The sequence below is a fragment of the uncultured Roseibium sp. genome (assembly GCF_947494555.1).
Classification (GTDB): domain Bacteria; phylum Pseudomonadota; class Alphaproteobacteria; order Rhizobiales; family Stappiaceae; genus Roseibium.
Map to the genome: position 1 here is coordinate 1,430,147 of NZ_CANLVF010000001.1, position 55,058 is coordinate 1,485,204.

The 55,058-nt window shown below is 55.3% G+C and carries 61 protein-coding genes and 1 riboswitch (2 of these 62 running past the window's edge); of the genes, 35 read left to right on the forward strand and 26 right to left on the reverse strand.

What is annotated here, in order from left to right; all coding sequences use genetic code 11:
* Positions 1–36, forward strand: the 3' end of a protein-coding gene (locus Q0915_RS06485; RefSeq protein WP_299480971.1) for a DUF4332 domain-containing protein. The gene continues 372 nt to the left of window position 1, outside the view; the window shows 36 of its 408 coding nt (coding positions 373–408); its start codon lies off the left edge, out of view; the stop codon is at positions 34–36.
* Positions 37–139: 103 nt separating this feature from the next.
* Here Q0915_RS06485 and Q0915_RS06490 read toward each other — a convergent pair whose 3' ends face one another.
* Positions 140–841: a helix-turn-helix transcriptional regulator gene (locus Q0915_RS06490; RefSeq protein WP_299480974.1), complete on the reverse strand. Its 702-nt coding sequence runs from the start codon at positions 839–841 to the stop codon at positions 140–142.
* A gap of 499 nt (positions 842–1,340) precedes the next feature.
* On the opposite strand from Q0915_RS06490, the gene Q0915_RS06495 reads away from it, so the two are divergent.
* A complete protein-coding gene (locus tag Q0915_RS06495) occupies positions 1,341–3,341 on the forward strand; it encodes a methylmalonyl-CoA mutase family protein (RefSeq protein ID WP_299480977.1) in 2,001 nt (666 codons plus the stop codon).
* Entirely contained in the window at positions 3,338–5,503 is a 2,166-nt protein-coding gene (scpA, locus tag Q0915_RS06500) for a methylmalonyl-CoA mutase (RefSeq protein WP_299480980.1), read from the forward strand. Before Q0915_RS06495 ends, scpA begins: the two co-directional genes overlap by 4 nt.
* Before the next feature lie 71 nt (positions 5,504–5,574).
* On the opposite strand, the gene Q0915_RS06505 is transcribed toward scpA, so the two are convergent.
* Both Q0915_RS06505 and Q0915_RS06510 read right to left on the reverse strand, forming a co-directional pair.
* Entirely contained in the window at positions 5,575–5,790 is a 216-nt protein-coding gene (locus Q0915_RS06505; protein WP_299480983.1) for a helix-turn-helix transcriptional regulator, read from the reverse strand.
* A gap of 32 nt (positions 5,791–5,822) precedes the next feature.
* Positions 5,823–6,401 (reverse strand): DUF2975 domain-containing protein, encoded by a 579-nt coding sequence (locus Q0915_RS06510; RefSeq protein ID WP_299480986.1) that lies wholly within the window; start codon positions 6,399–6,401, stop codon positions 5,823–5,825.
* Between the two features lie 246 nt (positions 6,402–6,647).
* Between Q0915_RS06510 and Q0915_RS06515 the strand changes: the two genes are divergently transcribed.
* Positions 6,648–7,325 (forward strand): outer membrane beta-barrel protein, encoded by a 678-nt coding sequence (locus Q0915_RS06515; protein ID WP_299480989.1) that lies wholly within the window; start codon positions 6,648–6,650, stop codon positions 7,323–7,325.
* A gap of 261 nt (positions 7,326–7,586) precedes the next feature.
* Here the strand turns inward: Q0915_RS06515 and Q0915_RS06520 are convergent, their stop codons facing one another.
* Both Q0915_RS06520 and Q0915_RS06525 read right to left on the reverse strand, forming a co-directional pair.
* Entirely contained in the window at positions 7,587–8,249 is a 663-nt protein-coding gene (locus Q0915_RS06520; protein WP_299480992.1) for a haloacid dehalogenase type II, read from the reverse strand.
* Between the two features lie 103 nt (positions 8,250–8,352).
* On the reverse strand, positions 8,353–8,787 hold the full coding sequence (locus tag Q0915_RS06525) for a VOC family protein (protein ID WP_299480995.1): 435 nt from the start codon (positions 8,785–8,787) through the stop codon (positions 8,353–8,355).
* A 318-nt stretch (positions 8,788–9,105) separates the two neighbouring features.
* On the opposite strand from Q0915_RS06525, the gene Q0915_RS06530 reads away from it, so the two are divergent.
* On the forward strand, positions 9,106–9,963 hold the full coding sequence (locus Q0915_RS06530; RefSeq protein ID WP_299480997.1) for a branched-chain amino acid aminotransferase: 858 nt from the start codon (positions 9,106–9,108) through the stop codon (positions 9,961–9,963).
* Between the two features lie 11 nt (positions 9,964–9,974).
* Here the strand turns inward: Q0915_RS06530 and Q0915_RS06535 are convergent, their stop codons facing one another.
* Both Q0915_RS06535 and Q0915_RS06540 read right to left on the reverse strand, forming a co-directional pair.
* A complete protein-coding gene (locus Q0915_RS06535) occupies positions 9,975–11,150 on the reverse strand; it encodes a YbfB/YjiJ family MFS transporter (protein WP_299481000.1) in 1,176 nt (391 codons plus the stop codon).
* Positions 11,151–11,424: 274 nt separating this feature from the next.
* A complete protein-coding gene (locus Q0915_RS06540) occupies positions 11,425–11,805 on the reverse strand; it encodes a DUF1761 domain-containing protein (RefSeq protein WP_299481003.1) in 381 nt (126 codons plus the stop codon).
* Between the two features lie 304 nt (positions 11,806–12,109).
* Between Q0915_RS06540 and Q0915_RS06545 the strand changes: the two genes are divergently transcribed.
* The 4 genes from Q0915_RS06545 to Q0915_RS06560 all read left to right on the forward strand — a co-directional run bounded on the left by Q0915_RS06545 (position 12,110) and on the right by Q0915_RS06560 (position 14,874).
* Positions 12,110–12,712, forward strand: a complete 603-nt coding sequence (locus Q0915_RS06545; protein ID WP_299481006.1) for a superoxide dismutase — start codon at positions 12,110–12,112, stop codon at positions 12,710–12,712.
* Between the two features lie 198 nt (positions 12,713–12,910).
* Positions 12,911–13,369 carry a cytochrome c gene (locus Q0915_RS06550; protein ID WP_299481009.1) on the forward strand — a complete coding sequence of 153 codons (459 nt, stop codon included), beginning with the start codon at positions 12,911–12,913 and terminating at the stop codon, positions 13,367–13,369.
* A 46-nt stretch (positions 13,370–13,415) separates the two neighbouring features.
* The gene (locus Q0915_RS06555) at positions 13,416–14,348 is read left to right on the forward strand and encodes a cytochrome c (RefSeq protein WP_299481012.1); all 933 of its coding nucleotides are present in this window, start codon (positions 13,416–13,418) and stop codon (positions 14,346–14,348) included.
* Between the two features lie 31 nt (positions 14,349–14,379).
* Positions 14,380–14,874, forward strand: coding sequence for a GNAT family N-acetyltransferase (locus Q0915_RS06560; RefSeq protein WP_299481015.1), 495 nt, complete (start codon positions 14,380–14,382; stop codon positions 14,872–14,874).
* A gap of 40 nt (positions 14,875–14,914) precedes the next feature.
* Here the strand turns inward: Q0915_RS06560 and Q0915_RS06565 are convergent, their stop codons facing one another.
* The 3 genes from Q0915_RS06565 to Q0915_RS06575 are packed head-to-tail and all read right to left on the reverse strand — an operon-like array spanning position 14,915 to position 15,843.
* Positions 14,915–15,289, reverse strand: a complete 375-nt coding sequence (locus Q0915_RS06565) for a RidA family protein (protein WP_299481018.1) — start codon at positions 15,287–15,289, stop codon at positions 14,915–14,917.
* A gap of 16 nt (positions 15,290–15,305) precedes the next feature.
* Complete coding sequence (locus Q0915_RS06570) at positions 15,306–15,551, reverse strand: DUF2798 domain-containing protein (protein WP_299481021.1); 246 nt, start codon at positions 15,549–15,551, stop codon at positions 15,306–15,308.
* Entirely contained in the window at positions 15,532–15,843 is a 312-nt protein-coding gene (locus tag Q0915_RS06575) for a putative quinol monooxygenase (RefSeq protein WP_299481023.1), read from the reverse strand. Before Q0915_RS06575 ends, Q0915_RS06570 begins: the two co-directional genes overlap by 20 nt.
* Positions 15,844–15,941: 98 nt before the next feature.
* Between Q0915_RS06575 and Q0915_RS06580 the strand changes: the two genes are divergently transcribed.
* A complete protein-coding gene (locus Q0915_RS06580) occupies positions 15,942–16,847 on the forward strand; it encodes a LysR family transcriptional regulator (RefSeq protein WP_299481027.1) in 906 nt (301 codons plus the stop codon).
* A 7-nt stretch (positions 16,848–16,854) separates the two neighbouring features.
* Here the strand turns inward: Q0915_RS06580 and Q0915_RS06585 are convergent, their stop codons facing one another.
* The 4 genes from Q0915_RS06585 to Q0915_RS06600 form a co-directional block, all read right to left on the reverse strand.
* Positions 16,855–17,241, reverse strand: a complete 387-nt coding sequence (locus tag Q0915_RS06585; protein ID WP_299481030.1) for a hypothetical protein — start codon at positions 17,239–17,241, stop codon at positions 16,855–16,857.
* 178 nt (positions 17,242–17,419) lie between these two features.
* Positions 17,420–19,012 carry an ABC transporter substrate-binding protein gene (locus Q0915_RS06590; RefSeq protein WP_299481033.1) on the reverse strand — a complete coding sequence of 531 codons (1,593 nt, stop codon included), beginning with the start codon at positions 19,010–19,012 and terminating at the stop codon, positions 17,420–17,422.
* Between the two features lie 130 nt (positions 19,013–19,142).
* Positions 19,143–21,227, reverse strand: coding sequence for a S9 family peptidase (locus Q0915_RS06595; RefSeq protein ID WP_299482119.1), 2,085 nt, complete (start codon positions 21,225–21,227; stop codon positions 19,143–19,145).
* Between the two features lie 326 nt (positions 21,228–21,553).
* Positions 21,554–21,853, reverse strand: coding sequence for a hypothetical protein (locus Q0915_RS06600; RefSeq protein ID WP_299481036.1), 300 nt, complete (start codon positions 21,851–21,853; stop codon positions 21,554–21,556).
* A gap of 279 nt (positions 21,854–22,132) precedes the next feature.
* Here Q0915_RS06600 and Q0915_RS06605 point away from each other — a divergent pair, with 279 nt between their 5' ends.
* The 6 genes from Q0915_RS06605 (at position 22,133) to Q0915_RS06630 (ending at position 28,416) form a co-directional block, all read left to right on the forward strand.
* Positions 22,133–22,765 carry a hypothetical protein gene (locus tag Q0915_RS06605; RefSeq protein WP_299481039.1) on the forward strand — a complete coding sequence of 211 codons (633 nt, stop codon included), beginning with the start codon at positions 22,133–22,135 and terminating at the stop codon, positions 22,763–22,765.
* A gap of 585 nt (positions 22,766–23,350) precedes the next feature.
* Positions 23,351–23,866 carry a hypothetical protein gene (locus Q0915_RS06610; protein WP_299481042.1) on the forward strand — a complete coding sequence of 172 codons (516 nt, stop codon included), beginning with the start codon at positions 23,351–23,353 and terminating at the stop codon, positions 23,864–23,866.
* A gap of 59 nt (positions 23,867–23,925) precedes the next feature.
* Entirely contained in the window at positions 23,926–24,402 is a 477-nt protein-coding gene (locus Q0915_RS06615) for a hypothetical protein (RefSeq protein WP_299481046.1), read from the forward strand.
* 659 nt (positions 24,403–25,061) lie between these two features.
* Positions 25,062–25,286, forward strand: a complete 225-nt coding sequence (locus tag Q0915_RS06620; protein WP_299481049.1) for a hypothetical protein — start codon at positions 25,062–25,064, stop codon at positions 25,284–25,286.
* A gap of 1,133 nt (positions 25,287–26,419) precedes the next feature.
* A complete protein-coding gene (locus tag Q0915_RS06625; RefSeq protein WP_299481052.1) occupies positions 26,420–26,755 on the forward strand; it encodes an STAS domain-containing protein in 336 nt (111 codons plus the stop codon).
* 29 nt (positions 26,756–26,784) lie between these two features.
* Entirely contained in the window at positions 26,785–28,416 is a 1,632-nt protein-coding gene (locus Q0915_RS06630) for a Na/Pi symporter (RefSeq protein WP_299481056.1), read from the forward strand.
* Positions 28,417–28,554: 138 nt separating this feature from the next.
* Here the strand turns inward: Q0915_RS06630 and Q0915_RS06635 are convergent, their stop codons facing one another.
* Positions 28,555–29,469, reverse strand: coding sequence for an ABC transporter substrate binding protein (locus tag Q0915_RS06635; protein WP_299481059.1), 915 nt, complete (start codon positions 29,467–29,469; stop codon positions 28,555–28,557).
* 262 nt (positions 29,470–29,731) lie between these two features.
* Positions 29,732–29,937: riboswitch (cobalamin riboswitch) on the forward strand.
* 369 nt (positions 29,938–30,306) lie between these two features.
* Here Q0915_RS06635 and Q0915_RS06640 point away from each other — a divergent pair.
* From Q0915_RS06640 to Q0915_RS06655, 4 genes are read left to right on the forward strand one after another with little or no spacing between them, the layout of a single operon-like run.
* Positions 30,307–30,711, forward strand: coding sequence for a DUF1636 domain-containing protein (locus Q0915_RS06640; protein WP_299481062.1), 405 nt, complete (start codon positions 30,307–30,309; stop codon positions 30,709–30,711).
* Positions 30,708–31,481, forward strand: coding sequence for an ABC transporter ATP-binding protein (locus Q0915_RS06645; protein ID WP_299481065.1), 774 nt, complete (start codon positions 30,708–30,710; stop codon positions 31,479–31,481). Before Q0915_RS06640 ends, Q0915_RS06645 begins: the two co-directional genes overlap by 4 nt.
* 16 nt (positions 31,482–31,497) lie before the next feature.
* A complete protein-coding gene (locus Q0915_RS06650; protein WP_299481068.1) occupies positions 31,498–32,433 on the forward strand; it encodes an ABC transporter substrate-binding protein in 936 nt (311 codons plus the stop codon).
* Between the two features lie 48 nt (positions 32,434–32,481).
* Complete coding sequence (locus Q0915_RS06655) at positions 32,482–33,519, forward strand: iron ABC transporter permease (protein WP_299482122.1); 1,038 nt, start codon at positions 32,482–32,484, stop codon at positions 33,517–33,519.
* Here the strand turns inward: Q0915_RS06655 and Q0915_RS06660 are convergent.
* The 3 genes from Q0915_RS06660 to Q0915_RS06670 form a co-directional block, all read right to left on the reverse strand.
* The gene (locus Q0915_RS06660; protein ID WP_299481071.1) at positions 33,516–33,776 is read right to left on the reverse strand and encodes a hypothetical protein; all 261 of its coding nucleotides are present in this window, start codon (positions 33,774–33,776) and stop codon (positions 33,516–33,518) included. The genes Q0915_RS06655 and Q0915_RS06660 overlap by 4 nt on opposite strands.
* Before the next feature lie 123 nt (positions 33,777–33,899).
* A complete protein-coding gene (locus Q0915_RS06665; protein ID WP_299481074.1) occupies positions 33,900–35,129 on the reverse strand; it encodes an MFS transporter in 1,230 nt (409 codons plus the stop codon).
* 151 nt (positions 35,130–35,280) lie between these two features.
* Positions 35,281–36,135, reverse strand: coding sequence for an SDR family oxidoreductase (locus Q0915_RS06670; protein ID WP_299481077.1), 855 nt, complete (start codon positions 36,133–36,135; stop codon positions 35,281–35,283).
* Between the two features lie 203 nt (positions 36,136–36,338).
* Between Q0915_RS06670 and Q0915_RS06675 the strand changes: the two genes are divergently transcribed.
* Complete coding sequence (locus Q0915_RS06675) at positions 36,339–36,707, forward strand: helix-turn-helix domain-containing protein (protein ID WP_299482125.1); 369 nt, start codon at positions 36,339–36,341, stop codon at positions 36,705–36,707.
* A gap of 20 nt (positions 36,708–36,727) precedes the next feature.
* On the opposite strand, the gene Q0915_RS06680 is transcribed toward Q0915_RS06675, so the two are convergent.
* The 3 genes from Q0915_RS06680 to Q0915_RS06690 are packed head-to-tail and all read right to left on the reverse strand — an operon-like array spanning position 36,728 to position 38,429.
* The gene (locus Q0915_RS06680) at positions 36,728–37,360 is read right to left on the reverse strand and encodes a hypothetical protein (RefSeq protein ID WP_299481080.1); all 633 of its coding nucleotides are present in this window, start codon (positions 37,358–37,360) and stop codon (positions 36,728–36,730) included.
* Positions 37,317–37,613 (reverse strand): hypothetical protein, encoded by a 297-nt coding sequence (locus tag Q0915_RS06685; RefSeq protein WP_299481083.1) that lies wholly within the window; start codon positions 37,611–37,613, stop codon positions 37,317–37,319. The genes Q0915_RS06680 and Q0915_RS06685 overlap by 44 nt, the downstream gene beginning before the upstream one ends.
* Before the next feature lie 9 nt (positions 37,614–37,622).
* The gene (locus Q0915_RS06690) at positions 37,623–38,429 is read right to left on the reverse strand and encodes a helix-turn-helix transcriptional regulator (protein WP_299481086.1); all 807 of its coding nucleotides are present in this window, start codon (positions 38,427–38,429) and stop codon (positions 37,623–37,625) included.
* Between the two features lie 107 nt (positions 38,430–38,536).
* On the opposite strand from Q0915_RS06690, the gene Q0915_RS06695 reads away from it, so the two are divergent.
* The gene (locus Q0915_RS06695) at positions 38,537–38,923 is read left to right on the forward strand and encodes an MAPEG family protein (RefSeq protein ID WP_299481089.1); all 387 of its coding nucleotides are present in this window, start codon (positions 38,537–38,539) and stop codon (positions 38,921–38,923) included.
* A gap of 82 nt (positions 38,924–39,005) precedes the next feature.
* Here the strand turns inward: Q0915_RS06695 and msrB are convergent, their stop codons facing one another.
* Entirely contained in the window at positions 39,006–39,464 is a 459-nt protein-coding gene (gene msrB, locus Q0915_RS06700; protein WP_299481093.1) for a peptide-methionine (R)-S-oxide reductase MsrB, read from the reverse strand.
* Positions 39,465–39,552: 88 nt separating this feature from the next.
* Positions 39,553–40,548 (reverse strand): diguanylate cyclase, encoded by a 996-nt coding sequence (locus Q0915_RS06705; RefSeq protein ID WP_366525263.1) that lies wholly within the window; start codon positions 40,546–40,548, stop codon positions 39,553–39,555.
* 410 nt (positions 40,549–40,958) lie between these two features.
* On the opposite strand from Q0915_RS06705, the gene Q0915_RS06710 reads away from it, so the two are divergent.
* From Q0915_RS06710 to Q0915_RS06745, 8 genes are all read left to right on the forward strand, one after another.
* Positions 40,959–43,358: a putative monovalent cation/H+ antiporter subunit A gene (locus Q0915_RS06710; protein WP_299481096.1), complete on the forward strand. Its 2,400-nt coding sequence runs from the start codon at positions 40,959–40,961 to the stop codon at positions 43,356–43,358.
* The gene (locus Q0915_RS06715; protein WP_299481100.1) at positions 43,358–43,777 is read left to right on the forward strand and encodes a Na+/H+ antiporter subunit B; all 420 of its coding nucleotides are present in this window, start codon (positions 43,358–43,360) and stop codon (positions 43,775–43,777) included. The genes Q0915_RS06710 and Q0915_RS06715 overlap by 1 nt, the downstream gene beginning before the upstream one ends.
* Entirely contained in the window at positions 43,777–44,154 is a 378-nt protein-coding gene (locus Q0915_RS06720) for a Na+/H+ antiporter subunit C (protein WP_299481103.1), read from the forward strand. The genes Q0915_RS06715 and Q0915_RS06720 overlap by 1 nt, the downstream gene beginning before the upstream one ends.
* Positions 44,155–44,159: 5 nt before the next feature.
* A complete protein-coding gene (locus tag Q0915_RS06725; RefSeq protein WP_299481106.1) occupies positions 44,160–45,764 on the forward strand; it encodes a Na+/H+ antiporter subunit D in 1,605 nt (534 codons plus the stop codon).
* Positions 45,761–46,237, forward strand: coding sequence for a Na+/H+ antiporter subunit E (locus Q0915_RS06730; RefSeq protein ID WP_299481109.1), 477 nt, complete (start codon positions 45,761–45,763; stop codon positions 46,235–46,237). Before Q0915_RS06725 ends, Q0915_RS06730 begins: the two co-directional genes overlap by 4 nt.
* Entirely contained in the window at positions 46,234–46,590 is a 357-nt protein-coding gene (locus Q0915_RS06735) for a cation:proton antiporter (RefSeq protein WP_299481112.1), read from the forward strand. Before Q0915_RS06730 ends, Q0915_RS06735 begins: the two co-directional genes overlap by 4 nt.
* The gene (gene mnhG / locus Q0915_RS06740) at positions 46,587–46,931 is read left to right on the forward strand and encodes a monovalent cation/H(+) antiporter subunit G (protein WP_299481115.1); all 345 of its coding nucleotides are present in this window, start codon (positions 46,587–46,589) and stop codon (positions 46,929–46,931) included. Before Q0915_RS06735 ends, mnhG begins: the two co-directional genes overlap by 4 nt.
* Before the next feature lie 319 nt (positions 46,932–47,250).
* Positions 47,251–47,667, forward strand: a complete 417-nt coding sequence (locus Q0915_RS06745) for a MucR family transcriptional regulator (protein WP_299481118.1) — start codon at positions 47,251–47,253, stop codon at positions 47,665–47,667.
* Positions 47,668–47,731: 64 nt separating this feature from the next.
* On the opposite strand, the gene Q0915_RS06750 is transcribed toward Q0915_RS06745, so the two are convergent.
* Together Q0915_RS06750 and Q0915_RS06755 are read right to left on the reverse strand one after the other, a co-directional pair.
* Entirely contained in the window at positions 47,732–48,163 is a 432-nt protein-coding gene (locus Q0915_RS06750; RefSeq protein ID WP_299481120.1) for a SufE family protein, read from the reverse strand.
* Positions 48,164–48,439: 276 nt separating this feature from the next.
* Positions 48,440–48,892, reverse strand: a complete 453-nt coding sequence (locus Q0915_RS06755; protein ID WP_299481123.1) for a DUF5330 domain-containing protein — start codon at positions 48,890–48,892, stop codon at positions 48,440–48,442.
* Positions 48,893–49,279: 387 nt separating this feature from the next.
* Between Q0915_RS06755 and Q0915_RS06760 the strand changes: the two genes are divergently transcribed.
* The 3 genes from Q0915_RS06760 to Q0915_RS06770 all read left to right on the forward strand — a co-directional run bounded on the left by Q0915_RS06760 (position 49,280) and on the right by Q0915_RS06770 (position 52,183).
* Positions 49,280–50,962: a hypothetical protein gene (locus tag Q0915_RS06760; RefSeq protein ID WP_299481126.1), complete on the forward strand. Its 1,683-nt coding sequence runs from the start codon at positions 49,280–49,282 to the stop codon at positions 50,960–50,962.
* 59 nt (positions 50,963–51,021) lie between these two features.
* Positions 51,022–51,720, forward strand: coding sequence for a peptidoglycan-binding domain-containing protein (locus Q0915_RS06765; protein ID WP_299481129.1), 699 nt, complete (start codon positions 51,022–51,024; stop codon positions 51,718–51,720).
* 85 nt (positions 51,721–51,805) lie between these two features.
* Positions 51,806–52,183 (forward strand): DUF1491 family protein, encoded by a 378-nt coding sequence (locus Q0915_RS06770; RefSeq protein WP_299481132.1) that lies wholly within the window; start codon positions 51,806–51,808, stop codon positions 52,181–52,183.
* Positions 52,184–52,202: 19 nt separating this feature from the next.
* Here Q0915_RS06770 and Q0915_RS06775 read toward each other — a convergent pair whose 3' ends face one another.
* A complete protein-coding gene (locus Q0915_RS06775; RefSeq protein WP_299481135.1) occupies positions 52,203–53,237 on the reverse strand; it encodes a DUF2336 domain-containing protein in 1,035 nt (344 codons plus the stop codon).
* A gap of 593 nt (positions 53,238–53,830) precedes the next feature.
* Here Q0915_RS06775 and Q0915_RS06780 point away from each other — a divergent pair.
* Positions 53,831–54,694: a hypothetical protein gene (locus Q0915_RS06780; RefSeq protein WP_299481137.1), complete on the forward strand. Its 864-nt coding sequence runs from the start codon at positions 53,831–53,833 to the stop codon at positions 54,692–54,694.
* A gap of 171 nt (positions 54,695–54,865) precedes the next feature.
* Positions 54,866–55,058, forward strand: partial view of a tetratricopeptide repeat-containing sulfotransferase family protein gene (locus tag Q0915_RS06785; protein ID WP_299481140.1) — the start only. Its footprint extends 1,379 nt past the window's final position; only the first 193 of its 1,572 coding nucleotides appear in the window; it begins with the start codon at positions 54,866–54,868; its stop codon lies beyond the right edge, outside the window.

Genomic DNA, 55,058 nt, shown 5'->3' on the forward strand with positions numbered 1-55,058 from the left:
CAGGCAAAAGAACTGACGCCTATGATGACCTATTGAACGGTTCGAAGCCGGCTGGAAAAACGAAGAAGGCGCGCTTGCAGCGCGCCTTTTTTAGTTTCCTGATCGATATCGGCGGTGTGGCGCCTGCGATCGGCTCAAACTAAACGCTGATCTGACCGTAGCGCAGTGCTTCCACGACCGTGTGGGTCTTGTTGGATGCATTGAGCTTGACGCTTGCGTTTTGCAGATGGGCGTGAACCGTGCGTTGCGAAATGTCGAGGACGTCGGCAATTTCACCGGCCGTTTTGCCGTATGCCGTCAGCTCAAGAACCCTGCGCTCGCGGCTGGAAAGAGCGCCAGGACGCTGACCGGAGATGACACCAAGATCGCGAAGACGAGAAAAGGCTGCTGCGGAAAGGACTTCCAGGTTCGCAAGATCGTATTTGTTCACCTGAAGTGATGGACCGCTTGCGAAAACGAACGCCTGGAACGGATAAAGCTCTGTCACGGGTACGACAACGATCTGGCTGCCTTCACCGGCAGAAGCGAGGAGATCGGAGTGTTCCATATCGCCAGCTGTAATCGTCCAAACCCGCGCACGGTTGGATCCAAGACCGAGCATCAAAGCGCTGTCGTTTGCGGACAGCGAAGTGCTTTCAATGCCGTCGTTGCGCTGGTCCGGCCAACGGAACCGCTGCACCAGATTGTCAATCGGACGGTTCGGCATCGGCAAGCCGGTGATGAGTATGTGCGTCGCCCCCATGCGCCGCAGGTTCGACTCCAAAATGTCGAGGACATGGTGAGCCGCGTTTGCTTCAGAAATTGCTCTCAGTTTGCTTTTCAATTCTGTCTGATCAAGCATTGTGCACATCCTTAGCGGTCTAAATTACCGCATGCTTGCCAGCCTGGTGGTTTCAACCACCTACGGCTGATGATGGGTTCGTTAATGGCTTAGACTGAACCGATCATGGCACAAGCCCCAGCCGAGCGCCGCGCACGTTATCTAAGGTATTTATTCCCATGCGTCAGCGCTTTTACGCTACAATACAATTGATGATCGTACCAATAGGGAAAATAGGGAGAGTTTGCTTATTGCGCCAAAAATTTGGCAAAATATCATCAAATTGCATCTCCAGATCTACAATCCGGCCTGTATCTCGTTATGGGTTGTTGAAAATAAAGCGCACAATTTGCGCATTTATTCGCATTCCGGCAACAAGACGACGAGTGTGACGCACCTGTTCAAAAAATGTGATAGATTCCCTCAAGTTGGCCTGAAATCCGCGTGAACCTTACCCTTAATGCTGAGTTGCCAAGCTCCAGAAGGCCGGACTAAAACGGGGCCAAGGGAGACGATTGCAATGCCGCTCAGTTTTACCGGACCTGATAGCTTTTATTCTGTCGATGAAAACGCCTGGTGGGAATCTGTCGACCTGGCCCTGAAAGGGCGGTCCAGACAGACGCTCTTCGGATCGACGGAGGATGGCCTCGAAATTACGCCGATCTATTCCCGCCGCAGTGACGTACCGGCTCGCGAATTAAGGACAGGCGCGCAAAACTGGACACTAATGCAGCGCGTGGAAATTCCCGATCCGGTGGCTGCGAACGCCCAGATCATAGAGGATCTTCAAGGCGGGGCCGATGGTTTCGAACTGGTCTTTGCCGGGGCAGGAACATCAGATGGACACGGCATCCATGCGTCGGATCTTGCGGATTTTGAAGCCCTTTTTGATGGTGTCCTGCTAGATCTTGTCAAAATCCGCGTGAATGCGGGGGCGGGAACTCCTGAAGCAGTTGCATTGCTCCTTGCCTTTCTGGACCAACGGGGAATTGCACTCGCCGATGTCGAAATCGCGTCCGGATTCGATCCCTTTGCCTGGCTGGCAAGCCGCGCCCCAGGTTCATTCGAACTTCAATCGGCGCTCCGCCAGGCAGCGGACCTCTTACACGCAACTGAAAAATCGGGCGTATCGCTGAGAACACTGAACGCTGACGGACAAGCCTGGCATAATGCGGGCGCGACGCCAGCGCAGGAACTCGGACTTGTTCTTGCGTCTGCGACAGCCCAGCTTAGAATGCTGGAAGACACAGGGTTGAAGCCTGAAACGTGGTCGGGGCTGATGAGCCTTGCCCTGGTGGCGGATGCGGATCAATTCGGCACGATTGCAAAGGCGCGGGCAATGCGGGCGCTTTGGGCCTGTGTTCTGGACGGCGCCGGCCTACCGCAGTCGCAGACGAAACTGCACATGAGCAGTTCCTTCAGAATGCTGACCGGTCGTGATCCCTGGGTCAATCTTCTGCGCAACACTGTTGCCGTTTTTGCTGCCGGTATCGGTGGTGCAGACAGCATTTGCGCGCTGCCACATACGTTTGCGGTGGGATTGCCTGACCAACTAGCGCGCCGTTTGGCGCGCAATACACAGGCCATTTTGCTTGAAGAGAGCAATCTGGCACGTGTGAAAGATCCCGCGGCGGGCTCCGGTGCCATCGAAGACAGAACCGAAAAACTGTGCGGCGCTGCCTGGTCATTCTTCCAGACGATAGAGGCTGCGGGCGGATTGGCGGACGCCCTCGACCAAGGGCTGGTTCAAAAGCAGATCGCGACGTCGCGGGATGAACTCGACAAAAATGTTGCGCGTCGAAAACGGCCTATTACCGGGGTAAGTGAATTTCCAAACCTGTCGGAAAAGCCTGTCTCAGTGATGTCAACATCACAAACGCCATCCAAGGCCAAGACCGACGCCCCCCGCAGCAGCCTTCCGGAGCCTGGCACCGGTGAATGGACGGCTGCGGTAAAAGACGTTGCCCTCAAGGGATTTGCGCTTTCGGCGATCGTCAAACTGCCTGATTCCGATTCGAGCGAACTCGACACGGCGCGCCTTGCCGAACCTTTCGAGCAACTCAGGGCTGCCGCTGAACACGTAGCGGAAAAGACGTCGAAGCCGCCTCTGGTATTCCTGGCGACGCTCGGCAGTCTTGCTCAATACACCGCCCGTGCGACCTGGATAGCAAATGCATTTGCAGCCGGCGGCATCGATGCAGTTGCACCTGCCGTTTATCCAACATTCGATGCATTGCTGGAGGCATTCAAAGAAAGCGCTGCAACGATCGCTTGTCTCGTTTCATCGGACAGCGTTTATGAGTCCGATGCGACAGATGCCGCGGCGAGGCTGAAAGCGGCGGGTGTACAGTATCTTTATCTGGCGGGAAGACCGGGCGAGCGTGAGGCCGACCTGAAGGACAATGGCGTGGATGCTTTTGTTTATGCGGGATGTGACCTTCTGGAAATTCTGAAAGATGCTCACACGCGCCTTGCGGGGTCGGAGAACTTCGATAATCAGGCATTGGAGGTCCCGTCATGAGAAGGATCCCGAATTATTCGAACAAGTCCTTCCAGAACGGTCTCAAGAATGCGGTTCCTGGATCTGAGAAGAGCTGGTTGACACCGGAGGATATCGAGGTGAAGCCGGTTTACGGAGCCGGGGATCTGGACGGGCTTCGTCACCTCGACACATGGCCTGGGCTGCCGCCTTTCCTGCGCGGCCCATATCCGACCATGTACGTCCAGCAGCCCTGGACGGTGCGCCAATATGCCGGTTTCTCGACCGCGGAAGATTCCAACGCGTTTTACCGTCGCAACCTCGCCGCCGGGCAAAAGGGCCTTTCCGTTGCGTTCGACCTGGCAACGCACCGTGGTTATGACAGCGATCATCCAAGGGTCGCAGGCGACGTCGGTATGGCGGGCGTTGCTATTGATTCCATTTACGACATGCGAACGCTTTTCTCTGGCATCCCGCTCGACAAAATGAGTGTGTCGATGACCATGAACGGAGCGGTGCTGCCGGTTCTGGCGCTGTACATCGTGGCTGCCGAGGAGCAGGGTGTTGCGCAGAAGGATCTGTCGGGAACCATTCAGAATGACATTCTGAAGGAGTTCATGGTCCGGAACACCTATATTTATCCTCCGCAGCATTCGATGCGGATTATTTCCGATATTTTCAAATACACGTCTCAGAATATGCCGCGGTTCAACTCGATCTCGATCTCCGGCTACCACATGCAGGAAGCTGGAGCGACCGCGGACCTGGAACTTGCCTACACGATCGCCGACGGCATTGAGTATGCGCGTGCCGGTGTCGGGGCAGGCATGGATATCGACCGATTTGCGCCGCGGCTCTCATTCTTCTGGGCGATCGGCATGAATTTCTTCATGGAAGTGGCCAAGTTGCGCGCCGCGCGCCTGATCTGGGCCACGCTCATGCAGGAGAATTTCCAGCCGAAAAATGCCAAGTCGCTTTCGTTGCGCACGCATTCCCAGACCTCCGGCTGGTCATTGACCGCGCAAGACGTCTTCAACAACGTGATCCGCACGTGCGTCGAAGCAATGGCGGCGACACAGGGGCATACCCAGTCGTTGCACACCAATGCCCTTGATGAAGCGCTGGCCTTACCGACGGATTTTTCGGCGCGGATCGCGCGCAACACACAGCTTTTCCTGCAGCAGGAGAGCGGCACGACCGAAGTGATCGACCCCTGGGGCGGGTCCTACTATGTCGAAAAGCTGACGAGCGACCTTGCCGAAAAAGCGATGACGCATATTCGTGAAGTCGAAGAACTCGGCGGTATGGCCAAGGCGATTGAAAAGGGTATTCCGAAACTACGGATCGAAGAGGCGGCTGCCAAGACACAGGCCCGTATCGACAGCGGTTCTCAAACCGTGGTCGGCGTCAACAAGTTCAAGCCGGAGAGCGAAGCCGCGATTGACGTTCTTAAAGTTGACAACGCGCAGGTCCGGTCCGCGCAGATCGACAAACTGAAGCGGTTGAGGCAGGAGCGCGACGAGACCGAAACGCAGGCCGCGCTTGACGCTTTGACCAGATGCTGTGAAAGCGGAGAGGGGAACCTTCTGGATCTTTCCGTGAAGGCCGCGCGGGCGATGGCGACAGTCGGCGAGATCTCGCTGGCAATGGAGAAGGTATTCGACCGGCACAAGGCGGAAATCAAGTCGATCGCCGGGGTCTACAAGCGGGAGGCGGGCTCTATGTCTGGAACCATGGACAAGGTTCTGAAGCTGGTTGAAACGTTTGAGGAAAATGACGGACGCCGCCCGCGAATTCTGGTCGCCAAAATGGGTCAGGACGGCCATGACCGCGGACAGAAGGTCATCGCATCCGCATTCGCTGATCTTGGCTTCGACGTTGATATTGGCCCATTGTTTCAAACACCGGAAGAAGCGGCTCGGCAAGCCGTCGAGAACGATGTGCATGTTGTCGGCGTTTCGTCGCTTGCCGCCGGGCATCTCACCCTTGTTCCTGCGTTGAAAGAAGCGCTTGCCGGCGAGGGACGGGAAGACATCATGATCGTTGTCGGCGGGGTTGTGCCGCCTCAGGACTACGAAGCACTCTATCAGTCCGGAGCGTCAGCGATATTTCCACCTGGAACAGTGATTGCCGAAGCTGCCGTCGGATTGATCAGCAAGTTGAATGAGCAGCTTGGCTACGGACCCGCAGAGGCGGCGGAGTAAGCGAACACCGCGCGAGGCAATCTGTTTCGGCAAGAAGGGCGACATTTGCGCTAATACGTTTTCAGGCGGGTTTACGCATCTGAGTCTGTCTCATAGATCAGGATATCTCCCGGCTGACAGTCGAGGGCTTCGCAGATTTTCTCCAGAGTGTCGAACCGGACACCCTTGACCTTGCCGGATTTCAGCAAGGAGACGTTCTGCTCCGTGATGCCAATGCGCTCTGCCAGTTCCTTCGACCGCATCTTGCGTCGCGCAAGCATCACATCAAGTTCAATGATGATGGGCATAGCGGTGCCATTCGGACAAGTGATCAGGCCTTTTAGACAAACTGGCGGTTTTCCTCAGCAATAGTGGCTGCCTCGCGCATGATCCAGCCGAATACGAGCATCAGAGCGCCAAATATGAGGAAAAATGCCTCGCCTCCGTCAAGCGCCACCTCGATTTTTCCTTCTCCGTTGGGAAAGTCCCACGTCACAAGGACGGACAGGATCGGGTCGCTCAAGATGTCGAAAATGCCGTAGGCGAGCAACCAGATCCCGATCTTGATAATGCGAGCCAGAGTTTCCGGCGCGAAAAAGGCGGCTTTTCGGAACTGATCGAACAATTGCCTCGTGTTCCAGCAAATGCCGAGCAACAGAGCGAAGGCGCATGCCAGAACGATACCCACTCCGATCCTTTGGACAAACGGTATGTCACCAAGGTCCCGCTCGATATCGGATAGGTCCACGGTCTCCGTCACTGCATCAAGAACGACCGGCAACAGGACGGTGATCACGAGCAACGCGCCGACCACCGCGACCATTATCAAGACGACTGTCACGAACCATTTCATGGCCGTGGACAAGCGGCGGATTCGCGACAAGCGTAATTCGCGCTCAACCTGTTCAAGCTCGCTCATTGCACACTCCGATTGCCAGCCCGATAGGGTGTCTAAGCCACGATGGCCGAGATTGCAATTTAAAATATTGCTATTGACAAAAAAATTATTGTCATGAATTTTAAAATTATCGTTTTGCGATAATAAATCATCGATTGAATCCGAGAGATTCAGCAGAGCTAAGCGAGACTATGAATGGTAAGTTCCTTTGTCGATTATGGAATTCCCCTGCCTACGGATCATCAACGCGTCCGGGTGGGCAGGTCCATGCAGCGCAGTTTTTGCTACTGGCTTTGGAGGCCGGCGATTCTCTGTACTGTCCTTGGTGTCCTGATGAGCGGTGCTTACGGTGCCGATCTCAACAGCTCCGAACAGCCCACAATGGGAATCTTTGCGTCAGGACATGCTCTTTGGGCAGGTCCTTACCTGGGTTTTGAAGGCGGTATTGCCCAGACCGTCACGGACGTAAAGGCCAACAACAGAACCGAGGAGCTGTCGCACGTAAATGCCGCCTTTGGCCTTTATGGTGGGTATAACTGGGAGGTATCGCGCGTTGTCCTGGGCGTGGAAGCTGCCGCGTCCTACCTTGGAGGAACTGAAAAAGGCGACCACCCTACGCTGGGCCCAGTCGAGGCGCGGGCCAGCTGGACTGCGGCGGCCAAGGCCAGGGCCGGGCTGCCGATCGGAAACTTCATGCCCTACCTGAGCGCCGGCATTGCGGCGACTGAGCACAGTCTTACCGCAAACGGAAAAGAGGAGACCTCGGTTTCCATCGGCCCGGTGGTCGGCGCTGGACTGGAAGTCGCCTTGAAGGACAGGTGGCGCGTGCGTGCTGACTATTCCCTGACGGGGATCATCGACGACACCTCACGTTTCGGCGGAGCAGACGTAGAGCGGATGTCAGGAAATCAAAGGTTGATGCTCGGGATTTCCCGATCCTTCTGACTTATTTCAGAGCATGCGCACCAAGCAGTGTTTCCTTCGAAAGGAGACACTGCGCTTTGCTTTGACTGCTAGATACAGATCTAGGCGTCACAGGCCTTGGAACATCAAGCAGTGTTTCAGCCCAATATGCTGTGCTGCCGGGCAGGGTAGCGCAGACCTGAAAAGTCTGCCCTCAGTGTCACATCATTCGACGTGTGCTCGTCTCGGCTAAGACCGTTTACGCCCATTGTAAGCCTGGGCCAGCGCGCCGCACATGGTCCCTCAACCGAGAGCGGCAAGGCCCGTCAGGTCTGCTAGTACGGCTTTGGGCGCCAGATCGGTATATTCGTCCGGCATACCCATTCTGTTCATCCAGACGGTTCTGAACCCGAAGGCTGTGGCGCCTGCTATGTCCCATCTGTTGGAGGACTGGAACGACACCTCTTCGGGATAGATACGAAAATGTGTCGTGACCATTTCATAGACCTGCGGGTCGGTCTTGAAGGTTCTGAGATCGTCGACTGAAAAAATCTCGTCAAGAAGCTCCGTCAAACCGGCCGCCTTGGCTGCCGCATCCAGCATTGCCGGCGATCCGTTCGACAGAATTGCGATTTTGGCGCCCGTGGCCCTCAAATCCGTTAGCACTTGTGGAACTTCCGCGTAGCAATCCAGTTCCCAATAGGCGTTGAGCAGGTCGCTCCGCAAGGATCTGTCGGCGCTCGGCACCAGTGCAAAAGCGGTATCGAGACCCTCCTGGGTAAGTTCCCAAAAATCCTTGTATTGGCCCATCAGCGCGCGAACCCAAGAATACTCCAACTGCTTTTCACGCCAAATGGAGGACAGCCTCTGTGCATCCGGTCCCAGTTTTTCCGCGTGCTTGCGCACGGCAGCATGGACATCGAACAAAGTGCCATAAGCATCGAATACAAAAGCCGCGTGCGCCATGGGCCGGATTCCTTGTCAGGTTTACAAATCGCCGGAAGAAAACCTCGCGGCAGCCGATGCGTCAAGCGTGCGCTCGTGCGACAAAAGATTAAAGTTGAAATTCCTATTGCGCAGGGGGCAACTTGATCGCGCCGTCTTCTTCAATCTGCCAGAAGGGATTGTAGGCGATCTCGAGCAAATGACCGCCTGGAACTTCAACATAGGACGAATATCCGCCCCAGAAAGCCTTTTCCGGACGCTTCACGATCTTACCCCCGGCGTTGACCGCAAGTTTGAACGCGGCGTCCACGTCCTCTTCCGAGCGTGCATTCCAGGCAAGTGTGATTGCACCGCTCGTCTGCTTCGTCACCTCCTGACCGATCTCCCGTTCCAGAGCGTCGCGGCTATAGAGTGCGAATACGGCTCCGATAATCTGAAAAAACACGACGTCAGGCGAAGGTGCGGCATTTACCTGCCAGCCGAGCCCGTCTTCGAAAAACCGGCGTGCTTCAGCAACGTCGGGCACTGCCAACGTCGTCATCGATATACGTTGTTCCATTGGTCTTCCTTCCGAATGAGAGGGAACATATAGTGAACAAATTTGGAGTGCTGTCAATGATCGAATCTTGGATCGTGCACTCCATCTTTTCACGCGGTGTCGGCACAGACGGGGCAGAATTCCTGTTTCATAACCCGGCGGGCTCGCAAATAATTTCCGGAAATTGCGTGCTTGTCGAAGAGTTTTGTCCCGTCACACGTCAAAGCGAGAAAGAAAAGCGGCAAATTTCCCGTTCCATCGGGTAGTCTATTGACCTGAGGAGTTTGCAGGTGTTCGCTCACGGGAGTGCGCACCGGTCGAATGAAAAAGGGAATGGCGATGAGCGGATGGAGCGATACGTGGACCTGGATTGACGGGACCTGGCACGAGGGAAACCCGCCGATCATGGGACCGCGCACACACGCTTCCTGGCTCGGTTCAAGCGTATTCGACGGCGGCCGGTTCTTCGAAGGCGTCATGCCCGACATCGACCTTCACTGCAAACGCGTAAACGATTCCGCACTCGCTCTTGGTATGAAGCCGACGATGCAGGTCGGAGAAATGGTTGAACTGACGCGAGAAGGGTGCGCGAAGTTCAACAGGGATCAGCATATTTACGTCAAGCCGATGTACTGGGCGGAGTCCGATGGACCTGGTGTCATCACGGGCGATCCCGACAGCACCCGTTTTTGCATGTGCTTGTTCGATGCGCCGATGGCGCCGAAGGACGCGGCCATGAGCATAACCTTGTCACCTTACAGACGCCCGACAATGGAATGCATGCCGGTCAATGCCAAGGCAGGCTGCCTCTATCCCAATAATGCGCGCGCCATGCTTGAGGCCAAGGAGCGGGGTTTCGACAACGCGGTTGTGCGGGACATGGTCGGCAATGTCGCCGAATTGACTTCAGCTAATATCTTCATGGCGAAGGACGGCCAGATACACACGCCAACGCCCAACGGAACCTTTTTGAACGGTATCACCCGGCAGCGCATCATCCAGTTGCTCCGTTCTGACGGATACGAGGTGTTCGAGCGCACCATGCACTACGATGAGTTTCTCGACGCCGACGAAATTTTCTCAACGGGAAACTACAGTAAGGTGACGCCCGTCAAGCGCATTGAAAAACGGGACCTGCAACCTGGTCCCGTCGCGGCGCGCGCGCGCGATCTCTACTGGGATTTCTCGCACAAATAAGGGTCTCAACGTCACTCGCGTACGATCAGCGCGGCGGCAATCAGCAAAGCTGCAGCCGCGGCGAGGGAAGGCGCTTCGAATGACCCGGTTGCCGTATGAAGTAACCCCGCGAACCAGGGACCGGCAACCTGACCAAGGCCAAAACTGGCGGTCAGGATCGCAAGCATCTGTCTGACGGCCGCCGGGCCGCCCGCCTGCGCCTGCCGGCGGCCTTCCATAAGCCCGAGCGCCGTGATCCCCATGAACGTACCGCCAAGCAGACCGGCGCCCAGCAAAAAGAGCGCGGGCATGGAGCTGACCACCGTCATGGCGACGCCTGTGGATTCCAAAACGCAGGCAAGCGCGAATGCTTTGCGTGCGCCTGTCCGGGTGGCCACCTTGTTCCACGCGTATACCGATGGCGCCGCAGCCAGGCCGACGATCAGCCAAACGAACTGCTCGCTCGACTGAAGCGAGGGATCAGAGCGTGCAATTGCAGAGACAAAGGTTGCCGTGATGACATAGCCGAAACCGAAGAGACCATAGGCGGCGACCAGCCTGACAAGACTTCCGCTCAGTTTGGCGTCGTGGGTTTCAGATCGCTGATTTTCGGCGGGTTTTGAGGCAGTTTGATCGGGTGGGGGAGGCACAAGTCGTACCGCCATTGCAAACAAGGCCAGGGTCACGAGGCCGCTGGCAACCCAGAGATAGCGCCAGTCGGAAGAATAAAGCGACAGAACGGCGATCATTAATGCGGAAAACGCTATGCCGATGCCGACACCTGCAAAATGGAGGGCTGACAAACCTGCGTGGCCGCCCGCATTCAGCCGTTCAAGGACCAAAGTCGTCGAAAAAACGAGAACGAACGCGCTTGCCATACCGCTCAGGAAGCGGATGAGCAAAAACACTGTCAGGTCGGTCGTCAGGGCCATGACAATGCTGGTGACCGCGCTGCCCAATAGTCCGCCAAGGAACCAGTGCCGTGGATTTCCCGGAAGTGATCTGGCAGCGCCGGCAAGAGCTCCCGTCAGGTAGCCAAGGAAGTTGGCGGATGCGATCAGACCGGCGTCATTTGCCGGAAGACCCAGGCCATCGGACATGAATGGCAGGATTGGCGTGTAGACAAACCTGCCAATGCCCATTGCCGCTGCAAGTGAGAGCAATCCACCAAAGGCAAGCATCATGTGAGAGCGTTCTTGTCTCGACATCCGGTCCTCAGGAACGATCGGGAAAAGCGCAGTTGCAGGTGATAAGGAACTCAAAAAGACGTGGCGGCTGACTCGCGATGTTACAGCCAATGCACAAGGGTTACAAACACCGGAGTGGGCAGCATTTGCAACGTACCCGAACCGAATAGGTGGGGGCCACGGCCGATTGAGATTTGAGACACAACGATTGGCGGCACACACCTAGTGACAAACCATGCGGCAGGCAGAGATGCCAACGCGCCATTCAAGCGCGAAACTGCAATGCGCGGAAAACTCAGAGGATCCCCTGGGCAGCGATCATCAAGACACCTGAGCCAACAATGTAGCCACCGTCGATCATGAGTGCTGCGCCCGACTTCTTACAAAACGCACCGTTTGAGACAGTCAAAAGCGCTGCGGCCAATATGGCGAGAACCGCGGTCAGAAGGGCATCGATGGTGGCAGTAACGCCGATCACACTGGCAAGGCAGAACAGCGCGAGTATCTGCAGGAGCATGGCGACAAGAGGTGGACGACTTTCCGGCGTCAACTCGACACCCGACCCAGCGGCCCAGGTTTTGGCGAAGAGCAGCGGGGAGTAGACAAGCCAACCGAATAAAAACGCTGCGATTGTTCCGACAGCCACGGCAATCCAGTTTACGGCATCAAATTCCATGCTCGCCTCCATTTCGAAGTCTTCCGGCCGAACACGTCAGCCGTTCTCCACCAGTTCATTCAACCTTTTTGTTGAATTAACAGCCGTCAATCAAATAGTCAACTCATTGGTTAAGTTTCGAAGTGCCTTGTTTGAGGTTCAATTCGTCCGGCAGGCGCTGCTACAAAAAAAAAGAAAAAAATTATTTTATTTTCCGCTTCCGAACTTGCCGTGCGCGCCATGGAATCCTATTTTGCCGCTCGAAGCGACACGTGTATCGTGATGCACGGGCTCGCCAGTCCCCGACCCTTCTGAGGAGTTTGTCATGTCTTTCGAATTGCCTGACCTGCCATATGCTTATGACGCGCTGGCCCCCTACATGTCCGCCGAAACGCTTGAGTTCCACCACGACAAACACCATCAGGCCTATGTGACCAAAGGCAACGAGCTGCTCGCCGGCAGTGGCCTTGAAGGCAAGTCTCTGGAAGAGATCGTCAAGGGCAGCTTCGGCAGCAATGCACCTTTGTTCAACAATGCAGGTCAGCACTACAATCACATTCATTTCTGGAAATGGATGAAGAAAGACGGCGGCGGCACTTCTTTGCCAGGCGCTCTGGCGTCCGCGATCGACAGCGACCTCGGCGGTTATGACAAGTTCCGTGCGGATTTCATTGCCGCGGGTATCGGTCAGTTTGGTTCCGGTTGGGCGTGGCTGGCAGTCAAGGACGGCAAACTGGAAATCATGAAAACACCGAACGGCGAAAACCCGCTGGTTCACGGCGCAGTGCCGGTGCTCGGCTGTGATGTTTGGGAACATTCCTACTATATCGATTACCGCAATGCGCGGCCGAAGTACCTGGAAGCATTTGTCGACAACATGGTGAACTGGGATTATGTCCTGGAACTCTATGAAGCTGCAGCGAAGTAACCTCCGGCTTCAAGCGCATTTCGAAACCCCGGTCCGCAAGGACCGGGGTTTTTTTGTTGTTCGGCAAAAGCGAATACATCTGGTTACAAAAGAAAGGCGTGATCACGCGAGCGTGATTTCATTCCGATGGCATACTTGGGCTGTACTTACCCATGTTCGCACCGCATCACCGGTGTATTGATCGAGAGGGAGAGGATCATGCGCAACGCAAGGAAAGTTGCCGCCATTTTCATGGTGGCCGGTTTTGGATTCGCCGGATCTGTGCAGGCAGCGGATGATCCGATTGCGACACGCCAGGCGATCATGGCGTCGGTCGGCGCTGCCGCCGGTCTCGGCGGAGGGATGATGAAGGGCGAAGTCGCCTATACTCCTGTTGCCGGAAAAGCGGCCATCGCAGCGATGAACGCCGCCGCTGATTCCTTTGGCAGCTTCTTCCCCGCAGGATCGGACCAGGGCGATACCGGCGCTTTACCGGCCATCTGGGAAAATGCGGATGGGTTTGGCGCTGAACTGGCGAAGTTTTCAGCGGCGACCGGAAAAGCCATGGAGGCAGCGGGTAAAGCAGGACCTGCGGATCTTGATGCTTTCAAGGCGGCCATGGGACCGGTGTTCGGCACTTGCAAATCGTGTCACGAAACTTACCGTAAGAAGAACTGACCGGCTATTTTCCCTGTTGCCGGAATAGTCGGCCGCGGAGAGACCCATGAAAAAGGCATTGATTGTCCTTGTCGCGCTTGCTGTTGTCGCAGCAGGCATCGGATGGGTGCTGTCCGCACCGACGCGAATGAGCGAGCAGCAGGCCGCAAACCTTCAATCCGGAGACCCGGTCCAGGGTGAACTGGTGTTCTGGGCGGGCGGGTGTGCATCCTGTCACGCAGCGCCCGATGCCAAGGGCGACGAGCTGCTCAAACTCGGCGGTGGATTGCGGTTGGAGACACCATTCGGGGTTTTTGTCGCGCCGAACATTTCCTCCAGTGAAACCGACGGCATCGGAGGCTGGTCGCTGACAGATTTTGCCAATGCCATGACGCACGGGACATCGCCGGACGGCTTGAACTATTACCCGGCTTTTCCATACACATCCTATACACGCATGACCGGTGAGGATCTAGGCGATCTCTACGCCTTCATGAAAACGCTTCCTGAAGTGCAAGGCAATGCTGGTCCGCACGAACTCGGGTTCCCGTTCAACATTCGCCGCGGCCTCGGTCTTTGGAAGCGCCTTTTTCTGGATCCTGAACCCGTGATTGCGACGCCGGTTGGCGACGGATCCGTGGATCAGGCCCTTTGGGATCGCGGGCGGTATCTCGTGGAAGGACCGGGTCATTGCGGTGAATGCCATACGCCGCGGGACCTTGCGGGCGGGTTGAAACTGGCCGAATGGCTGGGAGGAGCTCCGGCACCGACAGGAGAGGGACGTATTCCCGATATCACGCCGGTGGACGGGAAATTCGGCAGCTGGAGCGCGACTGACATTGCCTATTATCTGGAGAGCGGTTTTACGCCTGAATACGATTCCGTCGGCGGTGAAATGGTGAAGGTTCAGGAGAACATGGCGAGATTGCCTGCAGGTGACCGAGAAGCGATTGCCGCCTATCTAAAGGCAATTCCACCTGTCATCGAAGCTACAAATTGACTCCTCAGCGGCATCTGACTATCGAAGCCAAATGATCCGAGAAAACAGCATTTCAGTCACCCCGGTTGAATCAGACACCGAACTCTCCGCGGTCAAATCCCTGTTTAGGGCCTATGTCGACTGGCTCGGCATTGACCTCACTTATCAGGGGTTTGAGGAAGAACTCGCCGGAATGCCGGGGAAGTACGCCCCACCCAAAGGTGCTTTGTTTGTCGCAAAGGATACGGATGGCTCCATCCTTGGATGCGTCGGATTGCGTCCGTTCGACGATGACGGCAGCTGCGAGATGAAGCGGCTCTACGTTTTGCCAGAAGGGCGTGGAAAAGGTGTCGGTGCGGCGCTCGTGACGCGTGTTTTGGAGGCGGCGGTGGCGGCAGGCTATCGACAAATGCTGCTCGATACGCTGCCGACGATGACCGGGGCCGTGAAGCTTTACACGGCCGCCGGATTCGAGCAGATATCCGCCTATTACGAAACGCCGATTGAAGAAACGGTTTTCTTCCGAAAACTGCTTCAGGCCGGCTAGCAGAACGACATCTGCATGAAACTTGCGGAACACCAACACCTCACAGTGCGAAAATCCCCTCGATCTCGACACGCAGGTCCGGCGAAAACAGTCCGGCGACCAGGACCAGAGAACTCGCCGGAACGGCGTTGCCATAGCCATTTTTGAGTGCTTCCCGGATACCCGGAATATCATCCGGATCGGTGAAGAACACCGTGACTTTCACAAGATCCTCAAGGCTCTTTCCGTTTTCGCGGGCGATGAAATCGAGCTGCTTCAGGATTGCACTTGTCTGCTCAGCTGCAGATCCTGACTGTGCATTTGTGCCAAAAGCCGTGAAACCGGATGTGAACAGCATCGTGCCCTGCGAAACGGCGTGGGTATAGGGTCCGACCGGAAGTCCCAGTTCTTCAAAATTCTGTCGCGATATCGGCATGTTGGTTATCCTGGTGTCAGGGCAGGCGCTGCGCAACAATTCCAGCGACCCGTTCAACGACGGGACCGAGGCAAAAGGCGATGACCGCAGCGGCGGGCCAAGCCAGACGAAACGCTTCCATCCATTGGCCGACAAAGGCGTCGCTCCAGCCCAAGTTGATAAAGGTCACCCAACACGACATTAAAAATGACAGGCCGAATGACATGAAGAAGGTGGCAATCAGCCTGCGTTTCATGGCGATCTCACCTGGTGTCCGCTTCAAGCGCCTGTCCGATTTCGGATAGCTCCTCGATGTAATTCACCTCGGTCAGGTCGCGGGCAAGGTAAGCCTTCGTGTGTTCGGCTTCGAAATGATCCGCGAGCGCCTGCTTGTCCGTCCAGCGCTCCCACAGCGTAAACTTGCCGGGTTCCTTGAGATTTTGGCGGATTTCGAACAGCAGGCACCCGGGTTCGCTCTGGGTCTGCTCGGCAAGACGCCGCAATTCGTCCTGCGCCTCTTTCAAGCTGGCGCCCGGTTTGAGTTCAATTCCAGCGCTTATGAAATATTTGGACATGTGCATTTCCTTGTCTTCATTTGGCAAGGAAGATTTATTGATTTCTTTTCGGTCAATCTATATTTGAAATCGAGATTTTAAATTCCGAAAATGAAATCATGCTCGACGATATCTCTCTCTTCATTCACATCACCCAATGCCGAAGTCTTGCTGCGGCGGCGAGCAAACTGGACCTGCCGGCTGCGACGGTAACCCGCCGGTTGAGACGGCTGGAAGAAACACTTGGCGCCAGGCTCATTCATCGATCCGCACGGAAGTTTTCGCTGACAAGCGAGGGGGAAGCTTATTACGCTTCCCTTGCCGATCTGATGGTCCAGGCCGAGGCGACGCTGCAAAACCTGAAAACGGACCTGCATCAGATACGCGGGCCCTTGCGGGTCGCTGCGCCGACCAATGCTTCCATCGGTGTCCTGTCACCCATGTGGTCCGGTTTCCTGAAGGCTTATCCGGAAATCCGCCTCACATTGAGTCTGAGCAACGACAACAAGGACCTTCAGGACAACCGCTTTGATCTTGCGCTCAGGTTCGGTGCACAGACGGATGTCTCGCTCTACCAGAAACGTATTGGCAGCGTGGCAACCATGATGGTGGCATCACCGGAATACGTTGCGCACAAGGGCGCTCCGCAAAGTCTCGAGGATCTGCATCAGCACAAGCTTATCTGGGTCTCATCGCTGCCGAGTTGGCACCTTAGGAACCGGCACTCGGGGGCTGAGGAAACCATTTACCTGAGTGCGGATATTGCAGTCGATGACATCACGCTGGCGCGCCAGATCGTATCGGACGGTCATGGTATCGCCCTTCTGCCGGTGACGGAGGCGGCCGCGGATCTTGAAGCCGGAAAGCTGGAGCCTGTGCTGCCGGCCTGGACTGGACAGGTTCGAAACGCCTATCTGGTCTGGCCGACAGGCCGCCTTTTGAGTGCGCGTGCAATATCGCTTTGCGACTTCATTGAAGACTTCATGGCCGCCAGAAAGATACTTCAGGGCGGGCTGCCGCTGTGATCCCATGTCACGCGGTGTGCGGGTTGCACCTTATGAAGCGGGGAACGTCGATGTAAGAGCGCATGGCGGAGAGCCAGGCAAGGCACTCCTGTTGCGTTCGGAAGCAACCGGCCTGTGAAATCTGGTACCTGTTGCTGAAATCATAAACCACACCGCTAGCAATGCCTTTCCAGCCCGATCCAGAAAAGTTGCGGCAGTCATATTGTGTGTTCTGCGTGTAGGGCAGGCTCTGCCGGGTCTTGTTGAATGTTGGTGCGAACAAGAGATCCGATGGTGTCTGAAACTGCTGCTGACAGGCAACCAACGCAAAAGCCGAGACTGCAACGAATGACGCACGCAGCAGAGACCGGACGGTGGTTTTCCGCTTTGCGTTCTTTCGAGTTTGGCTTTGCATTGCATGCTCCATTTGAGATCGCACTATCACATGAATTCCAATTCAACAGACTGAATTCCAATATGAATCACTTGAGCGGAAGAGCAGGGCAAAATCAAGACGCGAGTATGTGAAGCTCTCTCAAAAAAACGGCGCCCGAAAGCGCCGTTTGTCTCTTCATGCTCGACGAGGAGCGGCGTCAGTTCACGTTGATCCAGCGCAGCATCAGGAAGTTGTCGGCCCGCTGCGTCAAATCCACGTTCGCTTTCGAGCCCCACAGAAGCGGCTGAATGTGAAGCGGTACATAGACAACGTCGTCGCGAATGATCTTGGCGACTTCATCGAGCATTGCCTGACGCTTTTCGGCGTCGATTTCCTTCTGGATCAGAGACAGCAGTTCATCCACGCGCGCGTTCGAATAGCCGCCGAAGTTCCAGCTGCCGAGTTTCTTTTCGTCATTCTTGGTCGTGACCAGGAAACGGACGGGATGCTCGGCGTCGAATGTGCCGGGCGACCAGCCGAGAAGATACATGTCGAAATTGCCCGCGCGCAGTTCCGGCCAGTAGTTTCGCACCGGCATGGCATTGAGTTCGGCTTTCATGCCGGCCTGTGTCAGCATTGCGGACATCGCCTTGCAGAGTGCCTCGTCGTTGATGTAGCGGTCATTCGGGCACATAAGGCCGAAAGAAAAGCCGTCCGGATAGCCTGCCTCTGCCAGCAGAGCCTTTGCACCATCCAGGTCGTAGCCGATCCGGTCCGTCGCCGCGTTGCTGTGCCCCTTCATCTGCGCGCTGACAAGCTGTGTCGCCACTTCCGCGTTGCCGCGCATGATCTTGTCGACAAGAGCTTCTGCGTTGATGGCCTTCTGGACAGCCTCGCGCACCTTCACGTCCTTGAAGGGGTTCTTGTCACTCGTTTCGTCCGAGTATTTCAGGGCGTCATGTCCATGGGCAAAACCCAGCATGATCACACGCGCCTCAATGCCCTGGTGCAATGTCAGCCCGTCCTGGTTCTCGATCCGGGACACGTCCTGAACCGGAACCGGATTGATCAGGTCGACCTGTCCGCTCAATAACCCGGAAACGGCGGTTGCCGGATTGGCGATTGGAAGGAAGGTTGCCTTGGTCAGATTGTGCTGTTTTTCGTCCCACCAGCCGTCGAATGGCTCCAGAACGGTCTGAACGCCGGGCTCGCGGGAGGCGAGCACAAACGGGCCCGTACCGTTTGCATTGAGTGTCGCGTAGGTCTCTTCTTCCTTGGCGGGCCGCACCGCCCCGTTGGCCTCCGCCCAACCTTTGTCCATGATCATGAAGTTGGCGATTGAATCGGGAAAGATCGGATTGGGCGCATGGGTCAGAAAGTCGACCGTATAGTCATCGACAATCTTGACCTCTTTCACGGGTGCGAACCAGGAGCTTGTGTCGGCTTCTTCCGAAGAGGCGCGTTCATAGGAGAACAGGACGTCTTCCGCCGTGAGGTCGGCGCCATCGTGGAACTTTACACCTTCGCGCAGCTTGAAGCGCCAGCCGTCGCCGCCGAGAGGCTCCCAGCTTTCCGCAAGGGATCCTTCGATCTGCATGTTCTTGTCGCGCCTTACAAGGCCTTCATAAACATTGTTCAGGAAGCCGAGAACCGGTGCGGAGTTCACCGCGTGGGGGTCCATGGTTTGCGGATCCGTCGGCGAGGACCAGCGAAGCTCTGCAGCGCTTGCAAGCGAAACAGAGGAAAGCAGGGCGGCGGCAAGAGTAAAACCGGTTGCGGTGAAACAGCCCCGGCGCAATGACTTTGTCATGACATCCCCTTTGTGCGTTGTTGTAACGGTGTTTTGAAAACAACCTAAGCTATTTCTGCACAAAGGGAATACCGGACCCGCGTGCGGGGCCGGTCCAAGTCTCAAAAAAATGTGATTCTTTATGGCCGGTCTAGACTTTGCCGGTCACCATGAGCGCAAAGGCCTGTACCAGCGCGACTTCTTTCAGACGGTCGAAACGTCCGGATGCGCCGCCGTGACCAGCATCCATGTTGGTTTTGAGCATGAGCAGGCTGTCGTCCGTTTTTGTTGCCCGGAGTTTGGCGACCCATTTGGCAGGTTCCCAATAGGTCACGCGCGGGTCCGTCAATCCGGCAACTGCGAGCAGGGCCGGGTAGTCCCTGGCTTCGACATTGTCGTATGGCGAATAGGACGCGATGTATTCATAGGCCGTCTTGTCGGTGATCGGGTTGCCCCACTCCGGCCACTCGGGCGGCGTGAGCGGCAGCGTATCGTCCAGCATCGTCGCCAGAACGTCGACAAAGGGAACTTCCGCGATGATGCCACCGAATTTTTCCGGCGCCATGTTGGCGATCGCGCCCATCAGCATGCCTCCGGCCGATCCGCCCTGTGCGACGATCCGGTCATGGGAGGTCAGCTTTTCGGCGACCAGATGGTCGGCAGCTGCGATGAAATCGGTGAAGGTGTTCTTCTTGTTTTCGCGTCGGCCGTCCTTGTACCACCGGAACCCCTTGTCCTTGCCGCCGCGGATATGGGCGATGGCATAGACGAAACCCCGATCGACGAGGGACAGGGAATTGGTGTTGAAGCTGGCCGATACCGTGATGCCGTAGGATCCGTAGCCGTAGAGCAGGAGCGGCGCTGATCCGTCGAGCCTGGTGTCCTTGTGATAAAGGATGGATACGGGGACGGTTTCGCCGTCTGCCGCAGGTGCCATGAGACGTCGCGTTACGTAATCCGAGGCCTTGTGGCCGGATGGCACTTCCTGTTCCTTGCGCAGAACCCGTTCGCGGGTCTCGACATCGTAGTCGAAGGTCTGCGACGGCGTGGTCATGGAGGAATAGCTGAAGCGGATCGAGGTCGTGTCGAATTCATAGCCGCCGCCAAGACCCAGCGAATACGCTTCCTCATCAAACTCCACCGAGTGTTCAACATTGTCACCCAGCCGGCGAATAACGATGCGGGGCAAGCCGTTTTCACGCTCCAGCCGGGTCATGAAGGTCTTGAACACACTGTGCGCCAGGATCAGGCAGCCGGGTTTGTGATCAACGAAATCCGTCCAGAATTCGCGGCCCGGCGTTGCCTTCGGAGCGGTGACGATCTTGAAGTCTTCCGCGTCGCCCAGGTTGGTCAGGATGTAGAGCGTGTCGCCATGATCGTCGACTGAATATTCCACGCCGGTGTCGCGCGGAGCGATTAGGACGGGCGGCGCCTCCGGCTGGTCGGCCGGGATCATCCAGACTTCAGACGTCTCGTGATCGTGAATGTCGATCAGGATCGTATCGCCGGACTGGGTTTTGCCGACGCCCATGAAAAATCCGGCGTCTTCCTCCTCGTGGACAAGCACGTCTTCCGCAGGATCGGTGCCAATCTTGTGGCGAAACAGTTTTGAAGGGCGGTGATTGTCGTCCAGGCGAACATAGAACACGAATTTGCTGTCGGCGGAGAAGACGCCGCCTCCACCGGTGTCGGCGATGCTGTAGTCCATGTCCTTGCCGGACGCCATATCGCGCAGTTGCAGCGAATAGTATTCCGAACCCTTGTCGTCATAGGCCCAGGCAAGCAGCTTGTGGTCCGGTGACTGGCTTGCACCGCCAATCCGGAAATAGGCTTTGCCTTCGGCCTCGGTGTCGCCGTGCAAGAGAACTGTTTCCTCACCGCCATCGCGCGGGGTGCGGAAGAAGATCGGCTGCTGGCCGCCGGTTTCGAACTTCATGCCATAGGCATAGGGACCATCGGGGGAGGGAACGGAGCTGTCGTCTTCCTTGATGCGGCCGCGCATCTCCGAAAAGAGCTTTTCCTGAAGCTCTTTCGTCGGTTCCATAAGAGCATCCTGGTAAGCGTTTTCAGCTTCCAGATAGGCTCTGATATCGGCATCCAGGACAGACGGATCGCGCATGACCTCCTGCCAGTTGTCCGCGCGCAGCCAACCATAGTCGTCCTGACGCGAAATGCCGTGGGTTTCATAGCTTTGCGGGCGCGCCTCGGCGCGTGGGGGGAAGGCATCTTGTTTCATGGTCAAGGAGGTAGGATTTTTGCGTTTTGTTGGCAAGTGACATTGTTTTCAGAAATGTCAGGGCGGGCCTGTTTTCGGACATATGATGGCGCCGGGGGCAATTGTTCTTTGTAGAGACCGAGCGATTTGTTTGATTGAGGGGAGAGGGGCCTCATGAGTCACAATTTTCTGATTGCAAGAAGCGGTTCAACCTCTCGCGTTTTGCGTCGGCTTGGCGAGCGACGATATTCCCGTCTAAAAGTCCCGCATCGATGCAACGGCACACAATGTGTGACAGGTCGCCACCTTCCAAAGACAACCGGTCGTCAAATGTGTACGCAGTACCTTTAGTAAGTTGTCACCCTAAGATCCTTCGGCACTTCTATCCTGCCGGTCGCATCGTTACGGCTGTAGCCTTTGCCGGCGATACAGTTGTCCCAAATGGCATCGTTGATACCTGTTTCACTGCCATATTCCGTTTGCCGAATTCCCTTTGCCTGGGCGGCACATTCAGCCCGATCAGAAAAAAATTGTTGTTGACTTGCATTTGGATGATCATAAGCCACACGATCCCCAGTCGTGCTTGTTACGCATCCCCCCAGAGCCAGCAGACCTAAAATATAATATTTTGCAAAAGGTGGTTTCACTGTAAATTTACCCATAGTAATTGTGAATTTAAATTGATAAAGTTCCGAGACTTATACAATAACTATTAATTGGCCAGCGTCGAATCTTTTTCGTCAGCTACTGATTATGAGTCCGCGCCCTAGTATTCACGTGCCGCCAAACGGACCTTCCGCCGCGAGCGCTCAATGCTCGCAATCGGGCGACAAAACACCTGCCGCGAACCGGATCTTCCTGGCTGGTAGGTGCGCCGGATATGGCCGTCAAACTCAGTACTTCATCCGCTGTTACTGCAGGCAAACTTGAAAACGGGCGCCGAGGCCGCCAAACTGGCCTCCTTTCAAAATAACTTGGAAGGCATCCGTCGATTCAGACATAGAGGGACGGAAGACATGTTGATGCACCCGCTTCTTACCGCCTTACTGGTCCTACTGTTGCCGCTGACAGCAGCACATGCCGACACCCTGGACCCCGCAGAAAAAGCTGCGTTGCAGGCCCGCATCGATGCGCACGAGGTCGCCAGAGTGGAAGGCGATATTCGCGTCCTGATGTCCGAAATGCCACCCAAAGTTATCCCTGCCATCGTGCGTCAGACCGGCTCCACGGCTCCGGACGTCCGTGCGATGGTCGAGAAAGCGATCAGGCAGGCATATGCCCAGCAAGACTTCCGGAGCAATGAACTGGATCTGTCCGCCGCGCAATTCGCCGAGACAAAAACGGGTCTGGCGTACCTATTGATCCCCACGGAAACGGTGGTGACGTTTCAGGACAAGACCTACCAACTGAAATCTTTCACGCTGGCGTTTCAGGAAAACGGCACATGGTATCTGTCGCGCGTAGCCGAAGGGCCGACTTTGCAGACACTGCGCCTGGCCTACCCGGAATTCGAAGCTGTGACCTTCCCACAAGGCAGCTCTACCCTTATCGAGGATTGAGGGGTCGGACGGTCAAAAAGGAAATCCCGACAGTGGCTCATGCGGAGCCGGGATGAGGGATCATCGGATACTCAGTGACAAGCATGCTCGATCTCTTGCGAATTGGTGAGGGCTCTCGTTTGCCGCATCTGTGCTTTCAATGTCGTTCGATTACCCGGTCAATGCCGTGCTCTGGATAGGATTCATTGTCGCATCAACGCCATTTGTCTTTTTCCATTTCATCAATTGGCCGCGAGAATGCTTAGGGAAGGTATTTGAACAAAAGCTGGTTGATGAATTAAACGCCTTGTCACTTTTGGGCGAATTTCGGAAGCCCTTCGAGTGCGCCGGTGTAAGATGTCAGAAATCCGAAAGCCAAACTGGGATACGGACCTTACCTCGACATTCACATGAAAATTCCCAGTTGCGCTCTTGGCATTTTTCATCATCGCGATTTCCGGCATGGAAAGGGGACCTGTCGAGGTCGGGGATTTGAGCCAGCCAGACCTGAAAATTGACAATGTGGGATTGTGAACCGGGCTCAGTTCCCTCCTAATGTCAGGCCTGTGTTTCATCTGAACTGCCGTGACACACAAGGAGCCAGCCATGAACAGATTTTTCGCTGCCCTATGCCTGTTGTCTCTAATGACAACAACTGCAAAGTCGGATGTCAGTTTCTGGTATCAGGATGGAAACTGGACGGTCTGGAACGAAAAGGCAAAATGCAAGGCAGTCAATCGGCCTGTCATCGAGACCAGTCACGCACCTTATATGTCTTTCTGGTTTGTCTATGATCTGGCTAATCCCGGCGTTGCGATAGACACATACTTTTGGCCCGGGGTCTTTGTTGAGGGTACGAAATTCAATGTAGACCTGCTTGTATCTTATGGCGAGGAGCAGATTACGGTTCCAGCCTCGGCTGGACTTGATTTTGCACTAAGGACGGAAAGGCCGCTTTCACAGGCGGAAATCGATCTTCTCGTGAAGCAAAACCTTTTGATCGTCAAACCAGAGAACTCATCGGTCAGTCTTGCCGTCGATGCCGTCAAAATTCCGATTATTTTACAACAGCTGCAAGTGTGTGTTGACGTTCTCAGCAGGGCAACGCAGAAGCCGGATTAATGCTCGGTGTTGTTGTGTCGGATCATGAATTTTCAATTCTACTCAATAGGAGCGTCTGAATGCTCAAGACACTGACAACGATAATGTTTTTGATGACACTTTCTATCGTCCAGGCGCGAGCAACCGTCATTTCTCGGGTCGAATTAGACCTGGGTGCAGAAGAAGATCTAAGACAAATACTTGGCAAAAAATTCCTGAATTGTTCTGCTGACGGCATTGCGAGAGTTGAATTTACGCAAGATCATCGCGTGCTTTACACCAAACACCCGCGTTTCGATTTGGGTTCTTTTGTTTTTGAGGGTGACAACCCGGACCGGCGAGTGAACGAATGGTTCATAAACGGAAAGCAGATTTGCGAAAGGGAAGTTGGCGCTCGGAATGAAAATGTACTGCACTGCAAGGCATTTAGCCGAGCGGCTCGGACGGACTACTTTTTTGTTGAGCATTTCGAACGCGGTAAATCGTTCAAATATAGTATGCAAGAATGCTCAAGCCCCGGTTTTGACTGCAACTGTGTGAGCTACAATCAGTTTTAACTCCAGCGGGCCGAGTGAAGATGCTTTGGCTGAAGTTATTCAGAGCGACTCGTTCGGAGCGGGTTGAAAAGCCCTAGAATTCTTAAACTGAACGCGCGTTAGTGCTGTTCTAACGGTCAAACGATACGCACGATTAGGGATTGAAATAGTTCGAATTTTTTTTGGGGGAGTTGTTTTTTACTTCAAAAAAATCGATAAAATCGTAGCTTGTATATCAGAGAATTAATGCTTTCAGGTGCGAAATGACATTGCTTCGATGGGTTTTTGAATTCACAATTTACCTTTTAGTGCTGTTATATTTTTACACAACGTTTGAATATTATGACTATGAGCAAGTATATTTCGTTGTCTTTTTTCTGATTTTCATGAGATCTGTCGTTCCGTTACTGGTAACTCTCTCGCTCACGTTTGGACCACTAAACCATCTCTACAACAATGCCAAGAAAGATGCTGTAGGTAAAAACTTCCTGATTTTGAGGAAGAAAGATATCTGATCAATCTGTCTCGCCGTGCTTATGCGGTCGGAGTATCTAAGTGATGCTGACGAAGGTTGATCCAGACACCGCAAATCTAGTTGGATTCGAGTACGGCAACATGAAACTCTGGAACAAGCTGCTCAGTGAGCTAAAAAGCATTCGTGACTCATAAGGAGCCAACGCATGAAGAAGAAACACTATATCTGGAGCATGTGGATCGTTTTCGCGTTTCTTGGTGCGGCTTTCTATTCGCCTGATTCACTGTCGATCTGGTCTCTGGTCGGGGCCGGGATCGGTCTGCTCTGCGCACTGGTTCTTACGCTTCTGTATGTACTCTTCCGGGTGTTTGCAGCAGGGTCTGCCGCGAAAGGCGACAAGCAGGAATTCATGCGGAAATTGAAGCTGTAGAGAAGGAGTCGAGATGCCGGATTGGTTGCGAGAGCAAGTCCGAGAAATGGCGCAAGACTTGTTGAAGTTGCCGCACTGGAAGCGTAGGCGTTGGCAGCTATCGGACGCAATTCTCCGAAAATTGAGCCAAGATTCATAAGGAGAAGGGAAGCATTCGATGAATATTGGGAAAGAATACTTGTCGATTCTGAGATCGATCGTATACATCGGTGTCGCCTTTATTGTGATAATAATAGTGAACTATTTTTTGGTGTCTCCCTTGGATTCGATTGTTTCGTTCTTGGTGATGGTCATTGCATCAATATTTACGTTCATGCGAGCAAGGTAGAGGAATCGAACTCAATATGGACGAAAAATACTTAAATTAATAGAACTTTTCTTTCTTTCCCTGGTGGTTTTGGCAGTATTTTATTTACTTGATACAATAGTAATTGTATTAGGTATGACGATTTTATATATAACGGTAATATATGGGATGGCAAAACTAAGATCTTTCTAATCATAGGCTGCTGAGCCGATATTTTTGGATCAAAGTCAGTTAAATATGCAACACAAGATCTTTGTGTTCGACAAGTGCCACACAATCTCCGGCAGTCAAAAACTGATGCTTGACGATACTGAGACATACAAAAATGCCCAGGTGGATGTCGTGATGAGTGCTGTCATGGTGCCGTAACTATCAGGGCGAGCATACGTCGCGACTCAGGTTTTGAACGAAGCGTGCTTGCTTCTGGATAGTCAGGATCTCCGAGGTTCAGCTGACCATTTCCGAAATAGAGGCAGCGACTCATTAGCAGCCTTGAAACGTGCAAGAAACCAAAGGAATTTCCGGCGACAGACCGTCCTTAAGTGAACTTAGTTGCCTTGTTTCCTGACGCCTTTTTCAAGGCACACAAACACCTGATAAAATTGAGGGGGTGACAATTGAAGGAACTGATCTTACCTTAGGATAAGTTGCGCGTCTGAATTTATTGATGGGCGCACGATTTGATGATTTTTTTGCTGGACTAAGACTTTAATTAAAAAACCGGTTCGCATGCGAAGGCAATTTGAAGGTCTTCGTTGAGTGCAATCCAAAAAATACTGAATGACCCTCCTGGTTAATGACAAGAATAATCCGGAGAAATATTGCCGTGAAAATAGAAATTTATCGAGAAAATGCTCTTTGCATCGTTCGCCCGTCGGGGCGCATAGATCTGGCAACACTGGCCGAGTTCGAGAGTTCCTTACGCGAGTTGCTCGAAACCGCTCCGCCGAAGCTGCTTATCGACATGGGAAAGGTCACCTATCTGGCGGGCGCCGGCCTTGGCGTTCTTCTGGCGACTGCCACTTACTTGCGTGGCCATGCCAGTCAGATGGGCGTTTTCGGTGTCTCCGGACGCGTGCGCGAAGTGTTCGAGGTTTCCGGTTTCGCATCGGTTCTCAATGTCCATGCCGATGAGATGAGCGCGCGGGGAGAGGTCAGCTGATTTCGAACCATGTTGAGATCGCCGCAACCATGTTTGCGGGGCTGGGTCTGTTTTTCTTCGCGATGCATTTTCTTTGCGTCAACCTCAAACGGCTTGCCGATCAGAAACTGAAACGCCGAATTGCAAGACTGACGTCGACGGCACCTGCGGGAGTGTCGGTCGGAATGGTGATGATCGTACTGACCCAAAGCGGCACTGCCGCCGTGTTTCTGCTGGTCGGGCTGGTGCGCGCGGGCATGATGACACTCCGGCAGGTTCAGCCGGTCGTTCTCGGTCTTAATCTTGGTGCCGGGCTCATTGTGCTCTTTTTGACGCTGGACATTCGGGTGGCCGTGTTGCTGCTCATCGGCGTGTCCGGAATTTTCTACGCATTTGGCTCGCGGCACAAGGAACAGGTATCGGGCGCTGCAATTGGCGTCGGTCTCCTGTTTCTGGGTTTTCAGATCATGCGCGACGCGGCATCGCAGCTTGAAACGCAAGCCTGGTTCGTACAGTTCGTAGAAGCAACGGCAGGAGCGCCTGTGCTGGCCTTTCTTGCCGGGATGGTCCTGACCGTTTTCGCGCAGTCATCGATTGCCGTTTCAGCGATCATGATCGTGTTCCTGCAGTCCGGACTTTTTCAGCTGCAGGACGGCATCATGTTTGTTTTTGGTGCCAACATAGGCAGTTCGATCCTCATGGTGCTGCTTTCGGCCAATCTGACTGGCGTGCAAAGGCAGGTCGCGCTTTACAAACTGGGATTCAACGCGATTTCGGCTTCGATCCTCTTGCCGCTGATGTATATCGAGGCCGTGACCGGAATTCCGCTTGTGGTCTATCTGGTGTCGCACCTGAGCAATGATCCAGGCACCCAGGTTGCGCTTGCTTATGTCTTGTTCAACGTGTTGCCAGCACCGTTTCTCCTGTTGCTGTGTGGTCCAACTGCGGAGTTGCTTCAAAAGCTCAGTCCCGAGACGCGCGCAGAGCATGGCGCCAAGCCGAAGCACCTCGCATTGCCGTGTCAGGAGCCTCCGCCGATTGTCCAAAGACTTATTGAACTGGAAACTGTTCGGCTTCTGCAGCTGAGTTCTGAAGCATTTGACAGCATGCGATGTGATCGCGGCGCCAAAAAGCTTCATGCAAATCTGGAAGCTGCCGGAGCCCTGCACAAGATCATCGCCGAGGCGCTCCAGGACCTGGCATCAAATCGTTCGCTGTCACCGGACCAACACAAGCATGTCGATATGCTGGTACGCATTTTGTATCTCACGCAAGAGATGCGCGGTGCGCTGAACGACTTTGGTGCGGAAGTCTATCATCTGCGCAAGAAGAGCCCGGATCTGTGGTTTGCGGACTCAGCCGTTGAAGGACTTGATGCCATCCTGAATGTGCTGATTTCAGTTGCCCGTGACAGAAACAGCGATGCCCTGGACGTGCTGGCCAGACTGACGTCAAAAAAAGGAAACGGCATCAATGCGATCAAGGTTGCCTACCTGCAAGATGAACAGCTTCTGACGGGCCAGGGGAAGATCCACGTGCTGAATGCGATGAACCTTTGCGAACGGCTGATCTGGCTTTTCGGAGAGGCCGGGGCGGCTTATGGCAGGCTTGGGCAGAGCCAGGTTGAAGTCCTGTCATCTGTCTTCGATAAACCGTCAGCGGGAGAGCGTCTCCGGGCTTGATATTCAGTCTTGGTAAGGCGCATTCAGGCTGGCCCGAAGAATAACGCCGCGCCACCATGAGGAATAGGCTTGCCTGTTTGGTGTGATGGGCGCTCTGTTTTGGTATTGCCCTTGTTCCAGACCGAGCCAGACCTGTCTCTACCTGTAGACGACAGGATTCGTCGCATTTTCCAATTGGAGGGCGGAGGCCGCCTTGCTGTTCTTGTTGACGAAAAGTGTCGCATCGGATGCGGCAATCTCGTTGATCGGCAGGGAATGTGCGGGAACCTGTTCCAACAGGATCTTGGCCGCCAGCGTGGCCGCAGCTTCTCCGCGCTCACGGTACTCTGTTCCGAAGACCAGCGTGACGTCTTCCTCGCCATAGGCGGTGGAGGAGGAGACACTGACCAGATCGTCCGGGATGATCTCCTTCAAGACGCTGTTATGGGCCACGAAGGACGACGAAGAGGTCACATAGACCGCGTCTGAAGAAGCAAGTTCGGGTTTGAAAGAGGCAATCAGAAGGTCTTTCTCGTCCGCATCTGGAGCGAACCTCAACAGCTTTGGCACTATCCCGCGTTTTTCTGCCGCCAGCATGAGGCGGTCGGCTTCCGCCACCGCATTGCTCTCCCTTGGGTCAAACAGGATCGCCAGCGTTTTGAGGTCGTGGATGTTTCCCAGCAAGTCGAGAATGACTTCCGGCGACAGAGACATTTTCGCGCCGGTCAGACCCGGGGGCGGAGCGTCCAGCGATGTTACCAGACCGACGCCCACAGGATCGGTGACAATGTTGAAGACGCGGGGCACTGTCTCAAGGTCGAAGTTCTGAACGGTCAGGGTGGCCGTTGTGCCGAACGTGTATATCAAATCCTTCGATTGAAGATCTTCCCGTCTTTCGCGCAGGAAACCGGCCAGTTTGGTCTGGTCACGCTCTGCATCGAAATACTCAAATTTCGCGTTGATACCGAGTTCGTCCAGCTTTTCGGCGAAACTGTATTCGGCCGGTGTGAGACCACGCCATGTGATCATCACGATGGATTTTGCAGATTCTTCCGATCGCGTGACTCCCGGCATCACGATGAGTATCGCAAGTAGTATCAATCGAAAGATCAATCGGGCATCTCGCTGTTATTGTTTTTGGGTCAGGCTCGTCTTCATTCGCGAGTTCCTTCTAGCAATCATATTGGCCTTTTTCTTGTCATCAATGACCATTTGCTTTTTCTTTGGCTGCATAAATTTTAAATGAATTTAAGAGGCCTTGTCCCTGGCAACTCAAAAAGGCGGACCGGCTGTCGAATGCGACTTTCCTCGTTGACAGACCCGGCGATTTTCGTCACACAGATCACATGGCTCTCGTATCCGAAGCCGGATCGGGATTAAAAGGGAACACGGTGCGGCGTAGCCATTAGGCACCAAATCCGTGACTGCCCCCGCAACTGTGAGCGGCGAGTAAACCTGAAAACACCACTGGGATCTCCCGGGAAGGATCAGGCCAACTTTGACCCGCAAGTCAGGAGACCTGCCATTTCATCTTTAACTTCAACCCGGACGGGGTGTTCCGGAGGAGCGGGTGACATGGCGAAACAGCGACAGCTGACAAAGTTTGACATTCGGTTCTTGAAAGCCCCGTGCATTCGCGGAGGGCGATATGAACCGGACACAAGACGAATCTGCTGACTTCCGTCCCACTTTCCTTGCCAGAACGAGCTTGAGTGATCGTGCCGCCAGGGCGATGTGCCCGAACGGGGGCAAGTTGTCTATTGCAATGCGAAATCAACGTAATGTAATAACATTACATGAATTGGAATTTCAGTCTGTCTCCGACGCGAGGACGGACGTCTTTCCGAGTGAAACCGGAAGCCCGGATGCGGCAACCGCAAAAGGACAAGCCTTGGCTTCAGGAGGCAGTAAATGAGTGGTGAGACCCACAAGATCTTCGTTTGCACGTCCTGCCGCCACAAGGGTACGGACTGCCGTCCGGGGTTTGAACTGATCGCAAACCTGCGGGACGCTTTGTCAAAGGCGCTGCCGTTGACCGGGCCCGATTTCGAAGTCTCCGGAATTGCCTGCATGGCAGGTTGTTCACGTCCCTGTACGGTGGCGTATCGTGCCAGCGAAAAGGCAACCTATCTCTTCGGTGACATAGATCCGGACACGGACATTGACGATCTCGTTGCCTTTGCAAAGCAATACCGGGATCTTGATGACGGGTGGTGCAATTCCGGGCAACGTCCTGGCAAGCTCGCACGTACGGCGCTTGCCCGCATTCCGGCGGCGATGATTGTGACCGAACTGGACAAGGCTGCGGTCTCATGAGCGGCGCGGTGCTTTCCGTCAAAGACGCCAGCTGGCGCGCAGGGCAGGGCGACACAATCCTGCATCCGATCAGCTTCGACCTTGCCGCCGGGCAGGTTCTGGGGCTTGCAGGTGCGAACGGTGCAGGAAAATCCACATTGCTGCGTCTGCTTTACCGCTTTCACCGACCGAGCACAGGCGCAGTATTCCTGGATGGCGTTGATATCTGGAAGATGTCCGCAAGGTCTGCGGCAAGGAAGGTTGCCGCCGTTCTGCAGGAGCAGCCAACCGACTTCGCGTTGACCGTCGGGGAAATCGTCACCCTTGGACGACGGCCTCACGGTACCGGGTTTTCCGGAAACGGTGACAGAGACGCGGAGGTCGTGGATCGCTCTTTGGACAGGATGGGACTTCTTCCATTGGCAACGCGTTCCTTCGGCACCCTGTCGGGCGGTGAAAGACAGCGCGTCATGGTTGCCCGGGCGCTTGCTCAGGAGCCCGAGCTGTTGATCCTTGACGAGCCGACGAACCATCTGGACATCCGTCATCAGCTCGAAATCGTTGCGCTTATCAGCAGCCTGAACATCACAATCGTGACAAGCCTTCACGATCTCAATCTTGCCGGGCGGGTCTGCGACCGCGCCCTTCTGCTCCACAGTGGAAGGGTCGTGGCATTTGGGGCGCCCGAGGACGTATTGACACCTGACCATATCGAACGGGCCTATTCCGTTAAAGCGCGGCTGGAACAATTCGCATCGAGCGACCAGCCCCATCTCACCTTTCACCTGTAAAATTTTGGAGATCCTCATGAAACGCCTGGCACTCAGTCTGGCCACCATTTTCCTTTCCACCGGTGCAATGGCGGAAACAACCGTTCAAAGCTGCGATCGGGAAGTGACCTTCGACGCTCCTCCGAAGGCCGCGATTTCAAATGACGTCAATCTCACTGAGATGATGCTCGTGCTTGGGCTGCGGGATCACATGGTCGGCTATACAGGTATCTCCGGCTGGAAAACACTTGATGAGGAAATGCGCAAAGGTGTCGCGGAACTTCCCGAGCTTTCCGCAAAATATCCGACCAAGGAAGTTCTGATCGGAGCCGACGCCGATTTCTATTTCGCCGGTTGGAACTATGGCATGAAGGTGGGTGGCGAAGTCACACCGGAAACCCTGGAACCCTTCGGTATCAAAGTCTACGAGCTGACAGAATCGTGCGTCCATATCGGCGACAAGCCCAAGGTTTCAATGGCTGACATGTATAATGACCTGATCAATCTTGGAAAAATTTTCGGGGTAGAAGACACTGCTCTGGATTTGGTTGCCGGCTACAAGGCCGATCTGGAGATCTACAAATCCACTTTAAAAACTGGTGATAAGCCGCTGAGAGTATTTGTCTACGACAGTGGTGAAGACAGGCCATTCACAGCTGGTCGATATGCCATGCCAACGGCGCTGATCGAGGCTGCTGGAGGTGTCAATGTGTTGGATGACTTTGAAAAAAGCTGGGCCAAAATCGATTGGGAGACCGTCGTCGAGAAAGATCCGGAATTCGTCGTTATCGTGAATTACGGTAATGTCACAGCGGAGCAAAAGCGTGAGTTCATGAAACAGAACCCGGCGCTTGCGAATATCGATGCGGTCAAGAACGACCGGTTCGTGACGCTCGAATATGTCGAAGCAACCCCAGGGCCGCGCAACATCAAGGCTGTCAAGAAGCTCGCGGAAGCATTCTGGGGAGAATGAGACATGTTGCAGCGACCAGCCAGGGATGCCGTTGATACGGATCTCAAGATGACGACGCAGACTTCAAACTGGGGGTTCGGTCTGAAGCTCGCAGTCGGCGGGTTGCTGCTTGTTGTTTCCATGGTCGTCGCTGTTGCTGTCGGCGCCGTTTCCGTGCCTGCCGGGACAGTGTTCGGTGTCGTTGCAAACAAGCTCGTACCCGGGCTAGTGGAGGCTGACTGGTCCAAGGGCCGGGAGGCGATTGTCTGGAACATTCGCCTTCCGCGCACCTTGCTCGCAGGCTTCGTGGGGGCAGGCCTGGCGATTGTCGGCGCGGCTCTTCAGTCGGTGACGCGCAATCCACTCGCGGATCCACATCTTCTCGGCATCTCCTCCGGTGGCGCTGCCGGAGCCATCCTTGCTCTTTTGCACACCGGCCTCTTTCTGGGTTTGCTTACTGTCCCCCTCATGGCGTTTGCCGGGGCATTGGTGGCGACACTGGTTGTTTTGGGTGTAACTCATTTTGCGTCTGCGACGAGCGCCGACAGACTGGTTCTGGCCGGCGTCGCCGTGTCGTTTATCATCATGTCATTTGCAAACATCATGATTTTCATGGGCGACCCGCGGGCAACGCACACGGTTGTGTTTTGGATGCTGGGCGGTCTTGGCCTCGCGCAGTGGAACCATCTTCTGTTTCCCCTGGGTATCCTGCTGCTGACAGTGCCTTACCTGCTTGCAAAGGCTGCGGACCTCAACGCGATGACGATTGGAGACGAGACAGCCTCGACGCTCGGAATACCCGTTGGCCGTTTTCGTCTGATCATTTTCGTTGTCGGAGCTCTGATCACCAGCGTGATGGTCGCTTTTTCCGGCATAATCGGGTTTGTTGGCCTCATGATACCGCACATTGCGCGTTTTCTGGTCGGCGGCAGCTACAGCCGCGTTCTGCCGGCAAGCCTGCTTCTGGGGGCAATTTTCCTTATCTGGGCGGATATATTGGCACGGACGCTCATGGCACCTGAAGACATGCCGATTGGCATCGTGACAGGGCTGATAGGCGGCGTATTTTTTATTTTCCTGCTGAGATCGCGGGCTCAAAACCGCTAGTTCGAGGATCGCGGCGTGTTTCTGTAGACAAACACGCTCCAAAACACGCACAGCCGAACAAGCAGGGCAATAACAGAAAAGACCGTCAGCGAAATCGTCATAGCTCTTTGCAGATCCGTCTCCAGACTTCCTTCGGGGATTGTCGCCAAGACGTAGAAATAGTCCACCACCAAAAAAGCACACAACACGCAAGACCATTTCATCGGGAGAAGCATTACGATAAGTGCTGCAATCGCGATTGCGACTGGAAAGTCCATGAATATCTCCTGTGCCTGATCAACACTTGCAGAAGATCCTGGATGCCTGCACAATTCCGGTGAAGGACATGCGCAGATAGTGCGCATTTTCGGCCCGAGCGTCTCAGGCACCGCATTGTCCTGTCAGGACATGGCGAGCCGCGCGCGGCCTCTGAACAGAATGAAAATCATGATTGCCATATTGAGGAAGTTCCAGGCAATTCCGTTCAAGAAGGCGGCCTGGTAGGACCCTGTCAGATCGTAGATCAGGCCGGACATCCAGCCGCCGAGTGCCATTCCGAGGATTGTCGACATCATCACGAGACCAACGCGCTGACCGGCTTCGCGCGCAGGGAGATATTCCCGCACGATCACCGCATAGCTCGGAACGATGCCGCCCTGCGACAGGCCGAAAATCAGGGAGACCAGATAAAGCGATGCAAGGCCGTTGAACGGAATGTAGAGAAAAAGCGCCGCGCATTGCAGCACGGATCCGATCAGAAGTGTTCTCACCCCACCGATCTTGTCGGCAAGAACGCCGGAGATGAGGCGGCTGATCACGCCCATTCCGGTCATAAGAGCGATCATGTCCGCTCCTGGTGCGACGCCGTATCCAAGGTCGACACAATACGCCACGATATGAACCTGAGGCATCGACATCGCCACACAACAACTCAGTCCGGCAATGATCAGCAGAGCCTGAAGCGCTGTGGGTGACAACCCGGTTGTATGTTGCCCGAACCTTTGCGATGCCGGATCCATTGCCAAAGCCGCTTCAGGCGGACGCCGCCGGAGCAGCAAGGCAAGCGGAACCATCGTGACCAGGCAAATAGCGGCAATGACAAAATAGGTTTCCCGCCAGTCCGCGCTCTGAAGGTTCCACTGGATGAAGGAGGGCCAAAGGACGCCCGCAAGATAGTTGCCGGAGGCGGCACACGCGACCGCGAGACCGCGGCGTTTCAGGAACCAATGCGAAATATCGGCAACAAGCGGCCCAAATGTTGCGGACGTGCCGAGACCGATCAGAAGTCCCTGCGCGACCGTGAACAACACGATGTTCTGGCTGAGTGCGGCGAGCGAGAAACCTGCCGCCAGGAAAAGCGCGGAGGCAATGACAGGAGGCGCAATGCCGTATCTGTCGACAAAGCGGCCCAGAATGAAATTGCCGATCGCGAAGCCCGCCATCGTTGCCGTGTAGGGTAGGGAAGCACCGGCTCTGTCGACGCCAAAATCCGTCTGCACATCAGGCAGCACGATAACGACCACCCACATGCCTGCACCGCCGATGGTGCTGAGCAAGATGGATATTGCCAGACGGAACCAGGCGTAGGGGCCATCCTGAGCGTAAAGATCGGGAGTATCCGGTCGGGACATTGTCGGCTTTCGGTCGGAGTGCTGAATTCTGCCTATCAGGTTCAGCAAATCCGGGCCAACAAATATCCTTGAAGTGATTGAGCAGTTTCTTGAATGGGTCCCGGAAGCAATGCCTCCGAAACCCAATTCTGAATCTATCTCAAGCGGTGCCTTAAGAGGTCCCCAAGACTTCGCTGACGAGGTTCGCGAGCGTTCTTGTCGGGCGACCAAGGATGCCATTCAGTGCCGTTGAGCCGTTGAAGAGTTCGCCTTGCGCGGCGCCGCGACCGGCGTCCGCAATCGCCTTTGCAATCCCTTCGGGCAATCCGGCCCCGATCAGGACGCCCGCGTAGTCTTCCTCTGCCAGGTTCTGAGAAGGTATTTGTCGACCGGACTGCCGTGAGATCTCGGCGGCAATATCGGCAAGGCTGACCGCCTGGTCGCCTGCAAGTTCCAGTGCGCGGGTTGAAAGGTCGTCACCGGAAACGATACGGGCGGCCGCTTCTGCGTAATCGTCACGACCGGCTATGGACGTTTTGCCGTCACCGCTTGCCCCGGCCACGGCACCATGTTCAAGCGCGGCCGCAATGGTGCCAGCATAGTTTTCCACGTACCAGCCATTTCGCAGAACAGCGTGCGGGATGCCGCTCTCGGTGAGCAACCTTTCCGTTTCGATGTGTTCTGCACCAAGGACGAGGCTCGAACGCGGCACATTGAGGAGGCTTGTGTAAGTTATGAAACCGACGCCTGCGCTCTTTGCAGCGTCAATGACCGCTTTGTGCTGCGCGACGCGTTTGCCGACCTCAGAACCAGATATCAGCAACAGCCGTGACACGCCTTCCAGGGCGGCAGGAAGGCTCTCCGGGTCATCGTAGTCGAACTTGGCGAGCGTGACCTTACCGGACGCAAGATCCTGTGCCTGGTCCGGTGAGCGAACAAGCGCCCTGACCGGCGTGTCGGTGATGTTCGACAGGTGTTTCAAAACCAGCCTACCCAGCTGACCGTTGGCGCCCGTAACTGCAATCATGACAATTCTCCTCATTTCGTCTCGGGATATCGTGTTCGAATGCAGCCCATGTAGACCTCAAACTTTCTTTTTGTTAGTACATACAAAAAGGTTAGTTTTGGGATTTGATGGTCATGAGCGAAAAAAGTGGGTCCGGCCGGAAGAGCAGCTGCTCGCAAACACGAGATGCCGCAGTCGGGCAGGAGGGAGTGGCGCTGTCGGAAATGATACGGCGTGGTGAGCTCTTCAATCAGAATTGCCCTTCACGCGAAATCCTGAAGCATTTGACGAGCCGCTGGGGCGTGCTGGTTCTCATAGCACTGCTGGATCGCGATCACCGGTTTTCCGAACTTCGGCGAACGGTCGGAGGCGTCAGCGAAAAGATGCTGTCGCAAACCCTGCAGACACTGGAAGCAGACGGCTTTGTCAGCCGGTTTTCGCATCCCGTCGTGCCGCCGCATGTGGACTACAGCCTGACGCCGATCGGACGAGAGGTTGCCTTTCAGGTCCGGCAGATAGCCGATTGGATCGAAGTGAATATCGGGCGCATTCTCGCGTCAAAAAAAGACGCCGAGGTTGCCGAGGCGAATTGAGCCTTGCCCGCGAGGCAGGCTCAGGCTCCTGCGCAGATTTCTACCGTCTTGCCGGTCTCCAGGATCATTTGAATACACTTCGCATCCGACCCGGGTGAGGGCGGCTTGCTTGTCTTGATCGCTGCAGGGAATGTCTGGCTGTGCAGCTCAACAGGACGACCATCTTGAATACCGATGATCCGAAGCGTCGCGCGATCATTGGCGGGTACGGCAATGTCGCGTTGTCCGTTTCCGTCAAAATCGATATCAGCGGTCAATTCCTGCTCACGCGCACCGATCCTGTGATTTGAAAAGCCACGCATTGAGGCGAGCGGAGCAAGACTGTTGCCCCGCCATTCGACGAAATGCAGCGTTCCGCCGATATGGGGCGTTTCCACATAGGCTATTTGCGGTATACTGCGGCCGGCGTAGTCGGCAATACCGGCAATGTTGAGCCATCGGTTTGGGGTTCCGATCGCAGGCGTGGAAGCGAGTTCGACCAGTTTTCCGTCGCGAATTCCGAAAAGCGCGACGCTTGCGCCTGCATTCAGATAGGCGCGGATCGTGATCACCTCGATGCGGCCATCATTGTCGAGGTCGACAATTCGCGGTGTCCTGTCTTCAAAGACTTCACTGACCGGCAGGGTGAGCGAGTAGGTTCCGCATCGCGACATGAAGAGATCCCGCTTCGATCGCATCGCCCAGAATGCCGTGCCCATATCTCCGCGTCGGAGACCCGTACCAGGCGGCTACCGCGTCCGGCCGGCCCGGCCTGTAAACTGCAAATTTTCCGTCCGGCAATCCGCCTTCGGGCCGCGCGGAACTACCTGCCCACACGGCCTCGGGCAGCTCTTCTGCCGCTGCAGGCAGTGCAACCAGCGCAAAAACAGAGACAAGGAAAACGGAAATGACTGATCGTGTTTGCAAGGCTGTTTCCTATTCTGCAGCGTTCATATCTGGAGACGGTCCGGAAGCTCCATACAGGCAATCTTCTGTCTCTGAATCCATCGGGACCATGAGCTCAATGGTCATTCCCTCAACAACCGCATCTTGAACGGATGCGAGTTGCCCAAGAAGCGAGGTGATCCTCAGCCGCTGTCCGTCCGGCCCAAGCACCTCGACGGGGACAAAGACAGGGACGTCCTCGCGGAATGTTTCGTCCAGTCCGTCGAGAAATCCACTGGCGTGCGCCTGTTCCAGCAGGTCGGCAAGATCCGGATCGTCTGCAGCCTCGCGGTAGAGCCTGGCGGCGAAGATCGGTGCGGCTTCTTTCCAGTTCAATACCCGTTCGCGGAATGTCTGTGACAGAAAAATCCGGAACAGGTTTGGAGGTTCATTTTGCGGGCCGACGAAGCCGGCCACGAACAGCTTTCCCGGAACGTTGCTGCGCAGGATCGTCCAGCGTTTGTCGAGCACAAAGGCCGGGAACGGCCAATTGGCCAACAGCCGTGTTTCGATAAGGTTCAATGCATCCTGAACGTCGCGCGACTCTTCAGCTCTGTGCTTGTATGGGCTCGCAAAACCGGCGGTTTCATAAAGCACCTGGCTTCTGCTGACAGGCAGCGCCAGCTCACGCTCAATCCTCTGCAACATGAAACGGCTGGGGCGTGACCTGCCCGTTTCAAGGAAGGAGACATACCGTTGGGTCGAGCCGATACGAGCTGCAAGGTCTGCCTGGCTGAGGCCGCGCTCGGCCCGAAGTGTTTTCAGGGACTTTCCGAATGCCGAGCCGTTTACGTTCATAGGCGATCCGCGCTGGTTGTCTATTCCCTGCAAGGGAATTGCTGCTGTTTCGGAAAAACTTAGGCTTCCGGCAACGTTCATTCAACACACGAACGCTGGAGCGACCGATGACTACATGGATCCTCGCTGTTCTGGTTCTTTATCTTTGCCAGATCTACTTCACTGCAATTATGTACGTTCCAAGCACAGGGCTTTTGCGCCTGGCCGGGGGCAGAGACGGTCTGCCGGAGAAAGGAAGGCTTGCGGGCCGGGCGGACAGGGCACTTTTAAACCTGAAGGAAAACCTGCCGCTCTTTCTGGTGCCGGCTGTTCTGGTCTATGTCGTGCCCAATGCGAATGCGGATCTGGCCATTCTCGGTGCACAGGTCTTTTTCTGGGCACGCCTTGCCTATGTCCCGTTCTACATATCCGGCATTCCCGGACCACGTTCCATCGCTTATGGCGTTGCCCTTGCAGGTAACCTGATGATTGTCGCAGCCCTTTTTACCGGGTGAGCGGCCGCTATTGCTTTCGTACTAAGCTTGGTATTCCGGCCGTAAGGCATCCGGCCGGACCGAGATTTCCGGGAGCACCTGGTCAGCCGTTTTCATTCTGCTTTGCCGGTGGACGCCCTCCATGGATGAAATTCATCGCATGACCGTTCAGGCAGTATCGCAGGCCCGTGGGTGCCGGTCCGTCCGGAAAAACATGACCAAGATGTGCATCGCACTGATTGCAGCGGATTTCCGTGCGGGTCATGCCGTGCGACTTGTCTTCCAACTCTCGCACTGCGTTCGGATGGACCGATTCAAAGAAGCTCGGCCAGCCACAGCCGGCATCGAACTTGGTGTCTGACATGAAAAGAGGCGCGTCACAGCAGATGCAGTCATACCTTCCGACAAGCTTGTTGTCCCAATGTGGTCCGGTAAAGGGGCGTTCTGTACCGGATTGACGTGTCACATAGAACTGCTCAGCCGTCAGCTGGCTCATCCACTCAGCTGTTGTTTTTTTCACCTTGGGCGTTTCGTCGTCCATTTGGGTGATTTCATCGCTCATCGTGAACTTCCTGATTTCGTTTCCCGCGAAAAGATAGGGTGCTTCGCCACAAGCTCAAGCTAGGGTTGATCACCAGTGTGTCAGTGTGTCAGCGCGTCAGGGTCTTCATGGCTGTCTTGACCCTGTTGCCGCCTTCCTGCCGGGCCTGGAAAACGCATGTTTCCGCGGCAGACAACAAAAACTCCGGACTTTCCGAAACACCGGTTTGTTCGGCTACCGCACAGACTGCGCCAACTGAAGCGGTCACCACACCACTGCTAGCCGTATTGTCGGGGTTTGGGATGCCAAGATCCTGGATAGCGATATGGATATAAGCGCTGATGGTTTCGGCGCCCATCTCGTGGGTCCTTGGCAACAGGAGCGAAAACTCTGACGTGGCGGTTCTTGCGGCGATATCGGCCGGCCGGCGAGCCGTTTCCTTCAGCATGACGGCGACCTTGGTGAGGCAATCTTCTGCTGCGCCCGGCCCGAAGTTTTCCGTCAGCGCATCGAAGCGGTCCAGTGTGACCTTGATAAGGCTTGTGTGCGTCTTTTCGCGAAGTGCGATGGCCCATTCACGTTTCAGGTTGTCTTCGAAGGCGCGACGATTGTAGAGCCCGGTCAACGGATCACTCTGCGAGGCTGCCTCAAGCAGGCTTTCCAGTTCGCGCTGTTTTGCAATGCTGCGCAAGAATATTGTGAAGTTGAGAGGAGCGCCGCTGCTGTCTTCCTGCACATGCACAGTGACCTCGAGCCAGATCAAGGGCCCATAGGCAGATCTCAATTGCAGTTCTGCGTTCGAAAGGGTTTCTCCAGGATTGCCATTGCCGGAGAGTATGCGATGGAGGCTATCTGCATCTTTGTCTGGCGTCTCGACATAGACCAGATCACTCAGGTGATCCTTGAGATCTTCTTCAGACCAGCCAAAAAGTTTTTCCGCGGCAGGGGAAATGAACTGCGGCCTTCCGTCGAGGGACAGTTGTATTACGGCGTCCCTGCTTAGTTTTACGATAGTTTCAAAGTCTATTTCTGGCGTTTTCTGCAGGGAAGTTTCAGATAAATTTATATTTTTGCTTTCCAACACCATAATTGCCTCGCTCGGCATTCCGGTCACAACGCCACGTCCAGAGCTTCGCCATCACAAAACTGAACGGTATTTGGACATTGAAATCAAGTGGCTTCCGGTGGAAGGGGGCCCCGCAAAAACGGATTGAAGCACCGATCCTGGTTAATTTACACAAGTTTGACGCCTAAAGGCACAGCTTCAGCCCATTCAGCTGTCATTGAATTCGAGACTTTTTTGCAGCTGTATTCGACAAGTCTCCCGTGAAAGCGCGTTTGTGCATAAGCAGACGGTATAACTTGCGAAAAATCGTACCGGAAATCCTTGAAGACGGCCAATCATGTCCCTAAGACATGTCATAAATCTTCCGGCCCGCTATTATTCTGCGAAAAGGTGTTGATTCGAGCGACTTGGCACCGGTCGTTTTACGCAAAACGTGACGAAAGATCAGTATGACGCCCGCAGTGATCGACGACACTACTTTATACGCCGTACTGGCACCCTTCGCCGCAGCAGTGGTCGCGCCGTTTCTAACGCGTTGGCTCAAGCACAATGCCGCATGGCCGCTTGCCCTTGTGCCGGCCCTGATTTTTGCGCATTTCGCCGGCTTCATCGGCCCCGTCTCCGAGGGACAGACATTCGTGGCGGCAAAAGCCTGGGCGCCCAGCTACGTTGTGAATTTCTCGGTCTATGTCGATGGATTGTCGACGCTCTTCGGGCTTTTGATATCCGGGATCGGCACCTTCATCATTCTGTATGCGGGTGGGTACCTCAAGGGGCATCCGCAACAGGGACGTTTCTTTTCGTTTCTGTTTCTGTTCATGGGCGCTATGCTGGGGCTGGTGCTCGGCAACAATCTGATTTCGCTGTTCATTTTTTGGGAATTGACGTCGATCACGTCCTTCCTGCTGATCGGGTTTGATCACCTGCGCGCTGCATCAAGACGCGCCGCCATTCAGGCGCTGGTCGTCACCGGCGGCGGCGGGCTGGCGCTGCTGGCCGGATTTATCCTGATCATCGCCTCGACGGGCGAAATCGAGATGTCGGTTCTTCTGTCTTCGCCGGACATCATCAAGAACAGCGGGCTCTATCTGCCGATCTTCCTGCTTGTGCTGGGCGGCGCTTTTACAAAATCGGCACAGTTTCCGTTTCACTTCTGGCTTCCGAACGCCATGGAAGCGCCGACGCCCGTTTCGGCCTATCTGCATTCGGCAACCATGGTCAAAGCGGGTGTTTATATGCTCATGCGCATGCATCCGCTCCTTGGAGACACGGAGCTCTGGACGACCGTTCTGCCGCTGTTCGGCGGTGTAACGCTTCTGGTCGGCACGATCCTGGCTGTCCGTCAGACCGACCTGAAGCTGATGCTCGCCTACACAACCGTGGCCTCGCTCGGGCTGCTCGTCATGCTGACCGGAACGAGCCATGAAAAAGCACTAGAGGGTGCCGTCCTCTATCTGCTTGCGCATTCTCTCTTCAAGGGGGCGCTTTTCATGGTCGCTGGAACGATCGACCACGAAGCGGGAACCCGGGATATCACCAAACTCGGCGGGCTGAGGAGAGCGATGCCGTTCACCTTTGCCGCCGGGTGTCTGGCCGGATTGTCCATGGCCGGCTTACCGCCCTTTATCGGTTTCATTGCCAAGGAAATCCTCTACTACGGCACATCGAATATTGGGGACTTGGGTCAGCTTGGCGTTATGATCACTGTTGTCGCGGTCATCGGAAACGCCCTGATGCTGGTCATTGCCGCCGCTGTAGCCATCAAACCGTTTTTTGGTCCCCCGGTCGACACCCCCAAACATGCGCATGAAGGGCCGATTCTACTCATTGCAGGGCCGGTGTTGCTCTCAGTGACCGGCATCATTCTGGGATTGATTGCCCACACGACCGGCGTGCTCTTCGTCGGTCCGACGCTGTCGTCGCTGTTGGGTGAGTTCAAACAGATCGATCTTCATCTGATACCCACAAAGTTCAATGCCCCGGTAATCCTGTCTTTCATTACCGTTGGTCTCGGCATTGCGCTCTTTACCCAGATCGACAAGCTGCGCGAATTGATCGCCGCCGCGCTTAAGGCAATCGGGTGGGGCCCGGACAAGGGTTTCGATCAGTCTATCAGCGGAATCGTATCGTTTGCCGCCTGGCTGACACGTCTCGTGCAGACAGGAAAGATGCAGACCTACATGCTGCTTACATTCGTGTTTACAGCCATCGCCGTTCTGCTACCGGGATTCCTGACAGGCAGTTATCCGGCGATGCCGAAACTGCCGGATTACCGATTCTATGAGTGGGGCATCCTCTTGATTGCCGTGCTCGGTCTTATCGCTGTCCTGGTTGCCAGGACGCGACTGACGGCGATCGTGTCGCTTGGTATTCAAGGCTTTGCGGTCGCACTGATCTTCATGATGTTCGGTGCACCGGATCTCTCCTTCACACAGTTCATGGTTGAAACGCTGTCTGTTGTCATTCTTGCCCTGGTGATGACCCGCCTGAACCTTTCTCCGCGGGATCACCGCTCGCTGCCTGCCAGGCTGGTTACCGGTGTGGTTGCAGTCGCGGTGGGGCTTGGTCTGACACTCACTCTACTGGCAATTACCCAGCAGCCTTTCGACCGGACACTTTCCGACTTCTTTACAGAGTTCAGCCGGTCAATCGCGCACGGGCGCAATATCGTCAACGTCATTCTCGTCGACTTCCGCGGCTTCGATACGCTCGGCGAGATTGCGGTCGTCGTGCTCGCAGGTCTTTGCGTCCTGGCGCTGATCAGGATCCGGACCAGACCCGATCCGGAGACGGAGCCTGAACCACAGAGCGCGCAGACTGCCGCGAAACAAACAGCGGAGGTTCGCTGATGCGTACGGTCATTTTTCGAACGATTGCACCGTATCTGGCCGCTCTCATGGTTCTGTTCTCGATTTTCGTGCTGCTGCGCGGACACAATGAACCGGGCGGCGGTTTCATCGGCGGTCTGATTGCGGCTTCCGCGCTGGCGATCTACGGGATCGCCTGTGGCGTGGCGTCAGTCCGGCGGGCCATTGTTTTCCATCCCATGGGAATATCCGGTTTTGGCCTGTTCATCGGAGCGCTGGCCGGGGTGCTTTCCTTCTTCAAGGGGCAGGCCTTCATGACCAGCCAATGGCTTATCTTCGACTTTTCCGGTGTCGAGGTCGCCTTGTCGACGCCGTTGGTCTTCGATATCGGCGTTTATCTCGTGGTGGTCGGTGCGATCGGGTCCATTGCCCTTGCGCTCGAAGAAAGGGAGGCGGACTGATGGAAACCGGCGTAGCGATCCTGATCGGTCTGTTTTTCAGTGTGGCGGTCTACCTGATGCTATCTAAGCATCTCGTGCGAATATTGCTTGGGATTGCGATCCTGGGGAACTCGGTGAACATGCTCATTTTCACCAACGGGCGGCTGACACGGGAAATTCCGCCGCTTATCCCGCCCCACCTTTACACACCTGAGACGTTAACAGCCAATCCGTTGCCGCAGGCGCTGGTTCTGACGGCCATTGTGATCTCGTTCTCGTTCTTTGCCTTTCTGCTCGTTCTGGCCTTTCGGGCCTATCAGGAACTCGAAACGGACGAGGTCAACAAGATGCGTGTCGCAGAGCCTGAAAACGATCAAACTCCGCCGCAAGGGTATTAAACTGAATGGCCGGTTCTTCTGTTTCCGTCGACTACGCCGACGCAATGATCATGACGCCGATCCCGGCGGGCGACTGGCTGATTGTAGCGCCATCGCTGATCACCATGGTCGGCGGCGCCCTGTGCCTGATGCTGCGCAAGAACACGGACTTGCAGCCCAAAGTCGGGATGGTGCTGCTCGGAGCGCTGGTCGTTGCGAGCCTCGCCTTGCTGATCCGCGTTCTGGATCATGGCGTAATCACAATGGTGATGGGCAACTGGTTGCCCCCGTTTGGCATTGCCGTGACGGCGGATGCACTGGGCGCGACGCTTACATTCATCGGTTCCGTGGTCGCCTTTTGCGCTGGCCTGTTCGGGATGAAAACCGTCGACAGTTCAGGACGGCGCTACGGGTTTTATCCCTTCCTGCTTTTGCTCATGACCGGTGTCTGCGGGTCGTTTCTGACCGCCGATATCTTCAATCTCTATGTCTGGTTTGAAGTTCTGCTGATTTCGTCCTACGGGCTTCTCATTCTGGGCAACGACCGGATTCAACTGGACGGCGCCGTGAAATACGGGGTTCTCAACCTCGTCGGAACGAACCTTTTCCTGATTGCCACGGGTCTCATCTACGGAATTTTCGGAACGCTGAACATGGCGGATATTGCCGTCAAGGTTGACGCGATGGAAAACCCGGCGTCCGGGACGCTGGCCACGGTCGCCGCGCTTTATTTCCTTGCATTTGCGATGAAAGCGGCAGCCTTTCCAGTCAACTTCTGGCTTCCTGCATCCTACCATACCCCGAATATTGTGGTGTCCGCGGTGTTTGCAGGGCTCCTCACCAAGGTTGGTGTCTATGCACTGATCCGGATCTTCGTGCTCATTCTGCCGGCTTCACTCGGTTACATGGCTGACGTCATCGGTCTGGTTGCGATTGTGACCTTGATGACGGGTGCTCTGGGTGCTTTGGCGCAGACCGAAATCAGGCGGCTGCTCGGATATCTGGTCATCGCCGGTATCGGGTCCATGCTGGCCGGTCTGGCGGTTGCGGCCAACGACGAGAAAGCGACACTGGCGATATCGGGTGCAATTTTTTACGCGGTTCATTCGATCATCGTCATGACCGCACTCTACATGTCCGCTGGCATCATCAGCATGATGGGTGGCTCTTTCAACCTGAGACAGCTCGGCGGGCTATATCAAAAGAGCGGCGCATTTGCCGGGGTGTTTCTGATTTTGGCGTTTGCCGTGTCAGGCTTACCGCCGTTTTCAGGCTTCTGGCCGAAGGTTATGCTTGTTGACGCGGCTTTCGGCGATGACAGGTTCTGGTTGGGGGCAGCGATCCTGGTGAGCGGCTTTCTGACGACACTGGCGATGGGACGTGTCTGGATTTATGCGTTCTGGCGTGGTGGGCCGGAAGGTACGCCGGACGGGCAAAGCGTTGAGGTGACCGGTTCGTCACAGGCACAGCTGTCTGGTGGCGCAGTCTGGCTGCCCCTAGGAATTCTTACCGCACTTGTCGTCTATTTCGGTCTGCAGCCGGAGTGGATGATTGAACTTTCGACACAGGGTGCCAGCGGCGTTGTCGATCCGCTTGGCTATATCCGGTCGGTGCTTGGAGAGCAGGGATGACGAGCCTCTTTCTCATCAACATACTCATGGCTCTCGCATGGGGAGCTGTCACAGGCAGTTTTTCCGAGGTCAATCTCGCATTCGGCTTCGTGCTCGGATCGGGCGCTCTCTATCTGATCCGCGAGCAGGTCGGCACGGCGGAGTATTTTAGCCGTTTTGGCAAAGCCGTCGGTCTGGCGCTGACCTTCGTCCGTGAGCTGGTGCTTTCGGCCTGGCGGGTCGCGATGATCGTGCTCAGGCCGAAGATCGAACTGCAGCCCGGCATTATTGCGCTTCCCTTGACTGTCGATACGGATTTCGAAATCACAATACTTGCGAACCTGATCACGCTGACACCCGGCACCTTGTCGGTGGATGTGTCCGACGATCGCAAGACGCTTTACATCCACTGTATCGACGTACCCGATCCGCAAGCGACGATCGACGACATCAAAAACGGATTTGAGCGCAAAATCATGGAGGCGTTCAGATGACATCCTTTGAGTTGTTTGCGTCCCAGTTTCTCGACGTTGCCGTGAACATTTCGCTCGGCATTCTGTCAGTCGCATTTGTCGTCATAGTCTACAGGACGGTCAAGGGCCCGAGCCTTCCCGACCGGGTCGTCGCGTTGGACATGCTCGTTGCGGTGGGCATTGGCTTTATTGCCGCGATCGGCGTGTCTACGGGAATTTATCTCTACATTGATATTGCGATCACGCTGGGTCTGGTCGGATTCCTTGCGACGGTCGCGTTTGCGCGATTTATTCTCAATCGCGGCAAGGCGGGCGACGACACAATCATGGAAGAAGTCGAGGAAAGCATCAAACGCAGGGAGGCGGGGCAATGAGTGCTGTCGTCGATATTGTAACCGGGTGTATGCTGATCATCGGAGCGTCTTTCGCATTTGTCGCCTCGCTTGGGCTCGTCAGGCTGAAGGATGTCTACATGCGCACGCACGCAGCGTCCAAGGCCGGGACTCTTGGCTCCGGACTTATGCTTTTGGCGCTGGCGGTGGAAGCCGGTGACCTCTCCGTCGTCACGCGAGCGATCGCCGGAGTTGTCTTCTTCTTGCTGACGGCCCCAATTTCGGCCCATTTATTGGCAAAAGCTGCATATGCGGCGGGATATCGTCCCTGTGCTGATACGAAGATCGATGCTTTGGCCGAAACCATTCGACCAAAGGAGTGAGCCTGTGAGCATAGCAGCTATGCGAAACTCGAAGACTGGCGTAAGGGAATACTATTGGTCCATTGTCTATTTCGATCTTTTCGAAATAGTAGGTATTTATAGAATTTGATTTTTATTGCCGAATTTTATTTTTTATTTGATTTTCGGGGTTGTATAAGAAGGATCGCAGCGATATAAGGCTGTGACAATCACCTGCAAAGTAGAATCGCATTCGATTTCCAATTCCGCAAGTAACGTGATTTTTTAGGCGTTTTCGGAACAAATTACTTGCAGGTTTACAAAGAAGCTTAATTCGAATTTGGAAGAGAACGGGTGAAATATGACTGACAATCCGGTGGATGCTAATCTGATTGATCTTACGGCGGACATCGTCTCTGCGTATGTGAGCAACAATACAGTTGCTTCCACGGATCTGCCGAGCCTGATCAACGAAGTCCACACAGCGCTGCACAAGACGGCATCTGCTTCGAGCGAGCCGGAGCCGGAGCCGCTGAAGCCCGCAGTGCCGGTCAAGAAGTCGGTCATGCCCGACTACATCATCTGCCTCGAGGACGGCAAGAAATTCAAGTCGCTCAAGCGGCACCTGCGCACGCATTACAACATGACGCCTGAAGAATACCGCGAGAAGTGGGATCTCGGTGCCGACTATCCGATGGTCGCTCCGAACTACGCCGCAGCGCGGTCCGAGCTCGCCAAGAAGATGGGACTCGGCCAGCAGCGCAAGCGGTCCAAGTAAGAAGCAATTCTTATCCGGGTTACAAGAGCTGCCAAATGGCAGCTCTTTTTTTGTCAAATGGCAGTCAGGCCGCTGCGAGGGCGCCTTGTGCGTCGGAGCGAATACGCCCCACCATCGACCTGAGACCATTGGAACGCTGCGGGGTGAGGTGATCCTGCAGCCCGAGCTGCGAGAACACGCTTTCAACGTCGGTGTCGAGAATTTGCTGGGCGGATTTGCCGCTGAACAAAGACGTCACGATGGCGACCAGGCCTTGAACAATCAATGCGTCGCTGTCGCCCTTGAAGCTCAAAACCGCTTGCCCGTCCGGACCGGGACGGATCGTAGTGATCAGCCATACTTGTGAGACGCAGCCACGTACCTTGTGCTCGTCTGATCGCTCTGAAGCACTCAGTTCCGGCAGTTCTTTGCCCAGGTCGATCAGGTATTTGTAACGGTCTTCCCAGTCATCCAGAAACTCGAATGTCTCAAGAATTTCGCTGATATCTGTGGTCATGGCGCCTGTCTTTGAAGGTCTAATCTGCCTTCATATAGCCCGCATGGTGCAAAGTGCAAATCCGGTGACAGAGAAAGGGAGGGTGCGGCTGAAAAATGCCAAACAGCTTCAAAAGAAAAATACGCCGCAGATGAAATGGGCAGCTTTCCATCTGCGGCGCAGCGGAACGTGCCGCTGAAGTTTAGCCGTCGTTGCTGCGTTTGCGCAGCAGCGCTCTAGCGGGGCGCAATTTACCGTCGAGCGGGCGGCAACAGTCCCGTCCAACGGCTTGTGTGCTCAGGTGCTGCGACCTGAGCGTGGCTTGGGCCGTGGAACCGGCCCGCCGGCAGTCTCCAACCTGGAGCCTGGATTTCGAATCGGTACAATTGCGACGGGCCTGACATTTTCACCGTCGCTCAGCTCGGTGCGAACGGGGTCGGTCGAACCGGTGACCAGGCCGTCATCGGCGGCGTTGTCCTCGACCCGGGTGCCGAAATAGTCGTATACAATAAGGGCACCGTCGCGCGCGCGGCTGCCAATCGCCGTCAAAGCGTTGCCACCGGTTTCGCAGGCTTGAGGATTGCGGCTGCAAAAGCTGCCGATGTCGGACACCGTCGCCTGGGCGGCCAAGAACGCCGAAACAGGATCAACGGCCACAGTTTGTTCAGGGGTGCTTTTTTCGCCGGATCCAAGCGGAATCAGTGCGAGCACCAAGGTGAGCCAGAAGGCCGTCCTCAGAAGAAACAACATGATGCTACCCATAGTCTGTTCGAAGTCGCGGGCCGATGACGTGCCGGCTCACTGGTTATGGTCGAACGATAGCAAAGACTTGAAAATGTCCGGTTGCATGGGTGAGCGCAATTTTCATAAAATAAATCAGGTATTTAAAGAAAGTTTTCTGAGAATTTGATTCAAATTTTATCTTTCTCCGCTCAAGCGCTTGAAATCGGACTGAAATCGCAGATTTTTTCCCGGTTTGGATTATCCTTTATCGTTCATTAAGCGCTGCCGCCGACAATGACGTGCAAGAAGCAGTGAGTGCATGTGTCCGTGGTATTCGTGTGGTAATGTAGTTTGCGTAACCCTCTGAAAAAATTGAAAATATTGAGAGATCTCCTAACGGCTCGCGTCGACGAGATGATTCATCCGACGGCCGCTGAAGATAATTTTCTCGCACCATTGCACCGGTCTCTCCTGACAAGCTGTTTCCTGAGCGGTTCGGTAGCCCTGATTATCCTGCCGTTGCATCTTGCTTTGGCCGGCGCGCCACATGCGGCAACGATCGTGGTGCTGGCATGGATGCTAAGCCAGTGGCCCATTGCCAGCTTTCTGTCGCGCACGGGTGAATTGGACACCGCGATTGCGTTTTCGTCCGGACTTTTCGCTAGCTTCGTTGCCGTCATTTGCATGATGACCGGAGGAGACGCGTCCTTTGCTTTGCTTTGGCTGCTCATCCCTCCGGTTGAGGCTGCATTTGCGACAAACAGGAAAATCACCGTCAGCATTACGCTTTACTGCTGCGCTCTGTTTGCGTTCGTCCAACTCTTCGCAGGCCATGTTTCGCAGATAGTCAACCTGCCTCCGGCTGCGCGCATTGCAGCTTCTGTTGCAGCGTTGATCTACACTGGCATGCTGGCCGCAAGGATCGCGCTGGATCGGAGCCGGGCGCGCGACGCGGTAACAGCGGCGCTGGACAGCCGGGAACGTATTCGCAGCAATGTTTCTGAAGTGCTTCTGGAGATCGGTGCGACCGGGCGTTTGAGCATCTTGGCCGGGCCCTTGCGCGAAGTGCTGGGTTTTGCACCTTCTGCATCCGATGATGACTGGTTGTTTCAACGCCTGCATGTGGCGGATCGCCCGCAGTATCTGACACGTCTTGCAGACGTTCGAGAAAGCGAAAATCCGGCCAGCGTCAAAGTGCGCCTCAGGACAGGGTCCAACCAGCCGGGTGAACAGGGAGAAGCAGCTTATCAGGTTTTCGAGCTCTATTTGAAACCAGGGCAGACCCTGCAGTCCACAGACACGGCAAAACCGGTGATTCTCGCGATACGAACGTCACCAGATGACAGCGAACATGGAGATCTCGCGTCGCGCAGGGCTGAACAATTGCGCAGCGGCAACGTTCATTGGAATGTAATCGAGGAAGCCGGTGCATCAGTTCAGGCGCAAGTTTCCGAGATTGTCGATCTGGCCAGACTGGTTGAAAGTCAGGGAAAATCTCTTTCGGCAGGAAGCCTCAACCGGACCGCGAAACGCATAAGGTCCGCAGGTGATCAAAGTGCGCAGTCCTTAAGTGCACTACTGGATCTGGTTCCGGAAAAGCCGGATGGCGCTGACGAAAACTACTGCCGTTTTGATGTTGCGGATTGCCTGAAGCACAGCTGCAATCTCATTCGCCCGCTTGCCGACCGGGTAAACGTTTCGCTTGAAGTGGATGTTGCTGCGGATCTTGTGGACGTGATGGTCAACAAGAAGAAGTTTCGTCAATCGCTCCATATCATCCTGTCGGAGATGGTTGAAACCGTGGGAGCAGGTGCAGACGTTCGCGTGACAATTCGGCCAGCGCCATCGGGTGTGAACCTGGAACTGACCGCCGTAAATCGCCAAGCCAGCGTGACCTGGAGTTCTGAGGGCTCCAGGGCCGTTTTCGATCATGCCGCCAGGTTGTTGGAAGAAACCGGATCCAGATTGAAGTACTTGTCGGCGCTTGGGCACGGTGAAACGATCGTCGTGCTCGTTCCGGCGCGTTTTGAAAGAAGCTCAGCGGAAACGCCGTCCAATTCCGAGACTTCACCCCGGTCTTTTGCAAAGACGGCGTAGGCAACGGCATGGCACGAACAAAAGAAAAAAACAGTCAGCCCAAAATCCAGGAGACCTTGATGGCAAGGGCTGGTCATCTGGCGCTTGATAACCCAGTCGCGGCCGGGGGGGCCGTTGTCATGGGCCTGACGGCCTGCCTGATTATCGCCAACGCAATCGGCCTGCAGCCGGCTCGGCATCCGGCGCCGCTTTTTGCGACACGCGATCGTCCGGAAGCCTTTCAGTTACCCGAACCGGACGGTCGGCGAAGCGGATTGCAGGTTCAGGAGATCTCGACACTGGTGCTGGACCTTCAGATATCCCTTCGAAAAATCGGTTTTTATGAGGGTCCGCTTGATGGCCTCAATGGACCGGCGACCGAGCGTGCCATACGTGCTTTCGAGCGTCGTGCCGGACAGGCGGAGACCGGAAAAGCGAATGAAGCTCTGTTGGCATTGATCCTCCTGCATGGCGATGAACCTCAGAGTTCTCTTGTCCCGGTGCCGCGGGCAAAACCGGGAACAAGCAGTTCGCTCCCGGTGAAACCGCCATCGCAGCTGGTTGATGAGATTGATGCCGACCCACGGCTCATGAAAATCCAGAAAGCCCTTTCTGAACTCGGCTACGGCCCTTTGAAGGCCGACGGCGTGATGGGGGCCAACACAACGGCGGCAATCAAGCGCTTCGAGTTCGACAGGGGACTGCCACTGACAGGCGAGCTGGGGCCTCAAACTGTTGAGCGTCTTGAAATGATCAGCGGAAGACGTTTGTCCGGTTGATTGATGAGGCTTTCGATCTGCCTTGAACCGGCGGACAATAGCAATCCGGCGTTTGGGCCGGAAGAAGCACTATTGGAAAGCTAAAATGAGAGTCACTTCCGAATTCTTTGTCTCGGCACTTGTGCGCCGGATTTTCGCAGAAGGAGGCTTCGCAGCCATTTCAAGACGTGGTGCTGAGGAAGCTGGCGCGGTTTTTGTGTCGATCGACCGCTTGGACGGATCGTTCGACCTCTATGGCCCAGCCCCTCAGGCGATGTTCAGCGATCAGCCTCTTGGACGCTTGTTCGAGAAAATACTGGCCTCCGTGGAAACAGCCGACATCAGCCAGCGACTGCAGAACGAAGCCAGGATGGATCCCGACTATTGGCTGGTCGAGATCGAGGCAAGGGAAGGGGACGCGGGTTTGCCGCTCGCGCAAGACGACCCCGTGGAAGTGCCCGGAAAAGATTTTTTTCGAACTTAACGCGTCTCGGTTACCCGCTCTATGAGCGGGCTTTTTGTCTCTGATCCACACCGCGTTTTGCGAAGGTCTTTTTGGCCTGCGTCTTTCTACCGGCGGCTTCCTGATATTGCGAGGAATACCGCGGCGCGGATTTCTGTGCGCCCTGATCGTGCAGGAGCCATTGCCCGACAAGTGCTTCGGCTGCACCGTTGCTGAGCGTGCGGTGCATTCTCAAAAGACCGCGCAGATCGGTCAAAGGCATGTCTTCCCCGAGCAGGCGGATCAGAATCGTCGTGGTCTGAAACTCCGGCATCCCCAATGCCTTCAAGGCAATCGTGAGGCCTTCGCCCTGATCCTTTCGCAGCAACAGGTTACTGGTGGATCTCGACAGGCCGAGACCCTGGCTGAGCAAAGTTGCGAAGCGGTATGTGTTTTGGCTCATTGCTTCCTCAACCAGGGCTTCCTGGATTCGGGGTCGATTTGCTTCGGATCTTTGGGACATGTTTCCACCTGGTGTCTGTGCCTGTTTAACGAGGCTGGTCATTTCTGCGGCGGCGATTGCCTGCTTTTTCAAGGGCGCCGGCAAATGCAGAAACTGTCCCATCAGGCCGTCGGGATTGAGGGCATCCCGGCCGGCAAGTTCCAGACCGAGAGACGCGATGATGTCGCTTCTTCGGCTGAGTTTGGCCTGATGGGTCTTATTGAGACTGATGTCGTCGCGCTCGAGCAGTATTTTGACTGCACTTGCTTCAGCATGGTCGCACAGGGCGCTGATGACCGATTCGCGAAGGGAAGGCCGGCTTGCGACGGCTTTTCGGGAAATCTCGGGGCCGTTCTCTGCGACCTCAAGCTGGAGATCCACAGAAAGGCGGGGACTGTTACGAAGGGCAGGTGCCGCTGTCAAAGGATCTTCGTCGCGCGCCAGCTGTTCCTGCAGATCGTCCGGTATTTTTGGATGTCCGGCGAGCAACCTGGATATCTGGCGGCGATCCTCTGGAGGGGTGCCTTGAAGCAGATTTCGCGCGAGTTCCAAAAAAATATCAGTTTCTTCAATGTCATGCTTCTGACGCCCCACGAAAATCTCTGAGGCAGACAGCAACACATGCCGCGCCGAAGCAGAGCTTGAGCGCGTTCGCGAAACGTTGGTCGTTTGAGGCTTTTTTTGTTTAAATTTTTGGCTCTGTTGCATGACACCCGACTACAAAACACGAAACACAGATCGACCGTCGAAAGTTGTTTCCATCAAATTGCAGGAAAAGCGTTAGCATGCTGTTAACCCTGACGGCTTCTTAATGAACCTGCAGCAAGTAATGCGTCGCCCGTTTGACCGTTTCCGCGCGGTAATACGCCGTTCAGGAGACTGGAACCGAAGGAGGAGACGATGGGCACTTTGTTGGATTTTTCGTCCGCACCACGGCCCAGTGCACGTGTGAGCCAACGCTCAAAATCGCACGAACAGGCAAGCACAGAGAGTTTTGGGGAGGTTATCCTCTTCCCAGGTGTACGCTATGAGCGGCATGACCTTGATCTTGCCGCGCGAATCAACACCATCGGAAGAGCTGCTGGACCCACTGGTTCCGACAAGGACTGACGGTCCAAGCCCTCCAGCCGCGTCGGACGGGGTAAGTCCGGTCATCAACCAGAATTTGCGGTCTGGAGACACGCCCGATGGGCAAAGACAATGCGGTACATGGGTGCGCACCCCTGCGCGGGGGGCGCAGCACACAGATTAGGCAAAGCCTTGCGCTTGCCATGGTGATGGCCGCTTGTCTCGCTCTTTCAGCCTGCGTGCGTCCGACTGGTGATTTCGACCGGGCCAGACCTTCCGTCATTCACGATGACCTTATGCCTGCGGTTGGAGAGAATGCGGCCCGCCTGCGCGGTGATCCAGTCTCCAAATTCAACTACACCAACGATGAAGAGTTGCTGCGGGATCGGGGCTGGACACTTATCCGTCCTCCCTGGACCAAGGACTGGATCGGCGGGACGATGGTCGAGCTCTCGCGCACGCGCGTCTTGCCGGAGACGGAGGGACGGGTCCCGCCCGATCTTTATCTCATCTACCTGCGGTCGGACAAATTTCGCTCCTCCGATGCGCGCTATGACAAGATTGCTGCAGACGCGACAGGCGATGCAGAACTGGTCATGCCCTTCTGTGAGGTTGCCCTGCGCGTGCAGAAGGCCGACGATGAAAGGCTGAGAGTTCTGCGAAATCAACCCGTGACGACGCAGGAAACCTATGACGGTGCGAAAGCACGTGTGTGGGAAAACCGTGTCATGATCAAATGGGTCGGGCAAGCACTTCGATACCGGATTATCGCCTACAAGAAGGCACTAAAAGGCCTGGAGATTGAAACTCCGAGCCAGGACAGAGTATGGAAGGTCAACAACGCCATCCGCGAACTTGAAGGCCAGGTACGGCTCGCGGAAGCCAGTTGCGAAGCCAACGATCGTTATGGCCAGGAAAAGCCCGCCAAAAGGTCCAGGATCTACACAGGCTGGAGCATCGAACGGCCACCAGTGAAGAAATAGCGATCACAGGAAAAGCGGTCTCCCAGGTTTTTCGCCTGCCCAGCAATTCCGTTGCACTTTTGCCGGCACGGCATTATTGCAGGGGAAACGGACGCGTCCGGTTGCAAAGACCGTCGTCAGCTTGAGAACAGCAATCCCGTCCGCGCCAATGCCAATTTGTCAGGAGCCTACATGAACCCGGGTGTGACGCAGCTTGTACAGGAAGCGCTCAGTCATCAGCACGCAGGGCGTATTCCAATCGCACTGGATTTGTTTGAACAGGTGCTGCGGCTGGACCCGCGTAACCCGCAGGCCAACTTCTCGCTCGGCATCGCGGCTTATCAGGAAGGCAACATTGGATTGGCCATCGAACGGCTCCAGATTG

Coding starts and splice junctions, on each gene's coding strand:
- Q0915_RS06490 (WP_299480974.1), bottom strand. CDS start 841: ATGCTTGATCAGACAGAATTGAAAAGCAAACTGAGAGCAATTTCTGAA.
- Q0915_RS06495 (WP_299480977.1), top strand. CDS start 1,341: ATGCCGCTCAGTTTTACCGGACCTGATAGCTTTTATTCTGTCGATGAA.
- scpA (WP_299480980.1), top strand. CDS start 3,338: ATGAGAAGGATCCCGAATTATTCGAACAAGTCCTTCCAGAACGGTCTC.
- Q0915_RS06505 (WP_299480983.1), bottom strand. CDS start 5,790: ATGCCCATCATCATTGAACTTGATGTGATGCTTGCGCGACGCAAGATG.
- Q0915_RS06510 (WP_299480986.1), bottom strand. CDS start 6,401: ATGAGCGAGCTTGAACAGGTTGAGCGCGAATTACGCTTGTCGCGAATC.
- Q0915_RS06515 (WP_299480989.1), top strand. CDS start 6,648: ATGCAGCGCAGTTTTTGCTACTGGCTTTGGAGGCCGGCGATTCTCTGT.
- Q0915_RS06520 (WP_299480992.1), bottom strand. CDS start 8,249: ATGGCGCACGCGGCTTTTGTATTCGATGCTTATGGCACTTTGTTCGAT.
- Q0915_RS06525 (WP_299480995.1), bottom strand. CDS start 8,787: ATGGAACAACGTATATCGATGACGACGTTGGCAGTGCCCGACGTTGCT.
- Q0915_RS06530 (WP_299480997.1), top strand. CDS start 9,106: ATGAGCGGATGGAGCGATACGTGGACCTGGATTGACGGGACCTGGCAC.
- Q0915_RS06535 (WP_299481000.1), bottom strand. CDS start 11,150: ATGTCGAGACAAGAACGCTCTCACATGATGCTTGCCTTTGGTGGATTG.
- Q0915_RS06540 (WP_299481003.1), bottom strand. CDS start 11,805: ATGGAATTTGATGCCGTAAACTGGATTGCCGTGGCTGTCGGAACAATC.
- Q0915_RS06545 (WP_299481006.1), top strand. CDS start 12,110: ATGTCTTTCGAATTGCCTGACCTGCCATATGCTTATGACGCGCTGGCC.
- Q0915_RS06550 (WP_299481009.1), top strand. CDS start 12,911: ATGCGCAACGCAAGGAAAGTTGCCGCCATTTTCATGGTGGCCGGTTTT.
- Q0915_RS06555 (WP_299481012.1), top strand. CDS start 13,416: ATGAAAAAGGCATTGATTGTCCTTGTCGCGCTTGCTGTTGTCGCAGCA.
- Q0915_RS06560 (WP_299481015.1), top strand. CDS start 14,380: ATGATCCGAGAAAACAGCATTTCAGTCACCCCGGTTGAATCAGACACC.
- Q0915_RS06565 (WP_299481018.1), bottom strand. CDS start 15,289: ATGCCGATATCGCGACAGAATTTTGAAGAACTGGGACTTCCGGTCGGA.
- Q0915_RS06575 (WP_299481023.1), bottom strand. CDS start 15,843: ATGTCCAAATATTTCATAAGCGCTGGAATTGAACTCAAACCGGGCGCC.
- Q0915_RS06580 (WP_299481027.1), top strand. CDS start 15,942: ATGCTCGACGATATCTCTCTCTTCATTCACATCACCCAATGCCGAAGT.
- Q0915_RS06585 (WP_299481030.1), bottom strand. CDS start 17,241: ATGCAAAGCCAAACTCGAAAGAACGCAAAGCGGAAAACCACCGTCCGG.
- Q0915_RS06590 (WP_299481033.1), bottom strand. CDS start 19,012: ATGACAAAGTCATTGCGCCGGGGCTGTTTCACCGCAACCGGTTTTACT.
- Q0915_RS06595 (WP_299482119.1), bottom strand. CDS start 21,227: ATGAAACAAGATGCCTTCCCCCCACGCGCCGAGGCGCGCCCGCAAAGC.
- Q0915_RS06610 (WP_299481042.1), top strand. CDS start 23,351: ATGAACAGATTTTTCGCTGCCCTATGCCTGTTGTCTCTAATGACAACA.
- Q0915_RS06615 (WP_299481046.1), top strand. CDS start 23,926: ATGCTCAAGACACTGACAACGATAATGTTTTTGATGACACTTTCTATC.
- Q0915_RS06620 (WP_299481049.1), top strand. CDS start 25,062: ATGAAGAAGAAACACTATATCTGGAGCATGTGGATCGTTTTCGCGTTT.
- Q0915_RS06630 (WP_299481056.1), top strand. CDS start 26,785: ATGTTTGCGGGGCTGGGTCTGTTTTTCTTCGCGATGCATTTTCTTTGC.
- Q0915_RS06635 (WP_299481059.1), bottom strand. CDS start 29,469: ATGCCGGGAGTCACGCGATCGGAAGAATCTGCAAAATCCATCGTGATG.
- Q0915_RS06640 (WP_299481062.1), top strand. CDS start 30,307: ATGAGTGGTGAGACCCACAAGATCTTCGTTTGCACGTCCTGCCGCCAC.
- Q0915_RS06645 (WP_299481065.1), top strand. CDS start 30,708: ATGAGCGGCGCGGTGCTTTCCGTCAAAGACGCCAGCTGGCGCGCAGGG.
- Q0915_RS06650 (WP_299481068.1), top strand. CDS start 31,498: ATGAAACGCCTGGCACTCAGTCTGGCCACCATTTTCCTTTCCACCGGT.
- Q0915_RS06655 (WP_299482122.1), top strand. CDS start 32,482: ATGACGACGCAGACTTCAAACTGGGGGTTCGGTCTGAAGCTCGCAGTC.
- Q0915_RS06660 (WP_299481071.1), bottom strand. CDS start 33,776: ATGGACTTTCCAGTCGCAATCGCGATTGCAGCACTTATCGTAATGCTT.
- Q0915_RS06665 (WP_299481074.1), bottom strand. CDS start 35,129: ATGTCCCGACCGGATACTCCCGATCTTTACGCTCAGGATGGCCCCTAC.
- Q0915_RS06670 (WP_299481077.1), bottom strand. CDS start 36,135: ATGATTGCAGTTACGGGCGCCAACGGTCAGCTGGGTAGGCTGGTTTTG.
- Q0915_RS06675 (WP_299482125.1), top strand. CDS start 36,339: ATGATACGGCGTGGTGAGCTCTTCAATCAGAATTGCCCTTCACGCGAA.
- Q0915_RS06680 (WP_299481080.1), bottom strand. CDS start 37,360: ATGTCGCGATGCGGAACCTACTCGCTCACCCTGCCGGTCAGTGAAGTC.
- Q0915_RS06690 (WP_299481086.1), bottom strand. CDS start 38,429: ATGAACGTAAACGGCTCGGCATTCGGAAAGTCCCTGAAAACACTTCGG.
- Q0915_RS06695 (WP_299481089.1), top strand. CDS start 38,537: ATGACTACATGGATCCTCGCTGTTCTGGTTCTTTATCTTTGCCAGATC.
- msrB (WP_299481093.1), bottom strand. CDS start 39,464: ATGAGCGATGAAATCACCCAAATGGACGACGAAACGCCCAAGGTGAAA.
- Q0915_RS06705 (WP_366525263.1), bottom strand. CDS start 40,548: ATGCCGAGCGAGGCAATTATGGTGTTGGAAAGCAAAAATATAAATTTA.
- Q0915_RS06710 (WP_299481096.1), top strand. CDS start 40,959: ATGACGCCCGCAGTGATCGACGACACTACTTTATACGCCGTACTGGCA.
- Q0915_RS06715 (WP_299481100.1), top strand. CDS start 43,358: ATGCGTACGGTCATTTTTCGAACGATTGCACCGTATCTGGCCGCTCTC.
- Q0915_RS06720 (WP_299481103.1), top strand. CDS start 43,777: ATGGAAACCGGCGTAGCGATCCTGATCGGTCTGTTTTTCAGTGTGGCG.
- Q0915_RS06725 (WP_299481106.1), top strand. CDS start 44,160: ATGGCCGGTTCTTCTGTTTCCGTCGACTACGCCGACGCAATGATCATG.
- Q0915_RS06730 (WP_299481109.1), top strand. CDS start 45,761: ATGACGAGCCTCTTTCTCATCAACATACTCATGGCTCTCGCATGGGGA.
- Q0915_RS06735 (WP_299481112.1), top strand. CDS start 46,234: ATGACATCCTTTGAGTTGTTTGCGTCCCAGTTTCTCGACGTTGCCGTG.
- mnhG (WP_299481115.1), top strand. CDS start 46,587: ATGAGTGCTGTCGTCGATATTGTAACCGGGTGTATGCTGATCATCGGA.
- Q0915_RS06745 (WP_299481118.1), top strand. CDS start 47,251: ATGACTGACAATCCGGTGGATGCTAATCTGATTGATCTTACGGCGGAC.
- Q0915_RS06750 (WP_299481120.1), bottom strand. CDS start 48,163: ATGACCACAGATATCAGCGAAATTCTTGAGACATTCGAGTTTCTGGAT.
- Q0915_RS06755 (WP_299481123.1), bottom strand. CDS start 48,892: ATGTTGTTTCTTCTGAGGACGGCCTTCTGGCTCACCTTGGTGCTCGCA.
- Q0915_RS06760 (WP_299481126.1), top strand. CDS start 49,280: ATGATTCATCCGACGGCCGCTGAAGATAATTTTCTCGCACCATTGCAC.
- Q0915_RS06765 (WP_299481129.1), top strand. CDS start 51,022: ATGGCAAGGGCTGGTCATCTGGCGCTTGATAACCCAGTCGCGGCCGGG.
- Q0915_RS06770 (WP_299481132.1), top strand. CDS start 51,806: ATGAGAGTCACTTCCGAATTCTTTGTCTCGGCACTTGTGCGCCGGATT.
- Q0915_RS06780 (WP_299481137.1), top strand. CDS start 53,831: ATGGGCAAAGACAATGCGGTACATGGGTGCGCACCCCTGCGCGGGGGG.